46 protein-coding genes (1 of these 46 only partly in view) are annotated in these 49927 nt (G+C 69.2%); 27 read left to right on the top strand and 19 right to left on the bottom strand.

Features of this window, described 5'->3' with window-relative positions:
- Positions 1-235 precede the first annotated feature (235 nt).
- A complete protein-coding gene (locus ACQ5BE_RS08545) occupies positions 236-1357 on the bottom strand; it encodes a glycosyltransferase family 4 protein (RefSeq protein ID WP_430296612.1) in 1122 nt (373 codons plus the stop codon).
- Complete coding sequence (locus ACQ5BE_RS08540; protein ID WP_430296611.1) at positions 1358-2365, bottom strand: STELLO glycosyltransferase family protein; 1008 nt, start codon at positions 2363-2365, stop codon at positions 1358-1360.
- A 273-nt stretch (positions 2366-2638) separates the two neighbouring features.
- On the opposite strand from ACQ5BE_RS08540, the gene gmd reads away from it, so the two are divergent.
- The 5 genes from gmd (at position 2639) to ACQ5BE_RS08515 (ending at position 9078) form a co-directional block, all read left to right on the top strand.
- Complete coding sequence (gmd, locus tag ACQ5BE_RS08535) at positions 2639-3673, top strand: GDP-mannose 4,6-dehydratase (RefSeq protein WP_430296610.1); 1035 nt, start codon at positions 2639-2641, stop codon at positions 3671-3673.
- The gene (locus ACQ5BE_RS08530) at positions 3673-4641 is read left to right on the top strand and encodes a GDP-L-fucose synthase family protein (RefSeq protein WP_430296609.1); all 969 of its coding nucleotides are present in this window, start codon (positions 3673-3675) and stop codon (positions 4639-4641) included. Before gmd ends, ACQ5BE_RS08530 begins: the two co-directional genes overlap by 1 nt.
- A gap of 29 nt (positions 4642-4670) precedes the next feature.
- On the top strand, positions 4671-4838 hold the full coding sequence (locus ACQ5BE_RS08525) for a hypothetical protein (RefSeq protein WP_430296608.1): 168 nt from the start codon (positions 4671-4673) through the stop codon (positions 4836-4838).
- Between the two features lie 74 nt (positions 4839-4912).
- A complete protein-coding gene (locus ACQ5BE_RS08520; RefSeq protein ID WP_430296606.1) occupies positions 4913-6307 on the top strand; it encodes a sugar transferase in 1395 nt (464 codons plus the stop codon).
- Positions 6308-6456: 149 nt separating this feature from the next.
- Positions 6457-9078 (top strand): hypothetical protein, encoded by a 2622-nt coding sequence (locus ACQ5BE_RS08515; protein ID WP_430296605.1) that lies wholly within the window; start codon positions 6457-6459, stop codon positions 9076-9078.
- Here ACQ5BE_RS08515 and ACQ5BE_RS08510 read toward each other — a convergent pair.
- The 4 genes from ACQ5BE_RS08510 to ACQ5BE_RS08495 form a co-directional block, all read right to left on the bottom strand.
- Positions 9071-9193 carry a hypothetical protein gene (locus tag ACQ5BE_RS08510; protein WP_430296604.1) on the bottom strand — a complete coding sequence of 41 codons (123 nt, stop codon included), beginning with the start codon at positions 9191-9193 and terminating at the stop codon, positions 9071-9073. The two genes, ACQ5BE_RS08515 and ACQ5BE_RS08510, sit on opposite strands and share 8 nt — an antisense overlap.
- Before the next feature lie 52 nt (positions 9194-9245).
- Positions 9246-9371, bottom strand: coding sequence for a hypothetical protein (locus ACQ5BE_RS08505; RefSeq protein WP_255405261.1), 126 nt, complete (start codon positions 9369-9371; stop codon positions 9246-9248).
- Positions 9372-9502: 131 nt separating this feature from the next.
- Positions 9503-10384 carry a DUF6282 family protein gene (locus tag ACQ5BE_RS08500; RefSeq protein ID WP_430296603.1) on the bottom strand — a complete coding sequence of 294 codons (882 nt, stop codon included), beginning with the start codon at positions 10382-10384 and terminating at the stop codon, positions 9503-9505.
- The gene (locus ACQ5BE_RS08495; protein ID WP_430296602.1) at positions 10385-11755 is read right to left on the bottom strand and encodes an MFS transporter; all 1371 of its coding nucleotides are present in this window, start codon (positions 11753-11755) and stop codon (positions 10385-10387) included.
- Between the two features lie 194 nt (positions 11756-11949).
- Between ACQ5BE_RS08495 and ACQ5BE_RS08490 the strand changes: the two genes are divergently transcribed.
- Positions 11950-12720, top strand: coding sequence for an IclR family transcriptional regulator (locus ACQ5BE_RS08490; protein ID WP_430296601.1), 771 nt, complete (start codon positions 11950-11952; stop codon positions 12718-12720).
- Between the two features lie 35 nt (positions 12721-12755).
- On the opposite strand, the gene ACQ5BE_RS08485 is transcribed toward ACQ5BE_RS08490, so the two are convergent.
- The 7 genes from ACQ5BE_RS08485 to ACQ5BE_RS08455 are packed head-to-tail and all read right to left on the bottom strand — an operon-like array spanning position 12756 to position 18368.
- Positions 12756-13730 (bottom strand): cyclase family protein, encoded by a 975-nt coding sequence (locus tag ACQ5BE_RS08485; protein ID WP_430296600.1) that lies wholly within the window; start codon positions 13728-13730, stop codon positions 12756-12758.
- Between the two features lie 6 nt (positions 13731-13736).
- Positions 13737-14324, bottom strand: a complete 588-nt coding sequence (locus ACQ5BE_RS08480) for an HD domain-containing protein (protein ID WP_430296599.1) — start codon at positions 14322-14324, stop codon at positions 13737-13739.
- Complete coding sequence (locus tag ACQ5BE_RS08475) at positions 14321-15094, bottom strand: DUF1932 domain-containing protein (protein WP_430296598.1); 774 nt, start codon at positions 15092-15094, stop codon at positions 14321-14323. Before ACQ5BE_RS08475 ends, ACQ5BE_RS08480 begins: the two co-directional genes overlap by 4 nt.
- Positions 15079-15705 carry an RraA family protein gene (locus ACQ5BE_RS08470; RefSeq protein WP_430296597.1) on the bottom strand — a complete coding sequence of 209 codons (627 nt, stop codon included), beginning with the start codon at positions 15703-15705 and terminating at the stop codon, positions 15079-15081. Before ACQ5BE_RS08470 ends, ACQ5BE_RS08475 begins: the two co-directional genes overlap by 16 nt.
- Before the next feature lie 34 nt (positions 15706-15739).
- A complete protein-coding gene (locus ACQ5BE_RS08465) occupies positions 15740-16495 on the bottom strand; it encodes an amino acid ABC transporter ATP-binding protein (protein ID WP_413248313.1) in 756 nt (251 codons plus the stop codon).
- Positions 16492-17442, bottom strand: a complete 951-nt coding sequence (locus ACQ5BE_RS08460; protein ID WP_430296596.1) for an amino acid ABC transporter permease — start codon at positions 17440-17442, stop codon at positions 16492-16494. The genes ACQ5BE_RS08465 and ACQ5BE_RS08460 overlap by 4 nt, the downstream gene beginning before the upstream one ends.
- A 14-nt stretch (positions 17443-17456) precedes the next feature.
- Positions 17457-18368 carry a transporter substrate-binding domain-containing protein gene (locus ACQ5BE_RS08455; protein WP_430296595.1) on the bottom strand — a complete coding sequence of 304 codons (912 nt, stop codon included), beginning with the start codon at positions 18366-18368 and terminating at the stop codon, positions 17457-17459.
- A 267-nt stretch (positions 18369-18635) separates the two neighbouring features.
- Between ACQ5BE_RS08455 and ACQ5BE_RS08450 the strand changes: the two genes are divergently transcribed.
- The 10 genes from ACQ5BE_RS08450 to ACQ5BE_RS08405 all read left to right on the top strand — a co-directional run bounded on the left by ACQ5BE_RS08450 (position 18636) and on the right by ACQ5BE_RS08405 (position 28107).
- On the top strand, positions 18636-18917 hold the full coding sequence (locus ACQ5BE_RS08450) for a hypothetical protein (RefSeq protein ID WP_430296594.1): 282 nt from the start codon (positions 18636-18638) through the stop codon (positions 18915-18917).
- A gap of 60 nt (positions 18918-18977) precedes the next feature.
- Positions 18978-20051 carry an FAD-dependent oxidoreductase gene (locus tag ACQ5BE_RS08445; RefSeq protein WP_430296593.1) on the top strand — a complete coding sequence of 358 codons (1074 nt, stop codon included), beginning with the start codon at positions 18978-18980 and terminating at the stop codon, positions 20049-20051.
- A gap of 53 nt (positions 20052-20104) precedes the next feature.
- A complete protein-coding gene (locus ACQ5BE_RS08440; protein ID WP_208709783.1) occupies positions 20105-20473 on the top strand; it encodes a DUF3467 domain-containing protein in 369 nt (122 codons plus the stop codon).
- Positions 20470-21147: an SGNH/GDSL hydrolase family protein gene (locus tag ACQ5BE_RS08435; protein WP_430296591.1), complete on the top strand. Its 678-nt coding sequence runs from the start codon at positions 20470-20472 to the stop codon at positions 21145-21147. The genes ACQ5BE_RS08440 and ACQ5BE_RS08435 overlap by 4 nt, the downstream gene beginning before the upstream one ends.
- Positions 21148-21415: 268 nt before the next feature.
- Positions 21416-22576, top strand: a complete 1161-nt coding sequence (locus ACQ5BE_RS08430) for an extracellular solute-binding protein (protein ID WP_430296590.1) — start codon at positions 21416-21418, stop codon at positions 22574-22576.
- Entirely contained in the window at positions 22573-23547 is a 975-nt protein-coding gene (locus ACQ5BE_RS08425; RefSeq protein ID WP_430296589.1) for an ABC transporter permease, read from the top strand. Before ACQ5BE_RS08430 ends, ACQ5BE_RS08425 begins: the two co-directional genes overlap by 4 nt.
- Positions 23547-24371: an ABC transporter permease gene (locus ACQ5BE_RS08420; protein ID WP_430296588.1), complete on the top strand. Its 825-nt coding sequence runs from the start codon at positions 23547-23549 to the stop codon at positions 24369-24371. The genes ACQ5BE_RS08425 and ACQ5BE_RS08420 overlap by 1 nt, the downstream gene beginning before the upstream one ends.
- A 7-nt stretch (positions 24372-24378) precedes the next feature.
- Entirely contained in the window at positions 24379-25482 is a 1104-nt protein-coding gene (locus tag ACQ5BE_RS08415) for an ABC transporter ATP-binding protein (protein ID WP_344298765.1), read from the top strand.
- 5 nt (positions 25483-25487) lie between these two features.
- Complete coding sequence (locus tag ACQ5BE_RS08410) at positions 25488-27167, top strand: inositol monophosphatase family protein (protein ID WP_430296618.1); 1680 nt, start codon at positions 25488-25490, stop codon at positions 27165-27167.
- Positions 27157-28107, top strand: a complete 951-nt coding sequence (locus ACQ5BE_RS08405) for a DUF6454 family protein (protein WP_430296587.1) — start codon at positions 27157-27159, stop codon at positions 28105-28107. The genes ACQ5BE_RS08410 and ACQ5BE_RS08405 overlap by 11 nt, the downstream gene beginning before the upstream one ends.
- On the opposite strand, the gene ACQ5BE_RS08400 is transcribed toward ACQ5BE_RS08405, so the two are convergent.
- Positions 28102-29502 (bottom strand): CHAD domain-containing protein, encoded by a 1401-nt coding sequence (locus ACQ5BE_RS08400; protein WP_430296586.1) that lies wholly within the window; start codon positions 29500-29502, stop codon positions 28102-28104. The two genes, ACQ5BE_RS08405 and ACQ5BE_RS08400, sit on opposite strands and share 6 nt — an antisense overlap.
- A gap of 437 nt (positions 29503-29939) precedes the next feature.
- On the opposite strand from ACQ5BE_RS08400, the gene ACQ5BE_RS08395 reads away from it, so the two are divergent.
- On the top strand, positions 29940-31637 hold the full coding sequence (locus ACQ5BE_RS08395) for a phospholipase C (protein ID WP_430296585.1): 1698 nt from the start codon (positions 29940-29942) through the stop codon (positions 31635-31637).
- A gap of 110 nt (positions 31638-31747) precedes the next feature.
- On the opposite strand, the gene ACQ5BE_RS08390 is transcribed toward ACQ5BE_RS08395, so the two are convergent.
- Complete coding sequence (locus ACQ5BE_RS08390) at positions 31748-31993, bottom strand: hypothetical protein (protein WP_430296583.1); 246 nt, start codon at positions 31991-31993, stop codon at positions 31748-31750.
- 203 nt (positions 31994-32196) lie between these two features.
- Here ACQ5BE_RS08390 and ACQ5BE_RS08385 point away from each other — a divergent pair, with 203 nt between their 5' ends.
- From ACQ5BE_RS08385 to ACQ5BE_RS08370, 4 genes are all read left to right on the top strand, one after another.
- Positions 32197-33915: a phosphodiester glycosidase family protein gene (locus ACQ5BE_RS08385; RefSeq protein WP_430296581.1), complete on the top strand. Its 1719-nt coding sequence runs from the start codon at positions 32197-32199 to the stop codon at positions 33913-33915.
- Between the two features lie 74 nt (positions 33916-33989).
- Complete coding sequence (locus ACQ5BE_RS08380) at positions 33990-36488, top strand: alkaline phosphatase family protein (protein ID WP_430296579.1); 2499 nt, start codon at positions 33990-33992, stop codon at positions 36486-36488.
- Between the two features lie 138 nt (positions 36489-36626).
- Positions 36627-38192, top strand: coding sequence for a CehA/McbA family metallohydrolase (locus tag ACQ5BE_RS08375; RefSeq protein WP_430296577.1), 1566 nt, complete (start codon positions 36627-36629; stop codon positions 38190-38192).
- Positions 38193-38464: 272 nt separating this feature from the next.
- Positions 38465-40441, top strand: a complete 1977-nt coding sequence (locus ACQ5BE_RS08370; protein WP_430296575.1) for an amino acid transporter — start codon at positions 38465-38467, stop codon at positions 40439-40441.
- Positions 40442-40489: 48 nt separating this feature from the next.
- Here ACQ5BE_RS08370 and ACQ5BE_RS08365 read toward each other — a convergent pair whose 3' ends face one another.
- From ACQ5BE_RS08365 to ACQ5BE_RS08355, 3 genes are read right to left on the bottom strand one after another with little or no spacing between them, the layout of a single operon-like run.
- Complete coding sequence (locus ACQ5BE_RS08365) at positions 40490-42064, bottom strand: bifunctional ADP-dependent NAD(P)H-hydrate dehydratase/NAD(P)H-hydrate epimerase (RefSeq protein WP_430296573.1); 1575 nt, start codon at positions 42062-42064, stop codon at positions 40490-40492.
- 58 nt (positions 42065-42122) lie between these two features.
- Positions 42123-42473 (bottom strand): holo-ACP synthase, encoded by a 351-nt coding sequence (locus tag ACQ5BE_RS08360; protein WP_208709797.1) that lies wholly within the window; start codon positions 42471-42473, stop codon positions 42123-42125.
- A gap of 30 nt (positions 42474-42503) precedes the next feature.
- The gene (locus ACQ5BE_RS08355) at positions 42504-43301 is read right to left on the bottom strand and encodes a dioxygenase family protein (RefSeq protein ID WP_430296571.1); all 798 of its coding nucleotides are present in this window, start codon (positions 43299-43301) and stop codon (positions 42504-42506) included.
- 321 nt (positions 43302-43622) lie between these two features.
- Here ACQ5BE_RS08355 and ACQ5BE_RS08350 point away from each other — a divergent pair, with 321 nt between their 5' ends.
- The 4 genes from ACQ5BE_RS08350 to ACQ5BE_RS08335 all read left to right on the top strand — a co-directional run bounded on the left by ACQ5BE_RS08350 (position 43623) and on the right by ACQ5BE_RS08335 (position 46813).
- Complete coding sequence (locus ACQ5BE_RS08350; RefSeq protein ID WP_430296569.1) at positions 43623-44453, top strand: endonuclease domain-containing protein; 831 nt, start codon at positions 43623-43625, stop codon at positions 44451-44453.
- A gap of 362 nt (positions 44454-44815) precedes the next feature.
- Positions 44816-45379 carry a mycothiol transferase gene (locus tag ACQ5BE_RS08345; protein WP_430296568.1) on the top strand — a complete coding sequence of 188 codons (564 nt, stop codon included), beginning with the start codon at positions 44816-44818 and terminating at the stop codon, positions 45377-45379.
- A gap of 91 nt (positions 45380-45470) precedes the next feature.
- Entirely contained in the window at positions 45471-46451 is a 981-nt protein-coding gene (locus tag ACQ5BE_RS08340; protein WP_430296566.1) for a polysaccharide deacetylase family protein, read from the top strand.
- Between the two features lie 77 nt (positions 46452-46528).
- Entirely contained in the window at positions 46529-46813 is a 285-nt protein-coding gene (locus ACQ5BE_RS08335; protein WP_430296564.1) for a hypothetical protein, read from the top strand.
- A 185-nt stretch (positions 46814-46998) separates the two neighbouring features.
- Here the strand turns inward: ACQ5BE_RS08335 and glmS are convergent, their stop codons facing one another.
- On the bottom strand, positions 46999-48876 hold the full coding sequence (gene glmS, locus ACQ5BE_RS08330; RefSeq protein ID WP_430296563.1) for a glutamine--fructose-6-phosphate transaminase (isomerizing): 1878 nt from the start codon (positions 48874-48876) through the stop codon (positions 46999-47001).
- Positions 48877-48949: 73 nt separating this feature from the next.
- Between glmS and coaA the strand changes: the two genes are divergently transcribed.
- A complete protein-coding gene (gene coaA, locus ACQ5BE_RS08325) occupies positions 48950-49915 on the top strand; it encodes a type I pantothenate kinase (protein ID WP_208709813.1) in 966 nt (321 codons plus the stop codon).
- A gap of 5 nt (positions 49916-49920) precedes the next feature.
- A protein-coding gene (locus ACQ5BE_RS08320) for a M15 family metallopeptidase (RefSeq protein ID WP_430296561.1) crosses the window boundary here: on the top strand, positions 49921-49927 show its beginning. It continues 926 nt past the right edge of the window; 7 of the gene's 933 nt are visible here — the first part of the coding sequence; it begins with the start codon at positions 49921-49923; its stop codon lies beyond the right edge, outside the window.

Below are 49927 nucleotides of genomic sequence, written 5' to 3'. Positions count from 1 at the left end.
CATCGAAACCACCCGTCGCATCGCCCGCGGCTTCCGCAACTTCGAAAACTACAGACTCAGATGCCTGCTATCCGCCGGCGGCCACCGCCCATGGAGAACCCCGAACCATGCTTAGATCCGAAGAGCCCCACTAGGCATCGTTCAGGCAGCACGACGACTCTCACCCCGCTAGCCTCTCCGCCAACACCCAACCCATTCGCGAGACACACCCTAGGCCTTTTTCAGTCCCCTCGCCTCATCCTTGTTCCGCAACCTTGGGAATGCCGGAGCATTTGTCGCCGAGAAACATCTCTCTCACCATCGCCCCCGCCGTACGATCCCAGCTGGCCGAACGCGCCGTCGATTGACCTCTTTTACCCATGGACGCTAGGGCCTTCGCATCGCCATGCATCGATAAGAGCGTCTGCGCTATTGACAAAGGCGACAGATTGTCAACTATTACCCCAGACCGGCCGTGCTCGGCAAATTCAGGGAAAGCTCCAGATGAAGAACCAAGCAGAGCTAATCCAGCCAGTTGCGCTTCGAGATATACGAGACCGTAGGGTTCATTTCGTGCAGGCATCGCATACAAGCTGGAACGATGGTACAGCTCGACGAGCTCGGAGGGCGCAAGATCGCTATACGTGTAAATGCCCGCGCCTTCCGCGACGCTTCCGTGGGGCACCACGAGATGAAGGGACAAGTCGGGGCGGCGAGATCGAGCGATCTTGAACCCGCCTACTAGGAGATCAACGCCTTTATCCCAGTGGCGAACCTTTGCCACGCAAAGAGTCATGCCATTGGTATAGTCCTTCTCGCCGTCGAAAGACGAGATTAGATTTCCCACCCCTGTTCCCACCACACTGACCTTTTGCGCAGGAGCACCATCAAGGATCACTTGCGTTTTCGCCCATTCGGACGTGACGAAGATATGGCCGACCTTCCTTAGGAGCGTTCTATATCTATCGCCTATGCGGGACGCAAGCCGCGCGTTGAGGCCCCGTGATCGGGCCCATTGAGACCATCCAGTGTCGCGATACAGAAAGTCGGCGGGGCCCACGTCCGCTGGATCTAGCCACATGTAGTCGGTGTGGATCACGCGCAAGTCAGCATAGTTTTGTCGAAAACGTCGGTACTCATTCACGTTACGTTCAAAAATAGGTCCATAGTAATGGCGAAAACGTCTGGCGCCCGCTCCGTGGAGCATAATCTGGGGTAGATAGGCTGCGTTCCTCCACCCCGGCTCTGTTTGACCCGAGAACCCTAGCACGTCAAAACCTTGGCGCTCGAGTGCTTCGACAAGGGCCTTTGGCGTACCACTCCAGGTGCGGGAATTTCGCGGGTCACCGGCAGCTGCCACAGCAATCATGGGCGTCATCTAGCCGACCTTCCCAATGACCGAGGAAATGTCAGCTAGCCAAGCGTCAACTAGTTCTAGCTCCCGTGATTCCACGATGCCGATCTTCTCGAGCGCCTCATAACACCTTCGCAGGTTGGCGCCAGCATCCGAAGCAAGAGGACTTAACTCTAGCGATCTCAGAGCATGGAAGATATCGTCATTGCGCTGATAACCCACCACTTCCTGCAGAAAATCGCGATGAAGATCGTGGGCATTCCTTTCCTGATATACCCCCTCCCCGTGATAAGCCACATGAGATCCCATCGCCCAAAGACAAATTTGCGCGACGAAAGAGCGCCAGATGTCAGTCATACGAAAGCTCACATGGCTAGGTAGATACATGAGCGGATATGCTGCACGAGTCCAAATGGTGCACTGCGAATTAAACGGCACCATAGTCCCTGAGTCCAAGATGAGCGAGCGGGGTTCGAACGTGTGGTCATCTCGCCCCACCGTAAGGCGGTAGATGGCGTCCACATCCGGGTCCCCTGCGGCGAGATACTGATGAACCCCTATACTTCTCACTTCCGTTTTTAGGTCCTCCCACTTTGGCAGGGCTCCGCTAATCTCAGTAAGTGGAAGACCTCTCGGCCAGATCACCGAATCTGTGAAGTATTCGTATATGTTCGCCCATCCATGGCTGGATAGCACGGGGGCGACTAGAGTGTCCTCGGGCGTCGCATGAGGCCATCCCTTAGGGTGGTTGTCATCGTCCGTCTCGGCGATTCTCGATGTCCCTAATGCCATAGCCGCGAGATACCCGAGATTTTTCCGACAATAATGATTCCAAGGAAGCAGTTTGGCCAGGTTCGTCTCTGAATTCATCTGCTCGGCAGCAGAGATGAATACAACTTTTTCGCACTGCCAATCAGACGGCGTCTTCTTATCGCCCACGACAATGAGCGGCCACTGACTGGACTGGCTCAACTCGAGAACGGCTTTTGTTGGTGCGTTGATAGTTGTGAGCACCATCGCTTGCTCAATCATACTTTCCCCCTTCTCCAGCCGCCGACCTAGCAGCGACCACAGCGGTTGACGTCGAAGGGGCCAAGAACGGCTCCCTGAAGGGCGGCTTGCACGCTTCCACCTTGCTCCTGCGCGCCCCCGTACACGTAGAGGATCCTATATCGGTCGCAGTCACCAACTCAGAACGCTGTTCAGCATCGAGCGTACGGCTGCACTCAACGACCCGAAATGGTCGGAGGATATAGGCTAGGGCTCGGCGACGAGCCATTCCGGCACCAACACGATGGGGGACGCATGCCTAAGACCGCGCTGATCACTGGTATCACTGGCCAGGACGGCTCATACCTCGCGGAGCTGCTACTCGCGAAAGGCTACGAGGTCCACGGCCTCATTCGCCGCGCTTCAACGTTCAACACGGCACGCGTCGACCACCTCTACACTGACCCGCACGATCCCGATGCCCGCATCTTCCTCCACTACGGAGACCTCTCAGACGGCGCCCGTCTCGTGACGCTGCTCGGAGACATCCGCCCTGACGAGGTCTACAATCTGGCTGCGCAGTCCCATGTGCGAGTGTCATTCGATGAGCCGGAGCACACTGGGGACACAACAGGCATGGGCGCGATTCGCCTCCTTGAGGCCGTTCGTATGGCGGGCATCAGCACCCGCTACTACCAGGCCTCGTCGTCGGAGATGTTCGGCGCGACCCCACCGCCGCAGGACGAGGAGACTCCCTTCTACCCGCGCTCTCCCTATGGGGCAGCAAAGGTTTATAGCTACTGGGTGACCCGGAACTACCGCGAGGCGTACGGCATGTACGCGGTCAACGGGATCCTCTTCAACCACGAGTCCCCTCGACGGGGCGAGACGTTCGTCACGCGAAAGATCACCCGGGCGGTCGCCGCCATCAAAGCCGGCGTGCAGTCAGAGCTCTACATGGGCAACCTCGATGCCGTCCGCGACTGGGGTTACGCCGCCGAGTACGTGGAGGGCATGTGGCGCATGCTCCAGGCCGATGAGCCGGAAGACTTCGTCCTCGCCACCGGTGCCGGCTACACCGTTCGCGACTTCCTCCAGCACTCCTTTGACCATGTCGGCCTCAACTGGGAAGACTATGTGCGGTTCGACGAACGCTACCTGCGTCCTACGGAAGTCGACGCCCTGATCGGCGACTACTCGAAGGCCGAGCAGAAGCTGGGCTGGGTGCCGACCGTGAAGACCCCCGAGCTCGCGCGGCTGATGGTGGACGCGGACATCGAGGCGCTTAAGCATGCCGGTGGCAAGTGGATTGACTCCGTTGATCTGGACAGCTGGAAGGTCCTCGTCTGATGACCGAGACGTTCGTCCCCTCTTCTCTGGACCGTGCATCCAAATTCTATGTTGCGGGTCACCGCGGGCTCGTGGGATCAGCCATCTGGCGCAGGCTCGGGTCTGAGGGATTCAGGAACCTCGTTGGGCGCACTTCTGCTGAACTGGACCTCAAGGACAGGGCCGCCGTCTTTGAGTTCTTCCAAATGGAGAAGCCCCGCTATGTCGCGCTAGCGGCAGCCAAGGTGGGAGGCATCCTGGCCAACAACACCTACCCCGTCGACTTCCTCAGCGAGAACCTGCGAATCCAGACCAACGTCATGGACGCAGCGCTCGAGCACGGGGTGGAGCGCCTGCTCTTCCTCGGTTCCTCGTGCATCTACCCAAAGCTCGCCCCGCAGCCGCTCAAGGAGGAGTACCTCCTCACCGGACACCTCGAGCCCACCAATGACGCCTACGCGATAGCCAAGATCGCCGGGATCCTTCAGGTCCAGGCCGTCCGGAGGCAATACGGTCTCCCCTGGATCTCCGCCATGCCGACGAACCTCTACGGCCCGGGTGACAACTTCTCCCCCACCGGGTCGCACGTACTCCCGTCTCTGATCCGCCGCTATGAGGATGCCCGCCTCAGCGGCACAGCGAACGTTACCAACTGGGGCACTGGCGCACCCTTGCGCGAGTTCCTGCACGTGGACGACATGGCTGATGCCTGCCTGTACCTCCTCGAGAACTACGACGGCCCCGAGCAGGTCAACGTGGGCGTTGGCGAGGACGTCAGCATCAAGGAGCTCGCCCACATTGTCGCTGACGCCGTCGGATACTCGGGCGCGATCGAGTGGGACACTACGAAGCCTGACGGCACGCCCCGGAAGCTCATGGATGTCAGCAAGCTCTCAGCCTTGGGGTGGAAGGCGAGGATCCAGCTTCAGGACGGCATTCGGAGCACCGTCGAGTGGTTCCGCGAACACCAGGACGACTTCCGCAAGTAGCGCTGTTGGCATTGAATGTTGGGGAAACCATGCACGCGAACATCTTTGGTGCAGGTCGGATCGAGTGGACGAGCGGCGGGCTGCAGAACAATGCCAGGGCCCGGCAAATGCGTGCCGGCCAAGTGCCGCTTCCACCTCAGCTCGACCTCGCCTGCAACGTCATCGGCGTCCAGTTCGCCGGCGCGCTTGGCCGATGAGCCTTCCGCAGACCCTCCAATCCGCAGCTCAGCGCCGCGCTTCAGATGCAGCGAGGCACCGGCGAAGGCTCCAGTTGACCGATCTGGGGTGCGTCATCTGGTCCGCCACAGGCGCCCAGCTCGTCCGGTTTGGGACAGTCAGCGACTCCCTCGTCGGAACGGCCGGCGAGTGGCACGCGCCCTACTGGCTGGTCACCGTCCTCGTGGCCGTCGCCTGGTGGATCGTCCTCGGCGCCTGGGGCACGCGGGAGACAAACATCCTTGGCTATGGCCCCGAGGAGTACAAGCGCGTCGTCACCGCGTCCCTGTGGCTCTTCGGCGCCATCGCCATCGTCTCCTACGTGTTCCAGCTCGACACGGCTCGCGGCTATGTAGCCGTCGCATTGCCGTTGGGCATCGTGACCCTGCTCGGCGCCCGGTGGGTCATGCGCGCTGTCCTGGTCTCAGCCCGCAGCAACGGCGAGCACCTTCGGCGGGTGCTCGTCGTCGGTTCCCCCGCGGCGGCCGCCCACACCGGACGTCAGCTCAGCGAGCACCTCGAGGCCGGCTATCTTCCGATCGCCGCGTACCTGCCCGGCCACCCCGGGGCTGAATTCCGGACCCCCGTGCGCGAGCTCCCCGTCCTGGGATACTCCGAAGACCTCGACAGCATCGTGAGCATCGTCGAGCGGACCGGAGTCGACGCCGTCGCCATCTCGGGCGCGGCCCTCCCCCCGCAGGTGCTTCGGCAGCTCGGGTGGCAGCTTGCCGCCCGCGACGTGGGAATGATCGTGGCCCCCGCGCTCACAGATATTGCCGGACCCCGCATCCGCACGCAGCCCGTGGCGGGCCTGCCGCTCATCCACGTGACCACTCCGAAGCTCACGGGTGGCAAGCGGGTCCTCAAGCGGAGCGTGGACATCGTCGCGAGCCTCGCCATCCTGGCCGTGCTGAGCATCCCCATGCTCCTCGTGGCCCTCGCCGTCTTCGTCGACGACCCTGGGCCCGTCATCTTCCGGCAGACCCGCATCGGCCGGGCCGGCAAGCCCTTCCAGATGCTGAAGTTCCGCTCGATGATCGTGGACGCGGAGGCACGCCTCAAGGAGCTCCAGCGCGACAACGAAGGCGCCGGGCTGCTCTTCAAGATGAAGCACGATCCCCGCATCACCCGGCTCGGCCGGGTGCTGCGCCGGTACTCCATCGATGAGCTCCCCCAGCTGGTCAACGTGCTCCGCGGAGAGATGAGCCTCGTCGGGCCCCGTCCGCCGCTTCCCTCCGAGGTGGCCGGCTACGACGACTTCGCCCACCGCCGCCTCCTCGTCAAGCCCGGCATCACCGGCCTCTGGCAGGTCTCCGGGCGCAGCGACCTCTCCTGGGAGGACTCGATCAGGCTCGACCTCTACTACGTGGAGAACTGGTCCCTTACTCAGGACTTCATGATCGTGCTACGGACCCTCCGGGCCGTCGTCGGGAAGAGTGGCGCGTACTGACCGAGCCTCGGCACTCAGGGAACCTGCTTCCGCCTGCCCGGTCAGCAGGTAACCTTCCCGTACGTCCCCGTCAGTTTCTGGTTTCGTGCATGCAGCACTGATACAAATACCCCAGCATCACGCGTTCGGCGTGTGCCGAGGGGGGCGGCATGAAGTTCAGCATGGACAAGGTGACCCGGGGCGATGTGCCGGGCCCGTCGGAGATCTTCACGGACAGGATCGCGGAATCGACCGCGTTCAAGAGATCGCTCGAGAGCTTTCGGCGCCTGCTGGACAGCGAAGACGAGCTGACGGACGCGCGCAGGAATGTCCTCGCCTTCGCTGGAACGGGCGGCGTCGGGAAAACCAAGCTCTCGGAACGACTTGAAGACTGGGCGCTGGACCGGCTTTCGCTCGAAGACCGCATGGACGGTTGGGGGCAGAAGCCCTCCACGGTCGTCGACCACGCTGTGCGAATCGACCTCAAGGGCAAGGGCGGACACTTCGAGCTCCTGAACGCCGTCAAAGCAATCCGCCTGTCTCTCGGGCGGCTCAAGAGGTCCTGGCCGGCCTTCGACTTCGCCTTCGCCGCATACTGGCAGTCGGCGCATCCCGGAGAGCCGCTGCCGACGGCAGGAATGCACGACAACGGGTTCTCCTCCGCCATTGAGGAGACGGTGAGCAAGGCCCTCTCGGAGATCGGGGTAGAGCTGACCGACCTCGCCCATGTAGACCCGCTTGTCTCGAGCGGAGTCGGCTGGGCACGGATTGCCGTAGGGGCAATCCGGCGCCGGCACACACGGCGGCTTGCCTTCGAGTCCTTCGATGGCTATCGGTCCTTGATCGAGCGCCTCGTCGACGAGCCGTCCTCAAGTGAACCCCGGGAAGACCTCATCCTCGAGCTGGCCTCGCTCTTGGCCCTGGAACTCGCGCAGAACCACGGCAAGGAGAAGCAGCCGATGGTCGTCGTCTTCGTCGACCACTTCGAACGGCTGAGCCTCGACCCCCGACGGAACGGCGAAGTCCTCTTCAACCAACTGGTCTGGCGGATGCCGAACGTCCTCTTCGTCGTGACCGGTCGCGATGCCATCGACTGGTGTGACACCAGCAGAACCGAACTGAAGCACGTCGGTCCCCTGATCTGGCCAGGCCTAGCCGGCCAGACAACTGACGACCCGCGCCAGCACCTGGTGGGGAAGCTCTCCGACCAGGATGCGCGCAAGGTGATTTCGAAGGCCGCGGAGCATTCCGAACTCGTCATCCCGGAGGGAGTTGTGGATGACCTCGTGAAGAATTCGGGTGGCCTCCCGCTCTACCTCGAGCTCGCACTCACCGCGGCGATCTACGCCAAGATGAACGGCGCTCCCGCGGTCACGCTCGACCACGTGTCCGGGTCGCTGGTCACGCTCGTCGAGCGGGTCCTCGAATACGTTCCGGAGGACGAACAGCGGGCCCTGAGAGCCGCCTCGCTCTTCACCTACTTCGACACCGAGCTCATCGCCGCGGCCGCGGACGTGGACCACGGTGCAGCCGAACGGGCGGTCCGCCGGCCGATGGTCGAGCGCCGCGACGACGGACGCTTCCCCTACCGCATGCACGACGAAGTACGCCACGCGCTCCGCACCGCGGGACACCGGGTATCAGGCGGGTGGGCGGAAAGGGACTGGGAGGAGGCCGCTTCTCGTGCTCTCGAGCAGCTTCGGCACCGCTACGCGAAGGCGTCCTCAGCCAAAGACGGGCCGCTCTCGCTGGCAGCGGTCGGGCTCGCGATCACGCTCGTCTGCGAACAGCAGGCGGACATCGGCGCATCCGATTCCGAGAAGTACGCGGACTGGCTGACGAAGGCGATCGTGTACGGGCCGTCCATCTCGGGCCTCGTCAAGCACGTTCCCGTCGCCTCGGCAACGGATTATGGGCAATCGGTCCTGGACTTCATTTCGGCCAAAACGTATGACCTGCCCGAAGAAGAACGGTGGAAGCTCCTTCGGCGGATCTTGGCCTCAGACCACCCGTTGGCGATGCCGGCAGGCCGTCACCTCGGCTACGGGCTCCGGAACAGCTCCCGCTGGGACGAGTCCTACAGAGTCTTCGCCGAGCTGGAAGAGCGAGCTCCGAGTGAACTGCACAGCTACCACAAGGTCTTGACCCTTGCTACCGCCCGGCGGTTCCGCGACGCCATCGACGGCATCGAGAGCCTTCCGCCTTCTCGGCGCGGCGGGGTTCTCGTGAAGGTGGACCTGGCCCACGGGAGGCCGGACGATTGGCTCGCCTTCCAAGCCCGCGTGATCGAACGGACCGGCGAGCGGGATGCCCAGCGCGAAAGGCTGGAGGCGGTGGGAAGCCTCTTGAAGTGGCGGACCATCCTTTCCGCCGATGTCAGTCCCGAAGAGGCCCGCAGTCTGGAGGCCGAGAGCGACGCCGTAGGCTTCAGCGCCGTCGTCCGCGACGCCCTGGCCTCTCAGGCTCTCCTCGACCCGCTCGGTGACCCGGCGCCGGTGGCGCGACTTGAGGCGCTGGACAGGATCGCCCTGTCCGGCCAGCTCGGCCACCGCACCGCCACTGTCAAGACGCTGCGCGCGATGGTTGCCGGGGACCGGAGGGCCCTGGAGCAGATCCGGGACGAGATTGAGAACCGGAGCGGACGGGGGAGGATCTGGATCCCGATCGAATGCCTCCTCAGCTCGCTCGGGCTTCCCGTCACGCTGCCGCCCACGCAGTGGCTCGAACCATACCGAGACGTCGAAGAGCGCTGGCGGCGGATCCTCGATGCCTACGCGGCCAGATTCAGCTGACCGCCGCCACCGGATCGGCCGCGCCGAGCCTGGCGAGCGCCGCCTCCGCCAGGGCCCGGAAGCGCACTCGGCTCTCGAGCAGCGGGCGCCGCACCTCGCCGTCGTGCGTGCCCACGAGCGCGGCGCGGATCCGAAAGTAGTTGGGGAGAGTGGCCGCTGCCGGACCGCTACCGGTTGAGGTTCAGGAGGATGAACGCGGCCACGGCCAGCGCGGCGGCCACCACCAGGACGCCGGAGACGGCGTTGATCCTGTGCTCGTTGCGCAGCGCCCATTCACGGCGCCGGTAGCTCATCTTCCGACTCATTCTTGGCCCCCATCGTCTTGAGCGGCACGGCAATGGCAACCGTGGCAGCTGCTGCTGCAGGACCAGACTTACAGGGCTTTCGCACGAATTCAAAACAGGCGCAAGTCAATGTCGAAGTGCTAAGACTGCAGGGCCTCCCGCGGATTGGTCACAAGGAGCTCGTGGATCTGCTGAGGGGCGAATCCGGCGTCGTGCAGACAGGTGGCCCACCGCTTGATTCCGTTGGCGATGGGTCCGTTGTGCGGCTGGCCGAGGTCTCCGGTGAGGAGAGTGGAGCCCGGTCCGCAGGCTCGGATGCCCCGCAGTGCGTTCTCGAGGGGGAGCTTGCCTTCGAGGACGGATGCCATGGTCCTCTCGATCCAGGCACCGCGCCGGGCCATTTCGGCCTGCGCCTCGAGGGTGATCCGCTGCCGCGGGAGATCGGGGTGGGTGACCATGATGCGATCGATGCCATGGTCCTTCGCCGCGCCGATGACGGCGAACACCTCGTCGCAGTCGAGATGGCCTGTGGCCAGGAGCAGCCCGTGTTCTCGCACGACGTCGAGGACGTCGTGGAGTTCGGGCACGACGCCGCTGTCCTTGAGCACCGTGATCGGCGGTCCGTAGCCGGGCGTGCGGGCCAGCTCTGCCTGGGTGTCTGCCCAGACGGGGGCTGGCCCGGGAGTCGTAGCCTGCTCTCGCTGCCTTCGGCTGTCTACTGTCGGAAGCCAGACGACGCGCGCGCCGAGACGGGCTGCGACCTCGACCGCGCCGGCATTCAGGCCGCCGACGGGCCGGTTGAGGGCGATGGCCCCGATAGCCTGCGCCTGCGCGCCGGTATTGGCGGCACGGCAGAGGCTGGCTGTCGAGGCGACGTGGGATTTGGCCACGAACCCGGCGTACCCGGCCGCGGCGAAGTCGATGATGGCCTCGGCAACCGTCTGGGAACGCTGGACGATGTCCGGCGCGGGGTGGGTGTGGAGGTCGATGGCCCCTTTCAGTGCCTCCTCTAGCTCGCCCATTCAGTCCCGTTCCGGTTCTGCCGCGGTCTCGGCGGGGACGTCATCGATCCTGGAGGGCCCGACGAACCGGAGCGCGATGAGGCCGACGAGCGCCGACGCCGCCATGTACGCGGCCGGGGCAAGGTTCCAGTGGGTCGCCGTCATGAGGAGCTGGGCGACGTAGGGCCCGAAGCCACCACCGAGGATCGTGCCGAGGGCGAATCCGAAGGCCACGCCGGTCATGCGGGCCTTGGCGCCGAAGAGCTCGGTGAAGAGCGGGTAGCCGACGGCCTGGGCGAAGACCCAGGGGATGAAGGAGACCGCCATGGCGAGCGCGAGCGGGACTCCGCTGTCCGGCGCCATCCACTGGAAGGCCGGGATCGCGAGGACGATGTATCCGACCATGGCCGCACCGTAGATCCGTCGGCGGCCGAAGCGGTCCGAGACCCAGGCTGCACAGGGCATGAGGAGGGCGAAGACGACCGTGATGATCGAGTTCGTTCCGAGGGCCTCTTCGGCCGGGCGGTGCAGCTGCGCCGTCAGGTAGGTGTTCAGGTAGACGTGCCCGACATACGCGGTGCAGGTCATGGAGAAGGCGAGCAGGACCAGCTTCACGACAGCGCGCCACTCCCCCACGAGTGCCGCGCGGATCGGGCTGCCAGCGGCGACCCCGGTGCGGACGTTCTTGGCGAACTGCGCGGACTCGGGCAGGCGGCTGCGGAGCAAGAGGACGGCGAAGGACAGCGGGAGGGAGAGCAGGAACGGCACCCGCCACCCCCACTCGGACATCGCCGCGCTGCCGATCACGGCGCTGACGACGGCGGCGAGGCCGCCTGCCATTGCCGTGCCGATCGCGATGCCGGCAGGGTTGAAGGCGCCGAAGAACCCTCGGAGTCGGGCTGGCGCGCTCTCGGCGATGTAGGTCGAGGCCCCGCTGGCCTCTCCCCCGGCGCAGAAGCCCTGGAGCAGCCGCAGGACCAGCAGCAGGAGGGGTGCTGCGACGCCGAGGGCCGCGTAGGTCGGCAGGATGCCGACGGCGGAGCTGGCCAGCCCCATCAGGACCACGCTGGTGAGCAGCGAGGTTCGGCGGCCGTGGCGGTCGCCGAGCCAGCCGAAGAAGAGGGCCCCCACCGGGCGCATCAGGAAGCCGCTGCCGAACACGGCGAGCGTGTCCAGAAGGGCCGTGCCCGGATCGCTGCGGGAGAGGAACGCGGCGGAGAGGTAGATGGCGAGGTTCGCGTAGAGGGAGAAGTCGTAGTATTCGATGACCGAGCCCGCCCCGCCGGCGATCGCCGTCTTCCACACCGCCCGCTTCTGCGCCGGTCCGCGGTCTGTGGTGCTGATGCGTGCTCCCTCCGTGGAGAGGTCGGGCGTCTCAGTGATTCTCTTCATCGAAATTCTCTTCCTTGGAGGAGCGTACGCCCCGCATTCATCTATCACTGTATGATAGTGACTATCAGGACAATCCAGTGTGATGTGTCGCATACTGCGCTGTCAACCCGGGGTTGGCGAGCGGCCGGCTGAAGGACCGGTTCAGGCCGCGGCGGGGCGATGGCATAGATTTCTCCATGACCCTAGGAGGGACGATGGCGGACGAGAGCGGCTCCAATCAGGAGCGGTCGACGATGCGCTCCGTGGAGCGGGCGTTCGATGTGGTGGATCTGCTCTCGGACAGCGGGCGGCCGCTCAGGCTGGCTGAGGTCGCCCGCGGCACCGGGCTGCACATTGCGACGGCGCAGCGCATCCTGAAGGTGCTCGAGCGCAGGAACTACGTCGCCCAGGACTCCGCGGGATACAGCGTCGGCGCGGCGGCACTTGCCGCGGCACATTCGTTCCTGGTGGGGAACCACCTGGTGCTCACGGCCACGCCGGTCCTGCAGGAGCTCGCCGCGGCGCTCGGCCTGACGGCGTCGCTCTCCGTGCGGCTGGGCTCCGCCCGCGTCCTCGTCGCCAGAGTGGAGGGCAGCAGCCCGCTGCGCTACCAGCTCCCAGTCGGCGGCCGGCTCCCCCTGCACCTGGGCGCCGGGAAGGTGTTCCTCGCCTACATGGACAAGCCCGGCAGGGACGAGATCCTGGGCGACATGGAGAAAGTGGAGACCGCCGGGGGGACCGCCATCCCCCGGGACGAGTACCTGTCCCTGCTCGACGAGATCGCCGCCCAGGGGTACGCCGTCTCCCGCAACGAGCGCGTGGTGGGGGCAGTCTCGGTGAGCGCGCCCGTGCGGTCGCGGGAGGGCCACCTCCTCGGGGCCGTCCAGGTCGCCGGCCGGGAAGAGGACGTGTCTGATGACCGGCTCCCCGAAGTGACCCGAGAGGTAGTCAACGCCGGGGCGAGCATCGCCGCCCGGATGCGCTGACCGCCGGCCGCCGCCGACGCGGCGGCCGGCCCCCGCTACACGATCGCCGTGGCGTTCGCCGGCGAGCCCACGGCACCGGGCAGGTTCAGCGGCTTCACCGTCAGGAAGGCCTCGTAGCGCCCCCTGCGGGCACAGTGGGCGGCGAGCTCGGCCAGGTCCCACAGCTCCCCGAGCGGGCAGCCCAGCTTGGCGATGAGCTCCTGGTGCATCATCCCGCCGTCCTCCCCTGTCTCCCGGAACGGGCTGTCCGGGCTGGCGGGGAGCGCCTCCACGGCGAAGGTGTCGGTGCCGAGCAGGGCGATGCGGCTGTCCCACAGCCACGCCAGGAACTCGGTCGACTGGGCGACGCCGGTCGTGTTGCGCTTGGCCTTCGCATCAGCCCGGTGGGCGGCGTCCAGCCCGAGGAACCACTCGGCCCAGCCGGTGTGCAGCAGGAGGATGTCGCCGGGCTCGAGGGAGGACCCCTGGGCCCCCAGCGTCGCGGTGATATCGGCCAGTGTGAGGGGTTCGCCGGCCTGGTGGTCGATCGGCGAGCCTGCGTCCTCGCGGTAGCGTTCGACGTCGGCCATCACCGCCCGGCCGGCGATCGGCTTCTCGGCCCAGGCCTGGACCCCGAGGTGCAGGGTGCCCGCCGCGACGCTGCTGTCCGGCACGCCGTTGTAGAACCCGTGGCCGTGGGCCCTGCGGTGGCGCAGGCCGTCGATGTGGCTGCTGGCCTGAGGCCAGTAGCCGTCCCAGACGTCGTCGAAGCTGTCCGGGTGCGCCGAGGTCACTGTCTGGGCGGGCGGCCGGCGGCTGCGGGACATCGAGGGCTCGAAGGCGTCCGCGGCGTAGTCCAGGCTGAACACGATGCCGTCACGGATCGTGGCCCTGCCCCTGAGGACCTGCTCGGGGCCCGCGAAGTTCGCCATGCCCCGCTCGGCGTCGTCGGGGAAGAGCCCCCAGCTGGAGCCGGGCGGGGCGTCGGTGCGCAGGAGCAGCCGGTCGTAGGTGGGAATGGTCTCGCTCATGGTCCTTCAGACTCGTTGGAAGAAGGGGACGGTGCCGGCGGCCAGGCGGAATGCGTGGTCGCAGGCGAAGAGGTCGGCGTAGTGGAGGACCCAGGCCTCGGGGCCGTCGGTCCGGACCGGGCTCGTCGTGGTGTGGGTGCCGACCAGGGCCACGACGTGATCCGGGAGGCCGGCCTCCTTCAGCAGCAACGCGCCGAGGACCCCGTGGGGCAGACCCGCCCGGGACGGATCCGGGACCACATCGGTGCCGGCGCGGGTGTAGAGGAGCGCCTTGTCGATGTCGTGGAGCACCAGCGCGGCCAGCAGGACGTCCTGGTCCAGGGCCACGCCCCATCGCCCGTGGGCGTAGTCCGCCAGGAGGACCCCGGCGTCGGCCACCTCGTTGGTGTGGTCGAGGAGCCGGTACTCCGGGGCCTGGAGCGAGTAGGGCATCTCGTCGAGCGTGCTGTGCGTGCTGGAGAGCCACGCGCTGACCCACGCCGTGACAGCCTTCTCCCGCAGGTCCGGGTCGATCTCTGCGAGCCTCGGCATCGCGGCGATCACTTCCTGCCGCTGCCCCGGGTTCCCTGCCTGAATGGTGTAGAGACCGCTCATGCGCTCTTCAGCGCTGACTCTGCAAGGGCCAGGAGGGACTCGTGCGCCGCCGCGCTCATGTGCGAGGGTGCGCCGAGGGCCTGGCAGTAGTCAGCCACCACTGCCATCTCATCGGCCCGGCGCGCGGCGTGCTTGGCAGAGCCCGTGATGAAGCGGTCGATCGTCGCCTGCCCGTCTCCCGCGAGCTCGGCGGCGATCTGTCCGCGCACCCACTCCTCGTAGCCGGCTCGGTGTCCCGCTTCGACGGCCTCGCAGACCACGGCGGCGATTCCCTTCATGACGATGCTGCGCAGCAGCTTGTGGGCCATCGCATCCCCGAGCGCACCATGGACCACCTCGACCGGCGCACCCACGGGCCGCATCACCTCGGCGATCCGGGCCGCTCCCGGCCCCGCTGCCATCAGCGGCGTGGACACACCGAGGGAGATCACGGGACCGAGGATCGCGATGTCGGCTGCCTGGACCCCTGCGGGCAGCACCTGCTCGAGGGCGAGCTTCGCGGACGGCGCAGCGGAGGTGAAGTCGGCGTAGACGGTGCCCGGGGCGAGGTGTGGCGCCGCATCGCGCGCCACCGGCAGCGAGGCGCGTGCCGTCGTCATGACGATGACGACGTCGGCCTGTCCCACGGCCTCGGCCATGCTCGCGGCCCGGCGCAGCTCGGGGGTGGGGATGGGGGCGACGTCGTACCCGAGGACGTCGTGGCCCAGGCCCTGGAGGGCGTGGGCGTAGGTGCGTCCTGCCTCGCCGAGACCGATCACCGTGCAGCGCATGCGGCCACCTCCTCGGCGTCGTTGGCCGCCGCGAGGATGGCGCGCATCCTCTCCGCCTCGTCCTGCTGGACTGCCTCGGCGGCCAGGAGGATCTCCTCTGCCCTGGCGCTGGGGACGACCACGGCGCCGTCGGCGTCGCCGACCACGATGTCGCCGGGGAGGACCGCTACGCCCCCGACGGCCACCGGGCAGCCGAGCGCCCCGGGTCCGTTCTTGTAGGGGCCGGCGGGTGAGGTGGCGCGGGCGAAGACGGGCATGCCCACCTGCTCGAGGCCGACGGCGTCGCGCACGGCGCCGTCGATCACGAAGCCGGCGATGCCGGCGTTGCGGGCGCGGGCACCGATGAGGTCCCCCATGAGGGCGCGGGACTCGTCGCCCTGGCCGTTGACGACGATGACGTCCCCGGGTGCTGCCTCGGCCAGGGCCCGGTGGATGTAGGCGTTGTCCCCAGCACGGGTCCAGACCGTGAAGGCCGGTCCTGCGAGGCGGCCTCCGGGCCATACGGACTTGATGGCGGAGTCGAGGACGCCGAGGCGCTCCATGGCGTCGCCGATGTTGGGGGTGGGGAGCGCTGCAAGGCGCTGGCTGAGCTGTTCCGTTGTCAGTGACATGATTCTTGGTCTTTCCGGTAGTGCAGGGGGTCGGTCAGGCGAGGCGGAGGAAGGCGCGGGCGCGGTCTGTCCCGGGGCTGTCGAAGAACTGGGCCGGCGTGGCGTCCTCGACGATGTGCCCGTCGGCCATGAAGACGACGCGGTCGGCGACCTGGCGGGCGAAGGCCATCTCGTGGGTGACGACGATCATCGTCATGCCGTCCTGGGCGAGGGAGCGCATGGTGTCGAGCACTTCGCCGACCAGCTCGGGGTCGAGGGCCGAGGTGGGCTCGTCGAAGAGCATCAGGTCGGGCTCCATCATCAGGGCCCGGGCGATGGCGACCCGCTGCTGCTGGCCGCCCGAGAGCTGGGCCGGGTACGACTTGGCACGGTTCGAGAGTCCGACCTTGCCCAGGAGGCGGTGGGCCTTCTCCTCGAGCTCCGCCTTGCCGCCCAGCCTGTGGGCGCGGGGGCCGAGCATGAGGTTGTCGCGGACATCCAGATGGGGGAAGAGGTTGAACTGCTGGAAGACCATGCCGATCTGCTCCCGCTGGGTCGCGGCCTCGCGCCCGCTCAGGTCGTGCAGCTTCCCCCCGTGCACCTTGCGCCCGATCAGGGTGCCTCCGACGGAGACGTGGCCCTTGTCCGGCATGACGAGCCCGTTGACGCAGCGCAGGAGCGTGCTCTTCCCGGACCCGGAGGGGCCGAGGAGGCAGACCACTTCCCCCTGGCCGACGTGCATGTCGATGCCCTTGAGGATCTCGTTCTCGCCGAAGCTCTTGTGGACGTTGACGATGTCGACGCTGCTCATCGCGTGGCCTCCTGGGCGTTCACGGGGGTCTCGGCCGGCCGGGCCTTGCGCTTCTGCTGGCGCTGGGCACGGGCGGTGCGGCGCTCGATGATGTTCTGCCCGAGGGTCGCAGCGCTCGTGACGAGCAGGTACCAGATGGCCGCGACGATCAGGAGTTCGATGGTCCTGAGGTTGTAGCCGGAGATGTTCTCGGCCTTGCTGAGGATGTCGCCGCCGGCGATGACGGAGACAAGGGAGGTCTCCTTCAGCAGGGTGATGAACTGGTTGCCTGCGGGCGGGATCATGACCCGCAGGGCCTGCGGCAGGATGACCTTCCGCTGGGCCTGCCACCAGGTCAGGCCCAGGGCCGAGGACGCGAGGTGCTGGCCCTCGTCCACCGACATCAGGCCCGAGCGGATGATCTCCGCCAGGTACGCGCCGTTGGCGATCGACAGGGCCACGACCGAGGCTGCGAACGGAGAGAGCACGTCGTTGGTGGGCGCCGAGAAGAGCGTCAGGCCGGTGCCCGGGATGCCGAGGCCGAGCCGCGGGGCGAACAGGGCCAGGTTTCCCCAGAAGAGGATCTGGATCAGGGCCGGGACGCTGCGGAAGACCCACACGTAGAGGCTGCCCACCGTGCGGAGGACCGGGTTCGTGCTGAGCCGGAAGAACCCGAACAGGAGCCCGATCGCGGTGGCGCCGACCATGGAGAGGATCGCGAGGACCAGGGTTTCTCCGAGGCCTTCGATGATCAGGCCGTCGGAGAGGTACTGGCCGACCACGTCCCATTCGAGCTGGGGGTTCTGCGCGAGGGACTTCACCACGCCGAAGGCGATGGCTGCGAGGACGGCGACGGTGAGCCAGCGGCCGTAGTGCCTCTTCACGGCGACGGTGTCCGGAACTTCCAGGCGCGGGCCACGGGCGGGGGCAGCCACGGCGGTATCCGGGCGGTTGAGTGAGGGTTGCATGAGGGCCTGCTTCATCACATCGGGATCTGGTCGTTGATCTCGGCCTTGTCGACGGCCATCGTCGCCAAGTCCCACTTGTCCAGGATCGTCTTGTACGAGCCGTCCGCGATCATGGCGTTGAAGGCCGCCTGGAACGCCTCGGTGAGCTGCGAGTACTCCTTCGGGAGGGCGACGCCGGTCTCCCGGGTGGCGAGCTTGCCGACGAGGGTGGCGGCCATGCTCTTGTCGGCCTTGACGGCCAGCTGGATCTGCGGGGTGGAGTTCAGGAACGAGTCGATGCGTCCGGCACGGATCGCATCCTGCCCGGCATTGAAGCTCGGGAAGTACAGGTACTGCAGTTCGGGCTTGCCGGCCTCCTGGCATTCCTTGTTGATGGAATCGGCGATGTTCTTGTTCACCGTCGAGCCCGTGGTCAGGCCGAATCGCGTGCCGCAGGCATCGGTATCCGCGGCGTAGTCCTTGCCTGCCGGGACCAGGAGGCTCGAGGACGCCTTGTAGAAGGCGAGCAGGTTCACCACACCGTTGTTCTCAGGCGTCTTGCTGATCTGCGCTCCGGCGATCTCGACCCGCTTGGACTGCAGGGCCGGGACCAGGCCCGAATATGGGATCTGGGACCACTTGATCGACAGGCCCAGCTTCCCGGCAGCCCCGTTGAGCAGGTCGATCAGGACACCGTCCGGCTTGTTGCCCGGGGCGTAGAAGTTCATCGGCTGGGTGTCGAACGAGGCCCCTCCAGCGAGGGTGCCCTTCGACCGGATGTCATCCGGAACCAGCTTGGACAGGCTGGGGTCCACGCTGCTCGATGCGCCGGCCGACGCGCCAGCCGCAGCGCTATTCGCAGCCGTGCTGTTGCCGCAGGCGCCCAGCATCAGGGCCAGGGAAGCGACCGCGCCCAAGGTGACGGTATTGCGGATCAATCTCTTCATCGACATCTTTCCTCGGTTCAGCAGCCGCCGTTGGCTGCACTTGTCTATCACTGTATGATAGGAACTATCAGTAGATACAGTGTGCTGGACCACATTGGCGGATGTCAAGGCAGGCAGCATCCCGGCAGCGTCACAGCGCCGCCCTTCCGCCGAAGGGGACAGCTGGGGTCGGCGTATGATGCTGAGTGAAGGTCTCCCGGCGTCTGCCGCTGGACCTGGGTCGAATTTCTTCGCCGGCTCGGCCGGCATCTTGATGGGGGACACATCATGAAGTGGCGTTATGCCCTGCCTTTTTCCGTCTGCGCTGCGCTGGTCGCGGCCGCGATCCTCGGATCCGGGGAGGAGGTGCCAGAGGCCACCGCCGTCGTGCTCTGGGCGGGTGCAGGAACGTTCGGTTTCGTCTATGGGCTCGTCGTCGCCCTGACCTCCCGGCGGGGTGCGCCGCGGACCCGGGGCCCGCTCGCCGCGCGCGCCGCGGCCCCGGTGACGCCGCTCCCCGCGCCAGCAGCCCCAGCCGCACCCGCGCCGGAGCTGCAGCCGGCCACCTGACCTGAGGACCGCTCGCGAGCGGGCCGAGCGGCCTCGGCTGCGGAGCAGTAGCGTGGAGGCATGAAGGGGACAGCAGCCATTGTCGGTGCCGGCATCGCAGGACTCGCCGCCGCCCGCTCGCTCACCGAGGGCGGGTGGGACGTGCAGGTCCTCGAGCGCAGCAGCACCCTCTCCACCTCCGGGACGCTCATCGGGGTCTGGCCCACGGCCTATGCTGCGATGGAGCGACTCGGCCTCACGGACCGCCTGCAGTCCATCGACATCACCTCCGGCACCCTGCTCCGCCCGGACGGCCGAGTCCTGGCCAGCCTCACGCTGCCGCAGAAGTCCCACGCGGTGAGCCGGATCAGCATCAACGAGGGCCTCTACGCGGGCCTCCCCGAGGGCACCGTCCGCTTCGGGGCCGCCGTGCGCTCCCTCGCGGACCTGCCCCAGGCGGACGTGATCATCGCGGCCGACGGCGTCCATTCCTCCGTGCGCGCCGCCGCCTTCCCCGAGGCACGCCTGAGGGACGGCGGGACGGTGGCCTTCCGCGGCGTCGCCCCCGTCGCGAGCACCGGGCCCACCGAGACGTGGGGCCGAAACCTCATCTTCGGCCGCGCGCCCTTCCCCGGCGGCGGCTCCAACTGGTACGCCGGCGTGCGCGCCGACCTCGCCGGCACCCGCGACGACGATCCCCTCGCCGTCCTCCAGGCCCTCTACAGGGACTGGCACCCGGCCGTCCACGAGGTCCTCGACTCCCTCACGCCCCAGGACATCGACCGCCGCCGCATCGAGGACCTGGCCCCGCTCAAGAGCTACGTCTCCGGAAACATCGCCCTCGTCGGCGACGCCGCCCACGCCATGTCCCCGCATCTGGGCCGCGGCGGGTGCGAGTCGCTCGTCGACGGCCTGACCCTCGGAGAGGCCCTCCTGGCCGCCCCCAGCGTCGCGGAAGGCCTCGCGCGGTACGACGCCGAGCGGCGTCGTCCGACCCAGAAGTCCGTCCTCGGCTCCCGCGTCATGGCACGCCTCACCAACCTCCAGTCCCACCCGTGGGCCCGCGACACCCTCGTCGCAGCGGTCGGTGCGCTGCTCGCACGACGCCGCCCCGCGCCGTCGTCCGCCGGCTCGCCCAAGCGGGCCGCGCCGTGAGCCGGGCCGGACGGCACTTCGCGTAGCGCGCCGGGCTGCACCATGATGGGGGAATGACCGACGACGAACTACCCAAGGTCTTCCAGATCTCCCTGCCAGAGGAAAACATCGAGGGCCGGTTCGCCGACTTCGCGAATCTGTGGCACACGCCGAACGTGTTCGTGCTCGACTTCGTCGCCCTGACGCAGCCCCCGACCCCCGGCGAGGGGCCGGACGGCACCCCGTCCGAGCTCATCCCCGGCCGGGTGGTGAGCCGCATCCGGATCCCCCCGGAGCAGGTCTTCGAGCTCGCCGCCGCCCTGACCCGGCAGCTGGGGCTGTGGGAGCAGGAGACCGGGCGGAAGCCGCCGGCGCGGCCGCTGTTCGACTCCCAGGGCCGTGAGATCCGCATCGACGACGAGGGCGTGGACGGCGAGCCGTGAGCCGGCGCACGCGGTGGGCGGCCGCGCTCGTGGGCGCGTTCGCCGTCGTGCTGGCGGCGGCCGCCGTCACCGCGCCCCGCTGGGCAGGCGCCGGACTCGACCCGCGGCAGCTGTTCGGGGGCGCGGCGCCGGCGGGGACCGAGACGGTCAGCGTGCTCGGGGACTCGCACCCGGGCTGGCCGGGCTCGTGGTTCCGGCAGTCCGTGGGCGACGGCGGTGTTCCCGGCGCCCAGCTCGGCACCCTCGCCTCCTACCCCGGCTGGACCTCCGTGGCGCTGCTGACCCGCGTGCCCGAGGCCACCCGGCGCGGCGGGACGGTCCTGGTCCAGGCCGGGACCAACGACATGCTGCTCGCCGGCTCCTCCCCCGCCCGGGCCGCGGCCGACGTCGAGCGGCTGGTGGGCGCTGTCGGCGAGCGCGGCGTGCGCCCCGTCCTCGTCTCGGTGCCGCCCTCGGCGACGCAGGGGGCACAGGTGCTGCAGCTGAACACGCTCCTGCACGGCTGGGCCGGCGAGCGCGGGATCGGCTGGCTGGACGTCACCTCCGCCGTCATGGCCCCGGACGGGACATGGCGCGCGGGCCTGAGCGACGACGGCATCCATGCGAACGCCGCGGGCGGCTCGCGGATGGCCGAGGCCGTGGTGGCGGAGCTGCCGGCACTGCTGCGCGGGTGAGGCTGTTCGGCGACCCGCAGTGCTTTACCTTCCAGTAACCCTGACTTTGACCGTTAGTCAGGACAAGCGTGTTTAGTTTCGGTGGGGGTCGGCGCCGTCAAGCGGCGCGCCGACGCGCTCTGCCCACCTGTGGTGCGGCGCGGTGACGACCTATCGAAATCAGACGAAGGGCCCGGGCGGCCGCCCTGTACGCGCACACTGCGCCTGCAGCAACCGGCAGAACGCGCGCCTCCGGTGTGCCCTTCGTCCACGCTCTTGGGAGAGATCCATGAAGATCACTACTGTGCTGCGCTCTGCTGCCGCAGTCACCGCGCTGGCGTTCGCCGTCACCGGGTGCGCTCAGAGCAGCACGGCCGCGAAGAACAACGCGGCCGGTGATGCGGGCTCGAAGACCGTCCGGGTCTTCATCAGCGGCGACACCAACATCCAGAACCTGTGGGAGAAGGAGCTGGCCCCCGCCTTCGAGAAGGCGAACCCCGGCTACAAGGTCCAGGTCCAGATCGACCTCCACGGTGAGCATGACGCGCAGACGCTCGCCAAGCTCACGAGCTCGGTCGAACAGAAGAAGGACGCGGACTTCGACCTGGTCGACGGCGGGTTCGTCGCCAAGGCCTCCGGGGCGGGCCTGCTCGAGCCGATGGACACCGGCAAGGTCGCCGCGCTGGGCGACGTCCCCGCGGACGTGGTGAAGGCCGGGGGCACCGGCGGCATCCCGTATCGCGGCTCGTCCGTGCTGCTCGCGTACGACACGAAATCCGTCCCGACACCGCCCAAGACCCTGGATGACCTGCTGGCCTGGATCAAGGCGAACCCGGGCAAGTTCACCTACAACTCGCCGAAGTCCGGCGGATCCGGCGCGTCGTTCGCCGCGACTGTGCTCGACAAGTACATCCCGGCCGACGCGCGCCAGAAGATGACGGTCGGCTACGAGAAGGACCTCGAGTCCACGTGGGACCAGGGCTTCGACACGCTGCGGAGCCTCAACCCGTACGTGTACCAGAAGGGCGTCTACCCCAACGGGAACAAGCAGACCCTGGAACTGCTGGCCAGCGGCCAGATCTCCATGGCCCCGGTCTGGTCGGACCAGTTCATCACCGGGTCCGCGAACGGCTCCATCCCCGCGACGGTCAAGGCCGCCCAGATCTCGGACCCCTCCTTCACCGGCGGTGCCGCGTACCTCGGGATTCCGGCGAACACCCCGAACAAGGACGCCGCCCTCAAGCTCGCCAACTTCGTCCTGGAACCGGAGCAGCAGGCGGAGATCGTCAAGGAGATCTCCGGCTACCCGGCGATCTCCCTCGACAAGCTTCCCGCTGATGTCCGGGACAAGTTCCAGAACGCGGACACGAACAACCTCCGCAAGGGCTACTTCGACCAGATGTCCAAGGACATGAACAACCTCTGGGACCAGAAGGTCCCCGGCCAGTGACAGCCGAATCCACCAAGGTCCGCGAGGAGCCGCCCGCTCCCGCCCGCCCCGTCCGTCCCCTCCGCCCGACCGCGCGGCGGGCGGGGGCGGGCCGGGCCGCCGGCTTCGCGATGGCCCTGCCGCCCATCGTCCTGATAGCGCTCTTCATCGGGTTCCCGATCGTCCTGGCGTTCGCGTTCAGCCTCGGCTTCACCGGCGGCCTCAACCGCACCATCTCGGTGATCGGCCAGAACGTGCACGAGGCCGACGGCGGGGCCCCCACCCTCGGCGCCTACACCGACATGTTCACGAGCCCGCGGTTCCTCGGCGACCTCGCCGTGACCGTCGTCGTCACCCTCGTGAGCACCACGGTGGTCGTGCTGCTCGCCGCCGGGATCGGGCTGTACCTGAAGTTCAGGGGCGGCATAGTCGGCAAGGTGCTCTCCGCGCTGGCCGTCGTGCCGCTGTTCATCCCCGTGGTGATCGCCTCGTGGGCCATCCTCGGCTTCTACTCGGCGGATGGCTTCCTGCGCAGCGCCGCGGCCCAGCTCGGGCTGGACTTCCCGGTATGGTCCTTCACCATGGTCACGGTCGTCATCGGCTCGGTGTGGACCTCGTTGCCTTTCGCGACCCTGCTCGTCACCTCCGGGCTCCAGGCCGTGCCCCAGGCGATGATCGACGCCGCGCGCGACGCCGGTGCCTCCTTCTTCAGGGTCGTCACCGCCGTCGTGGTCCCCATGGCAGGGGTCCCGATCATCATTGCCACGACGTTCACGGCCATCGGGATCCTCGGCTCGTTCACCGTCCCGTACTTCACGGGCCCGAACTCGCCGAACATGCTCGGGGTGGACATGTCGAACTACTTCTCGGCGTTCAACCAGCCCCAGCAGGCCGTCGTCATGGCGTTCGTCGTGTTCGCGATCGCCTCGGGCATCGCCGCCGTCTACGTCTGGGCCAACTTCCGCTCGGCCAAGGAAAGCGGGGCCGTCTGATGCAGAGCTCCTCGGCACGCCGTGCCCTCACCGGGACCCTCGCGGTCCTCTTCGCCCTGGCCTTGGCCGTGTTCATCATCGGCCCGCTCGCATGGCTGGCTGTGCGCGCGTTCGCCACCAACTGGACCTACCCGAACCTGCTGCCGGACGGGTGGACCCTGAAGTGGTGGGGCCTGGTGTTCAGCGACAGCGCCCTCGGCGTCGCGGTGCAGAACTCCCTGTTCTTCGCCCCGATCACCGTCCTGGTCTCCGCGGTGATCTGCCTCCCGGCCGCCTACGCGTTCGCACGCTTCGAGTTCCCCGGGCGGCGGTTCTTCCTCATCGGGCTCTTCGCGGCCAACGCCTTCCCCAAGATGGGGCTGTTCGTCTCCCTCGCCGCGCTCTTCTACACGCTGAACCTGATGAACTCGATCCTGGGCATCCTGATCGTGCACCTCCTCGGCACCGTCGTGTTCATGACGTGGATCCCGTCGGCCGCGTTCGCAGCCGTGCCCCGCAGCCTGGAAGAGGCTGCGCGGGACGCTGGCGCGTCGAAGCTGCGCGTGTTCTTCTCCGTGACGCTGCCCATGGCGCTGCCGGGCATCCTGGTCGCGGCGATCATGAGCTTCCTGGCCTCGTTCGACGAGGCCCAGGGCACGTACCTCGTGGGAGCCCCGGACTACTTCACCATGCCGACCCAGATGTACACGCTCGTGCTGAACTACCCGACCCAGGTGGCGGCGGTCTTCTCGATCCTGCTCGCCATCCCCTCCGTGGCGCTGCTTCTGGCTGCGCACAAGCACATCGTCGGCGGCCAGCTCGCCGAGGGCTTCCAGATCAAGTAGAGGCACCATGAACACCACGACCTCCACCACACCGAACACCGACAGCGCGAAGGCGTCCCCGGCCGCAGGACGCGTGCCGTCCGCCGCCGGGCTCGAGGTCCGCGGCCTGCACAAGGTCCTGGGCGGCCGCACCATCATCGACAACCTCGACATGGCCGTCCAGCCCGGGGAGCTCGTCTCCCTCCTCGGCCCCTCGGGCTGCGGCAAGACCACCACGCTGCGCATGATCGCCGGCTTCCTGGCCCCGGACTCAGGTTCCATCAGCGTCGGAGGCCGCGAGGTGGCCCACCTGGGACCCGAGCAGCGGCCCAGCGCCATGGTCTTCCAGAACTACGCGCTCTGGCCACACATGACCGTGGCGAAGAACGTCGGCTTCCCGCTCAAGCTCCGCAAGAGGCCCAAGGCCGAGATCGCCGAGCGGGTGGACGCCGCCCTGGCCCTGGTGAACCTGCTCCACCACAGGGACTCGCGGCCCGCGCGGATCTCCGGCGGCGAACAGCAGCGCACGGCGCTGGCCCGCGCGCTCGTCCAGGAGCCCGAGCTGCTCCTGCTCGACGAGCCCCTCTCCAACCTGGACGCCAAGCTGCGCGTCAAGGTCCGCGAGGACATCCGCGAGATCCAGCAGCGCCTCGGCATCACGACCCTCATCGTCACGCACGACCAGGAGGAGGCCATGTCCATGTCCGACCGGATCGCCGTCATGAACGAGGGCCGGATCGAGCAGTTCAGCACGCCCGCCGAGCTCTACAGCGCCCCGGCCACCGAGTTCGTGGCAACGTTCATCGGGAGCCTGAACCGGCTCGAGGGCCGCATCCAGGACGGCCGCCTCACGCGCGGCAGCGGGATGGTCGGAGTCCGTCCGGAGGACGTGGTCTTCACCGCGGACGTCCTCGGGACGGATGCGACGGGAAGCGGCTGGACGCCGGCGACCGTCGACCGGGTGGTGCCGCGCGGCCATTTCGCCGAACTGCACCTCACACGGGAGGACGCAGCCCTGCGCAGCTTCGTGACGGGGACCCCGCCCACAGTGGGGACCCGGGGGTACGCGAGGATCACCAAGTGGCTGGACTTCGAGGACGGCAGGCTCTCCGGAAAGGGCTCGGCCGCGTGAGCGCGATGCCTGCACGGGCGCCCTTCGAGGTCCGAACCGGCGCCCCGAGCGCCCACGGCCCCTTCGCCACCGCCCACCGCGGGCATGTCGAACGGCACCGCGAGAACACCATCGCGGCCGTCTGCGCGGCGGTGGAGGCGAGTGCCGACTTCGTCGAGATCGACGTCCGCGTGACCCGCGACGGGCACGTGGTGCTCCTCCACGACGCCACGCTCGAGCGACTCTGGGACGACCCGCGGCACATCGCCGACATCGGCTGGGCCGAGGCCGCAGGACTGGGCGACGGCGACTGCCGGATCCCACTCCTCGCCGACGCCCTCGACGCCGTGGCCGGGACTCCCGCTGTCCTGGTCATCGACATGGACGAGCCCCGCCCGGCCGAGGCGAGTGCCGCCGTCGTGCGCGCCCACTCCGAGGCGGCGGCCCGAGCGGGACGTGAGGCGGCGCGCGTGGCGTGGTGCGGGAACCTCGAGGCCATGACGGTGATCCGGGACCTTGATGCGGACGCGTGCGTGTGGCTTCCGTGGAACCGCCGGGACCTGCCCCCGGCGGAGCTCCTCGAGCGGCTCCGCCCGGCAGCGGTCAACTCCGACTATGCCGTCCTGAGCCCGGAGCTCGTGGACGCGGCGCACGCGGCTGGCGCGCTCATGACCTGCTGGACGGTCGACTCGGCGGACGGGATGCGCTGGGCCCTGGCCCTCGGCGCGGACGCGATCACCACCAACCGGCTCTCGCTGCTGCACCGCGTCATCGCGGAAGCCCCCGAGACGTGGGCTGCCGCCCAGCCGCCGCGGCACCTTGCCGGAGACGAACTCCTCGCGGCCGCTGCCGTGGCCCACGAGCTCGCCCAGTGGGCCATCGACCACACCCGTGCCGCCGCCCTGGGCACCGTGCGGACCAAGGCGAACGCCGCCGACCACGTCACGGACGTCGACCTCGCGGTAGAGCGCCACGTGCGTGAGGTGATTTCAGCGCGGCTCCCGGGCCACCTCGTGGTGGGAGAGGAGTTCGGCGGCGCCCCCGAGCCGGGCGTCCCCTGCTGGTACGTCGACCCTGTCGACGGCACGGCGAACCTCGCCAACGGCATGCCGTGGACCGCCTTCTCGCTCGCCCTCGCCATCGACCGCGAACCGCTCGTCGCCGTCGTGGCGGACGTGTGGCGCGGGCACCTGTACTCCGCCGTCGCAGGCTACGGCGCGGAGGCAGACGGCACCCGGCTCCACCTCGCCTCCGGGCAGGAGCAGGCACCCATTGAGCACGACGGCGACGCCGCCGCACAGGCAAGCACGCTCGCCGGCACCGTGGTCGCCACGGAACTGCTCGGGCATGAGCCCTGGCCCGGCTTCGACGGCTTCCTCGCGGCGCTCAGCGCGCGGTTCTCCACGCTCCGCGTCATGGGCTCTGGGACGCTCACGCTCGCGGGTGTCGCCGTCGGGCGGGGCGCCGGCAGCGTGATCGCCCGCTTCAGCCCCATCGACCACCTCGCCGCCGCACTCCTTGTGCGCGAGGCCGGCGGGACACTGCTCGACGAGCAGGGCCGGGAGACGGCATGGCCCGAGTCCGGGGGCATCATGGCTGCCCGGCCCGACCAGGCGGCTGAGCTGCACGCAGTCTGGTCCGCGGCCCTGCGCGCCGGACGGGAACGCGCGCGGACCGTGGCCATGCAGGCGCCCCATGTGGGCTGAACCCGTGCGGGACGGCAGCCTCTCAGCCGAGGTCGCCGGCTGGACCCGGCGCACGGGCTTCGAACTCGTGCGCCGGCTCCCGCTCGCCTTCGCCACCCACCACCCGCAGGGCATGACCCTGGCCGCCGGCCGCGTCTTCCTCACCACCGTCGAAGTCCTGGACCCGCCTGAACCCCTCACCCCCGGGGACGGCGATCCCGCCCGCCGCTCTCCGGGCCGTGGGCGCGGCCACGTGCTCGTCATCGAGCGCGACGGGACGCTGGCCGCGGACATCGCCGTGGGCGAAGGCGACGCCTACCATCCCAGCGGGATCGACTACACCGGCGGACTGCTGTGGGTCCCGGTGGGCGAATACCGTTCCCACTCGCGCAGCCTCATCTACACGCTCGACCCCGTGACCCTCGACCTCGTCGAGCGCTTCGAGGTTGACGACCACATCACCTGGCTCGTCCCGGACCCCCAGCGGAACATGCTCCACGGTGCGAGCTGGGGATCGCGGCGCTTCTACCGCTGGCATCTCAGCGAGGCCGCCGACGGCCGGCTCCTCCCCGGAGAGCCCGACGCGTGGGACAACCCGAGCCAGCACCTCGACTTCCAGGAAGCCCAGCACGACGGCGCCGACAGGCTCATCTGCGCCGGCATCAGCGAGCTGCCCGACGGCCACGGTGGGAAGTACGAGCTCGGAGGCGTCGCCGTCGTCCACGTCGACGAACGCCGGATCGCCGCAGACGTCCCGGTACCCCTCTTCAGCGCGGCGGGGCACAGCGTCTTCCGCAACCCGTTCGTGCTGACCCGCGAGGGCGACGACGTGCTCCTGCACGTGGCGCCGGACGACGGCCACGAGCGCTGCGGAACCGAGATCCTCACCTACCGGGTCACGCGTGCCTCCGAGCCCGCACCGCCGTCCGGAAGGCTGCGCACGGGTACCGCTCGATCATGAGCCGCCCAGGGAGCCGGGAAGCTTGTCGCGGAGCCTGTAGAACTGTGCCTCGGCGGCTTCTGCAAGATGCTGCTCGTGGGCGTGGAGTCGGCCGTAGCTGAAGGCGTTCTCTCCGCGGCCGTAGGCCTCGACGGCGAGACGGCGCAGGAGCTCGGCTGTGACGACGCTGTCTTGGTGGTCACCGAGAACCTGCTGGACCCTGTGGGAACGCTTCTCGATCCGGCGTGCCGTCTTCGCACCAAAGGCTGAGGCGGACTCCGCGGCATAGCGGAGCTTCTTCGCGGCCTTGCGGGCCTCGTGCAGATGCCGGTCCGCGTCGTCGGTTCCTCTGGCGACGGCGGCGGCCTGGACCGCCGCCGTGAGTCGTCTGGCGTCGCGCTTCGTGAGCTGTTCGACGGTCAGCTTCTCGGACTTCCCGCCCTTAGTGCCCCTGCGTGCGGCCAGATCGTCGGCGAGGGCCTCGAGGGCGTCCAGCAGGCTGAAGTAGCGGTCCGATGCGAGGGCCTCTGCGAGTGCAGCCGAACCCTGGTGGTACTCCGCTCCGAGGTCCTCGGCGAGGGTCACGTCCACCGGGCCCATGACAAGGTCTGCTGGCTCGGCGCGGACGAGGTCTTCCAGCCGCTCGCGCATGACCTCGGCGTCCCGGACACGGCCGAGGATCTGTCCGAGCCAGCGCAGCTCGTCGCGCAGGCCCTTCCCTCGTTCCTTGCCCACCGATACCCGGTAGGTGGATAGGGCAGAACGCAGCCGGCGGCAGGCAACCCGCATGCGGTGGACTGAGTCGGGGGCGTCTTCGCGCACGAGTGGGTCAAGTTCGAGCAAAGCATCCACCTGGGCCTCGGCATAGTCCAAGAAGGCCCCGGCGGCCCTGTCCTTCGGCCGGGGACGCGTGGCCTGCTGGTCTGGCATTTCAGCGCCTAGGGCCCGCGCCAGATGGCTGAGCCCCCGGTCAGGCTTGGTCCCGGCGAAGGCATGCCGAAGCGCCTCGCCGACCTCCGGCGGCCCGTCCGCGACCTCGATCCGCCACTCCCGCCAAGCGTCGGAAGCTCCGTCCCCGACCAGCGGCTCTGTCCAGATATGGTCATCGCTGACTTCGGCTACGACGCGCCCTCCGCTGCCGATCAGAGGAGACGTGCGGCGACTGGTCCTGACCCGGGCCACGGGCTCGAGCGGCCGACCGCGCTGGTAGGCCTGAACCGCCTCCGCGATGGCCGACGGCGGCGACTCCGCGGTGCCCAAGGGCTCAGTCCTTCGCCGCTGGGGGCCAGTCCGGTCCAGTTCGAGGTGCCATCCCTCGTCCCCGCCTCCGGTGCGACGGTAGAGCGCGATACCGCGGCCGGCGAGTCGCAGGTCGGTGGTGTCGAAGTATTCGTCGTGCACGTCCGATTCGGTCATCTCGCCGACTCTGGCGACTCCTGCCATCGTCTGGAGGGCCGGAAACCTGTCTGCCGGAGAGGCGTCGAGCACGACAGGACCGCGATTCGCGAGTGTCTTGGCCATGCAGCATTGTAGGAGCCCCATCGCGGGCTCTGACCAGCCGTGGAGGCGCCGAAGGCGCGGCATCCCTGCCCGGTTGAATATCGCGTCCCGGGCTCTTGACGCGGCAGGGACGGACGAACTGCTGCGTTGACACCGCACGTTCACCTCAGGTTCAATCCACGCCGGTAGGGTGCCGAGGGCACACGGAACCTCGACGACACTCCGAGTCCTGCCGTCAAGCAGAGGGGGCACGCTGCGGCTGGGGCGCCTGGTTCCGGTACCCGCACCTGTGGAGATATGGAGCCGCCGGGAGACCGATCCCGGACGGTAGGCACCGAAACGATTGGACTCCCATGCACAACCCCCCACGGCCTCGGCCGCGCCGGCGCCTTCTGGCTGCCACCGGCGCCGCCGCCCTGGCCACCACTGCCCTGACCGCCGGGGCCCTGGGCCTCGGCTCCGCCCCGGCTTCCGCCGGCGAACAGGCGTCCACCGCGACCCCCATCAAGCATGTGGTGGTCATCTTCGGGGAGAACGTCTCCTTCGACCACTACTTCGCCACCTACCCCAACGCGAAGAACGCCGCCGGCGAGACCCTCCAGGGCTCCACAGCGAAGGCCCCCTCGTTCACCGCCTCCGAGGACACGCCGAAGGACATCGCCACCCTGTCCCGCGATGGCCTCCTGGCCCCGAACAACCCGAACACGGTCCAGCCCGACCGGCTCAGCCCGATGCAGGCCGTCACGTGCGACCAGGACCACACCTACACCGCCGAGCAGAAGGCGTACAACGGCGGCGCCATGGACAAGTTCGTCCAGTTCACCAGCCGGGACGCGTGCGCCCCCGGGCAGTACGGGCGCCCCGGCCTGACGATGGACTACTACGACGGGAACACCGTCACGGGCATCTGGAACTACGCCCAGAACTACGCCATGAGCGACAGCCACTTCAGCACCGTCTTCGGCCCCTCCTCTCCCGGCGCGATCAACCTCGTCTCCGGCCAGACCCACGGGACCCGGGAGTTCACCGCCGCAGGCCAGCCGGTGGTGCCCACCGCGAGCGACTACGCCGTGCGCGTCCCCGACGCCCAGGGCGTGGGGACGATGATCAACGACCCCGACCCGGTCTACGACGACTGCTCCAACAACAGCCACGCCAAGGCCAACAACCTGGCCGGGATGACCGGGAAGAACATCGGCGACCTGCTCAACGACAAGGGCGTGAGCTGGGGCTGGTTCCAGGGCGGCTTCACGCCCACCACGGCGGCCACCGGCACCGCCCCCGCCGCGTGCCTCGCCAAGCACAGCAACGTCGCTGGGGTCTCCAGCACGGACTACAACCCGCACCACCAGCCGTTCCAGTACTACGCCTCCACCGCCAACCCGCACCACCTTCCCCCGGCCAGCGAGGCGGAGATCGGGCACAGCGGCCAGGCCAACCACCAGTACGACCTCACCGACTTCGACAAGGTCGTCAACAGCTCGAACATGCCTGCCGTCTCCTTCCTGAAGGCCGCGAACTACCAGGACGGGCACGCCTCCTACTCGGACCCGCTGGACGAGCAGAACTTCATCACCGCCCAGATCAACGCGATCCAGAACTCCCCGAACTGGGACTCCACGGCCATCGTGCTGGCCTACGACGACTCCGACGGGTGGTACGACCACGTCGCCGCCGCGGTGAAGAACTCCTCCAACAGCCCCGACGACGCCGCGTGGTGCCTGGACGCCTACAACAAGGGCGTCCCCGAAGCCGGTGGGTACGCCGACCGCTGCGGGCCCGGCCCGCGCCAGCCGCTGCTGGTCATCTCGCCCTACGCCAAGAAGAACTTCGTGGACCACACCCAGACCGACCAGGCCTCGATCCTGCGCTTCATCGAGGACAACTGGGGCACCGGCCAGATCGGCGACGCGTCCGCCGACGCCGGCGCCGGCTCCCTCGAGGCGATGTTCAACTTCCACCACCTGCGCAACGACAAGGTCCTGCTCAACGAGCAGACCGGCGCAGTCGCCTCCATCACCCACGAGAACGCCAAGGGCGGAAACGGCTGACCGCACTGGGATCGCGCTGACCCCCTGAGCCGAAAGAGGCCGGGCCGGAACCCTGTGGTTCCGGCCCGGCCTCGCTGTTCCCTGCCGCCCTCTCGGGAGCGGCGGGTGTATCAGGCCGGCCCGACGGTCAACCCGTCCGACGGGTGGAGCATGCGGCGGCGGTCGCCGTCGGCCACCACCCACACCGCCCCGAGGTCGCCGGTGAGGTCGTCGAGCCGGCCCTGCACGCTCCTCCCGTCTGGGAACTCGACGATGACGCGGTCGCCTGCCCCCACCTGATGCCAGGAGGAATCCGGTTCCGTCGTCTGAATGGAAGGTGCCGTGTCGTCTTTGCCCGCATGCCGGTTGCGTGTCATTCGCGCCATGCTCTGCCGGTTCCCGTGCCCAGGCGCCGCGAAACCGCTCTCGGGTGAACTCCCGGTGAACCCTCAGGCGGCCGGGCCGATTACCGACGAGGGCGTGAACGCGCCGTGAACACCTTTCCGCATGGCGCCAAGGCTCGATGAACAGTTGCGAAACAGGGTCTTCACAGCTCAGCGGCGCACCTACGCTGGACGCCGTGTCTGCCCCCATCTGGAACTCCCCCCGCCTCTACGCCGCCTGTGCTGTCGCCGCGGCCGCCGCCCTCATCGCCCCCGCGGTGCCCGCGTCCGCCGAGACCGTGCCCGCCGCCGTTTCGACTGCCCCCGCCCAGGTTGCCCACCTCGACCTCGGTGCCCCCGACCTCCCCGAGACCCGCACGGCCGCCCAGGTTGCCCACCTCGACCTCGGTGCCCCCGACCTCCCCGAGACCCGCACGGCCGCCCAGCTCGCCCCCGGCGTGACCCGCACCTCGATCACCCGCGGCGCCCCCAGCGCCTCGCTCTTCTGGACCGCCGAGGTCGCCATCCCCTCCGACTCCCCCGACCCCGACGCCCCGGCGGCGGCCCTCTCCAGCCAATCGGCCGCCGAGCGGACGGCCGAGCGCCTCCGCGCCGCGGGCGTGGAGGCCCGCGTGGAGTCGGTCGACTCCCCGCAGCTGGCCGACGCTGGCGGCCGGCTCGGCTACCGCGTCCGCGCCGGGAACTTCGCCGCCAAGGCCGACGGCGCCGCGCTCGTCGCGCAGATCAAGGCCGCCGGCTACGCCTCGTCGCTGGTCTACACCGGCTGGGACGGCGACTCGGCCAGCGGGGACAACAGCCACGGACAGTGGAAGCTCGAGGTCCTCACGATCGACCCCCGGGCGTACACCGGCCAGCTGAGCGCCTCCTTCGGCCCGGACCTGCAGGGCCGCGAGACCGTCAGCGCCCTGGCCCAGGCCGAAGGCGCCCTCGCCGGCGTCAACGGGGGCTTCTTCACCTTCGATCCGAAGGCCGGCGCTGAAGGCGACCCGGCCGGCGTCGGCGTCTACGGCGGCCGCACGCTCAGCGAGCCGGTGGGCGACCGTCCGGCGCTCGTCGTCGACGGCCAGCACAACCGCACCTCCGTCGAGCGGCTGGCCTGGCACGGGTCCGTCCGCGCCGGCAGTGACGAGCTGGTCCTCGACGGCATCGACCGGGTGCCCGGCCTCATCCGCAACTGCGGCGGCACCGGCGACAGCCCCACCTCTCTCCCCCTCCACGACGTCACCTGCACCCACGCCGACGAGCTCGTGGCCTTCACGCCCGACTTCGGCCCCCAGACCCCCTCGGGCGATGGGCTCGAGGTCGTCCTGGACGGCTCCGGGCGCGTCTCCGAGGTGCACGAGCACCGAGGCATGGCCGTCCCCGCGGGCGGCCGCACGATCCAGGCCACCGGGTCCGCCGCCGCCCAGCTGCGCGCCCTGGCCCCCGAGGGGCGCCAGCTCCAGCTCAGCACCGACCTGCTCGACTCGAAGGGCAAGGCCCTCACCACGGACAAGTCCACGAGCGTCGTCAACGGCGGCCCCCTGCTGATCCAGGACGGGGCCGAGAACATCACCGCACGCCGCGACGGGATGGTCCACACCGGCGACAGCAACAGCTTCTACTACGGCTGGGTCCACAAGCGGAACCCCCGCACCTTCGCCGGGGTCGACGCCCAGGGCCGCACCCTCATCGTCACCGCCGACGGCCGCCAGACCGACCGCCTCGGCCTGAGCATCAAGGAGACCGCGGACGTGGCGGCCTCGCTCGGCATGGTCCAGGCCATCAACCTCGACGGCGGGGGCTCGACGGCGATGGTCGCCGACGGCGCCCTCGTCACCAGCCCGTCCGGAGGGTCCGAGCGGGCCGTCGGAGACGCGCTCCTCGTCCTCCCCGGGCGCAAGGCCACCGACTGACGACTCACTGACGGTCACCCGGACGTCACCGAAGGACGGGGTGCAGTTAAGCTGCCCTCCGTACTGTCATGGGTATGACAAGACTGTCAAAGACCTCCCGCAGAACCATCGTGGCCACGGCAGCCCTCGCCCTCGTGGGCGGGGGCATCGCTGTCGCAGTGGCCCCCCACGTTGCCGGGCCCTCCGGCGACGGCACCGCGGTCACCCCGACCGGCCAGCGCGTCACCCCCTGGGGCGAGCAGACCGTCCTGGGCGACCTCCCGCTGAACTCGGCCCTCTCCCCCGACGGCAAGCGCCTCCTCGTGACCAACAACGGCCAGGGCACCCAGTCGCTCCAGCTCGTCGACGTCGCCGACCGCGAGGTCGAGCAGACCCTGACGTACAAGACGCCCGAGTCCCTCTACGTCGGGCTCGCCTGGAGCCCCGACGGCACCAAGGCCTACGCCTCCGCTGCGACGAACGCCAAGATCCGCACCTTCGCGTTCGACGGCGGCAAGCTCACCGAGGGCGCGCCCCTCGCCCTCCCGACCAAGACGCCCGACGGCAAGGCCCTCAACCTCTACCCCGCCGGCCTCGCCGTCACGCCCGACGGCGCCAAGATCGTCGTCGCGGACCAGCTCGGCGACGCCGTCTCCGTCATCGACACGGCCACCGGCGCCGTGCAGACCGCCCCGGCGGGCAGCAAGCCCTTTGCCGTGTCCCTCTCCCCGGACGGGAAGACCGCGTACGTCACGAACCAGGGCGGCTCCGACGTCAGTGTGGTCGACGTCTCCGGTGACCAGCCCGCCGTCGTGCGTACGCTCACCGTCGGGCTGCACCCGAACAAGTCCACGATCACCGGTGACGGCAAGACCCTCTTCGTGGCCAACGGCGACGCCGACACCGTCAGCGCCGTCGACACCGCCTCTGGCGAAGCGAAGACCATCAGCCTCTCGCCCTACCAGGACGCCCCCGTCGGCACGAACCCGACCGGGCTCGCGCTCGACGAGAAGGGCGGCCGACTGTTCGTCGCGAACTCGGGGAACAACGACGTCGCGGTGGTGAACCTTTCCGACAGCAGCGTGGCCGGCGTCATCCCGAGCGCCTGGTACCCGTCCTCGCTCGCCTTCCGCGACGGCGCCCTCCACGTGACCAACGCCAAGGGCCTCGGCGCCGGGCCCAACGACGGCCCCGGCCACCCCGACCCGACCTCGCCCAATAAGACCGCCGAGGACCAGTACTCCGGCTCCATGATCAAGGGCACCCTCAGCAGCTACGCCGTCCCGACCGGGGGCGAGCTGCAGAAGGCCACCGAGCAGGTCAAGAACAACAACCGGCCGGCAACAACGGGAGTGGGCGCCGTCGTGCCCGCCCAGCCCGGCGGCCAGAGCCCGATCAAGCACGTGATCTACGTGGTCAAGGAGAACCGGACCTACGACCAGGTGCTCGGCGACATCGGCAAGGGCAACGGCGATCCGAGCCTGACCCTCTTCGGCGACGACTCCGCCCCCAACACCCGGGCCCTCGCGAAGCAGTTCACGACCATCGACAACTTCTACGCCGACGCCGAGGTGAGCGCGAACGGCTGGAACTGGGTGACCCAGGCCAACTCGAACCCGTACGCCGAGCAGATGTGGCCGGCGAACTATTCCGGCCGCAAGGCGCCCTACCCGAGCGAGAACAGCAACCCGGAGAACGCGGCCCAGGAGCCGGGCAACTCGTACGTCTGGCAGCGGCTCGACAAGGCGGGCGTGAACTTCCGGAACTACGGCTTCTTCGTCAACAACACCGCCAACGGCGCGGTCTCCTCCGACCCGGTGCTCGACGCGAAGACGGACCGTGCCTACCGCGGCTACGACCTCAAGTGCCCCGACTCCACCGGGACGTTCGCGCCGCTCGCGGCCAACTGCGGCACGCCGCGCGTGGACGAGTGGATCAAGGACTTCACCGGCCAGGTCTCGGCGGGGACCGTGCCGACGGTGCAGTTCGTCCGCCTGCCGAACGACCACACGCAGGGAACCAAGGCCGGGGCGCCGACGCCGCAGGCGTACGTCGCGGACAACGACTACGCGCTCGGCCGGCTCGTGGACACCGTCTCGCACTCCTCGATCTGGAAGGACACGGCGATCTTCGTGACGGAGGACGACGCCCAGAACGGCGCGGACCACGTCGACGCCCACCGGACCCTGGCGCTGGCCATCAGCCCGTACACGCAGACGGGCAAGGTCGACTCGACGTTCTACAGCACCGCCTCGATGGTCCGCACCATCGGGCTCATCGCCGGCTTCAAGCCGCTCACGCAGTTCGACGCCTACGCGACGCCGATGAGCGCCTCGTTCACCGCGAACCCGAACCCGGCGGCGTACACGGCGGTCAAGCCCAGCTACCCGATGACGGCGCTCAACGGTGCCAATGCGCCCCTCGCCGCGCAGTCCTCGGCCCAGGACCTGACCAAGGAGGACCAGATCAACGAGGCCACGTTCAACGAGGCGATCTGGAAGTCCGTCAAGGGCGCCGACTCCGAGATGCCGGCGCCGCAGCACCACGTGATCGGGGCGGGCTCCGCCTCGGCTGCCGGGGACAGCGACGACTGAGTCCGGTTCCTGCCGCCAGCGCAGCCGCCGCGGGTCCGCCCGCGGCGGCTGCGCTGTCAGGGGGCGCCCAGCTCGAATTGGCAGCACGTTGGCCCGGACTTCGCCAAATGTTAAGTCCGCATGGTGAACATGTCGCGAGTGACATCCCCCTGCAAGGCTCACGAGGCCGACACCCCTGCCCTCCTCTCCCCCTCCCGCCGCGGGTTCCTGACCGCAGCGCTCACCGGCGCGGCGCTGACCCTGGCCCCGATGTCCTTCGCGGCCGCGGACAGCGGCACCCAGAAGACCCAGACGCTCACCGGCCACCTCGACCCAGGCGCCGCCGACTTCGTCTACCTGCCCGTTGAGGTCCCCGCGGGCGTGAACAGGATCAGCGTCTCCTACACCTACAGCAAGCCCTCGGTGGCCCCGGGCCTGCTCTCGAACTCGTGCGACATCGGCATCTTCGACGAGCAGGGCACGAGGCTCCAGGGCAAGGGCTTCCGCGGCTGGTCCGGCGGCTTCCGCACCGAGTTCTTCATCAGCGCCTCCGAGGCGACGCCCGGTTACCTCCCCGGCCCCGTCGGCAAGGGCACGTGGAACATCGTCCTCGGGCCCTACCAGGTGGCCGAGGCAGGCCTCGACTACACCGTCACCGTCACGCTCGACTACGGGCCCGACGGCGCCCCGTACCAGCCCAAGTACCCGGCCCAGGCAGTCGCCGGCAAGGGTGCGGGCTGGTACCGCGGAGACGCCCACCTGCACACGGTCTACTCGGACGGCAAGCGGACCCCGGAGGAGGTGGCCGCGGGTGCCCGGGCCGGCCGCCTCGACTTCATGATCTCGACCGACCACAACACGCCCGCCTCCCACGGGGCGTGGGGGCCGCTCGCCGGCAACGACCTCCTGATCCTCACGGGCGAGGAGGTCACGACCCGCAACGGCCACTACCTCGCCCTCGGCCTGCAGCCCGGAGACTGGATCGACTGGCGGTACCGCGCCCGGGAGAAGGGCTTCGAGGACGCCGCGCAGCTCATCCACTCCCGCGGTGGCCTCGTCGTCCCCGCCCACCCCTACTGCCCGTACGTGGCATGCCGGTGGAAGTTCGGCTACGACGACGCCGACGCCGTCGAGGTCTGGACCGGTCCGTGGACCCACGATGACGAGATGTCCGTCAGCACGTGGGACTCGATGCTCGTGCACTCAGTGCGGAGCAAAGGCCGCTGGCTGCCGGCCATGGGCAACAGCGACGCACACAGCGTCCCGCAGGTCATCGGCTGGCCCCACAACGTGGTCAACGCCGCGGCCCTCTCCCATGACGCGATCCTCGACGGCATCCGGAACGGCCGGTCCTGGATCGCGGAGTCGGCCGACATCACCCTCGACCTCACCGTGAAGTCCGGCGGGAAGAGCGCGGGCATCGGCGAGCGGCTCGACGTTGCCCCGGACGCCCCGGTCACGGTGACGGCGAAGATCGGCGGGGTGCCGAACGGCGTCGTCCGCTTCATCACCGACGAGGGCCAGACACAGCAGGTCGCGCTCCCCGCCTCAGGGCAGGGCACCGTCACGTGGCGCACGACGCCGCAGCTCGCCGCCTACCTGCGGGTCGAGGTCCGCCACCCTAAGGGCGACGGCACCTCCGGCAGCGGCACCGAGATGGGCCCGAACCTCCCGCTCGGTCCCATGGCGGCGCTCACCAACCCGATCTTCCTCGGCGCCAAATAGCACAGGGCTTTCGGCGAGTGCGCGCTGTCAGGAGGCCGTGGGTCCCGAACCCCGGCCTCCTGGTCGCCCGATGTGATCGAGACCGCCGCGGCGGTCGATCAGTACCCGCGAATCCGGGGCGGACCATGTGTTCACCGGTGCGAGTACTCAGGGGCCGTTGAGGCGTGCGCGTCGGGATAAGGATTGCGTAAATGCCGACGGGGCCGCTGGTCCGTGGGAGTAGGCTCGCCATCGTCCTCGTGTGGGGAGACAGCAGCGGGAAAGGCACTTCGGTGACTACTCTGAGCCGGCCACCGGCCGAACCGAGATTGAAGAAGAAGACCGCGGTCGGTTCGTTGAGGGCGTGGCTCCTGCACGACCTCCACCAGTCGCAAGCCGTGCACCAGGGACCGCACGCGATTCCCCAGGGCCACGAGAAGAAGCACCGGTGGTGGCAGGTCATGTGCCTGACCGGCGTCGACTATTTCTCAACCCTCGGATACCAGCCTGCCATCGCCGCCGTCGCCGCAGGGGTCCTGTCCCCCCTGGCAACCTTGGTGCTGATAGCGGTGACGCTGTTCGGTGCCCTGCCGGTCTACCGCCGGGTCTCGGTCGAGAGTCCCCACGGTTCAGGCTCGATCGCGATGCTCGAGAGGCTCCTGCCGCGGTGGGGCGGGAAGTTCTTCGTTCTGGCCCTGCTCGGCTTCGCCGCAACCGACTTCATGATCACCATGACCCTGTCCGCCGCCGACGCCGCCGCCCACCTCATCGGGAACCCTCTCGTGCCCGGGTGGCTGCAGGGCCAGAACATCGGTGTCACCCTGTTCCTGCTCGCCCTGCTGGCAGCCGTGTTCCTTCGGGGCTTCAAGGAGGCGATCGGCGTCGCCGTCGTCCTCGTCGGGCTCTACCTGTCCCTCAACGCCGTGCTGGTCGTCGTCACGATCGGGCAGGCGCTCGTTCACCCCCTCCAGATCACCGACTGGTGGCAGGCGATGCTCACCTCGCACGGGAACCCCGTCCTCATGCTCGCGGTCGCCGTCCTGGTGTTCCCCAAGCTCGCCCTCGGAATGTCGGGGTTCGAGACCGGGGTCGCCGTCATGCCGCAGATCCGAGGCGATGCCAGCGACACCGAAGCGGACCCTGCCGGCCGCATCAGGGGCACCAAGCGCCTGCTCACGACGGCGGCGGTCATCATGAGCGCCTTCCTCGTCACCACGAGCTTCACCACCGTGGTGCTGATCCCCGAGCAGGAGTTCCAGCCCGGGGGCGCGGCCGACGGGCGCGCCCTGGCCCTGCTCGCCCACGAGTACATGGGTGTCGTCTTCGGCACCGTCTACGACCTCAGCACGATCGCGATCCTCTGGTTTGCCGGCGCTTCCGCGATGGCCGGGCTCCTGAACCTCGTTCCCCGCTACCTGCCGCGCTACGGCATGGCGCCTCAATGGACGAAGGCGTCACGCCCGCTCGTCCTCGTCTTCACCGCGATCGGCTTCCTGATCACCCTGATCTTCGCCGCCAACGTCGAAGCCCAAGGCGGCGCGTATGCGACCGGCGTCCTCGTGCTGATGACCTCCGCGGCCATCGCCGTCACCCTCGCGACCCGACGCCGGGGCGAGCGGAAGCTCACCGTCGGCTTCGGGATCATCTCCGCGGTCTTCGTCTACACGACTTCTGCGAACATCATCGAACGGCCCGAAGGCATCCAGATCGCGTCGATCTTCATTGCCGGGACCATCGTGATCTCCTTCATCTCCCGCGCCCGGCGCTCCTTCGAGCTGCATGCGACGAGCATCCACTTCGACGAGAGGGCCATCGAATTCGTCGCGGCCGCTGAGTCCGGGCCGATCCAGATCATTGCCCACGAGCCATTGAGGATGACCGGCCAGGCGTACCGGGACAAGCTGCACTCCGCGAGCGAGGTCAGCCACCTGCCGCTCGACGAGAACGTCCTCTTCCTCGAAGTCATCGTCGATGACTCCTCAGACTTCGAAACCGAGCTGGAAGTCCACGGCATCACGCGCCACGGCTACCGCATCCTCGAAGTGCACGGCCCCGTGGTCCCCAACACCATCGCCTCAGTCCTGATCCACGCCAGGGACATTACCGGGCTCATGCCGCACATCTACTTCCGCTGGACCGAGGGCAACCCGGTGAAGAATCTGCTGCGCTTCATGTTCTTCGGCGAAGGCGAGATCGCACCCGTGACGCGTGAAGTGCTCCGACAGGCCGTGCCGGACATCACCCAGCGCCCATGGGTCCACGTCGGGTGAAAGAGGTCGGGCCGTGACCGGACCAGCGCGGCCGCGCCGGCCGCTGTGTCAGCGCGCCCTGGCCAACGCTGCCATGGCTGTGCGGACGGCCGGGGCCAGTTCACCCGCACCGTAGGGGCCGTCCTCGGCGGCGACCCGGCCGGAGAAGCCGTGCACGAGGGCCGCGAGCGCGGCGACCTCCACGGGCCTGGGTGCCTCGCTGCCCTGGGCGGTGTCGGTGTGTGCCGTGTCGGTGTGTGCATTGCCGGTCGTGGCGAGGAGTGCCCCGAGGATGCCGGTGAGGGTGTCGCCGCTGCCGGCCGTGGCCAGGAACGGGTGGCCCTGGCCTTGGACGAACGCCGTCCCGTCCGGCGCGGCGCACACCGTCGCGGGGCCCTTGAGCAGGACCGTCACCCCGAGCCGGGCTGCGGCCTCGCGGGCCCAGTGCAGCGGCGCGGCCTCGATCTCCCCGCGCTCTGGGGGCTCGAGGTCCGTCTCCCCCGCGGCGAACGTGCCGAGCAGGGCCGCGAGCTCGCCAGCATGGGGCGTGAGGACGAGATGCTCGCCGGCCACGGTCCGGTCCTCCGCCAGGCGGACCATGACCTCGCCGAGCCGGGCATCCTCCCAGTGGGCGCGGTTTCCCTGCTCCTCAGCGAGCATCCGGCCGAGGATCTCCAGCGCGGAGGCGTCCACGACCGCAGGGAGCCCCGAACCGAGGGCGACGTGCAGCGCGTGGTGCTGGTCGTCGTCGTCCGCGATGCCCGGGCCAGCCGCCCAGGCCTGGACCCGCCCCTGCGGCGCCCGGGTGCCCACCACCTCGGGGTGGGCCGCGAGGACGAGGTGCCGCACGGCGTCGGGCGCGACGAGCCGGACCATGCCCACCCCGGTCGCGAGGGCGCCGGCGGTGGCGAGGACGGCGGCGCCCGGGTACGCCTCGGAGCCGGCCACGAGTCCCAGGACGCCGCGGGAGTACTTGTGCCAGTCGGGGCGGGGGTGCGGGAGGAGGCGGGCGGCGTCGGCGGGCTCGAGGACCGTCACGTCGGGGGCGGGCAGGTGCGGTGCGAGGCCGATGTCGACCACCTCCACCGCGCCGGCGAGCGCCTTGCCGCGGCCCACGAGCAGGCCGGTCTTGAGCGCGCCGAACGTCACGGTGGCGTCGGCGGGCCACACGCCGTCGCCGGCCGCGCCGGTGTCCGCGTTGAGGCCGGAGGGGACGTCGCAGGCGATCACGAACGCGTCCGGGCGCGGGGCCGGCGCGCGGAACTCGCCGGTGAAGCCGGTGCCGAGGACGGCGTCTATGACCACGTCCGCGGGCTCCAGGTCCTCGGCCACGCGGCCGCCCGCGGCGCGTAGTGCGGCGAGGCCCTCGGTGTGGGCCGCGCCCGAGGTGAGCACCGCCGTCGTGCGTGCACCGCGTCGGGCCAGCTCGGCGAGCGCGAAGAGGGCGTCGCCGCCGTTGTTCCCCTTGCCGACCAGCGCGGCAACCCGGGCGCCGTACACACGGCCGCGCCTGGTCCGGAGGGCGCTGACGACGGCGAGCGCGAGCCCGTGCGCGGCCCGCGCCATGAGCGCCGGGCCCTCGCCCGACTCGAGGAGCGGACGTTCAGCGGCGCGGACCTGGGCGCCGGTGTAGGCCGTGATCATGGGGCGAGTCTAGGCCGTGGGGCCGGGGCTCAGGGCTTGGGTTGGGCTGCGGGGCGGGTCAGCCCTCGGCGACGACCATCGCGGTGGCGATCCCGCCGTCGTGGCTCATGCTCAGGTGCCACGTCTTGACGCCGTTGGCCTTGGCGACCGCGAGCACCGTCCCCTTCACTTGGATCTCCGGGCCCTTCGAGCCCAGCCCGATCCAGCAGTCCTGCCAGTTCATGCCGGCCGGGGCGCCGAGGACCTTGGCGACGGCCTCCTTCGCCGCGAAGCGGGCGGCGAGGGAGCGGGGGTGCAGATCGCGCTCGGCGGGGACGAAGAGCCGCTCGCGCAGCCCCGGGGTGCGCTCGAGCTGACGCTCGAACCGAGCGATGTCCACGACGTCCACGCCGATGCCGATGATAGCCATGCGGCTACTCTAGCGGGCCGCCACGCCAGGTCAGGTGAGGGTCCAGGACCGCTTGGAGAGGCCGAACCAGAAGCCGTCGATCGCGGTCTGCGCATCGATCCCGCCCGAGGCCGAGGCCGCGCCGAGCGCCACGTACAGCGGAGCCCAGTGCTCGGAGCGGGGGTGCGCCTCGCGGGCGGCGGGGGCCTTGTGGATGAAGTCCAGGATCGCGTCGACGTCGCCGCGGGCCATGGCCTCCTCGGCCCAGTGGTCGAACTCGGAGGAGGCGGCCGGCGGCGTCCCGTCCGGGCCGGCGGCCGGGTTGAACCAGCGCAGGTTGTGGGTGGTGAAGCCCGAGCCCACGATCAGCGTGCCGCGGTCGCGCAGCGGGGCGAGGGTCCGGCCGAGCTCGAAGAGGCCCTTCGGGTCCAGGGTGGGCATGGACATCTGCACCACCGGGACGTCCGCCTTGGGGAACATCTCCTTGAGCGGGACGTACGCGCCGTGGTCCAGGCCGCGGGTCTCGTCGCGCTCCACGTGGTGGCCGTGCTGCGAGGTGAGCTTCTCGACCTCGTCGGCGAGCTCCGGAGCGAGCGGGGCGTCGTAGCGGACGTCGTAGTACTTCTGCGGGAAGCCCCAGAAGTCGTAGACGAGCTCCTGCGAGCGCTGCGTGGCGCTGAGGGACACCGGGGCGTTCTCCCAGTGCGCCGAGATCATGAGGATGTCCCTGGGCTTGGAGAAGGTCCCGGACCAGTCCTTGAGCTCCCGGGTCCAAGTGCGGTCGTCGGCCAGGGGCGGGGCGCCGTGGCTGAGGAACAGGATCGGGGGGCGGGTGGCGGTGGCGGTCATGGTTCTAGGGTAGGGGAATTTGGTTGATGCTTCAAGTAAATTGGGTGCGGGTGGGGTGTTCGGTTGGTCACGCGATGGTTCTGGCCCAGCTCCGGTGGCTCGCCCGTTCCGTTTCCGGAGCTCGCCCGTCCGCCGCGGAGCTCGCCCGTCCGTTCCTGCTCGCTTTGGGGCTGCCCCTGCCGGCTGAGGCGGCGAGTCGCGTCCGACTCGCCGAGGCGCAGGGGCCAATGCGAGCAGGAAGGGACGCACTCCGGAGCCCACTTGTCCACATAGGCCCGCGCTCTCCTGTGCCCGAGCCCGCCCGGGAGCTGACATGGCCTCATGGAACCGGTCCAATACCTCCGATCGCTCGGCGGCGTGGCGCGCACCGCGACCCTCCTCCGAGCCGGCATCACCAAACGCCAAGTCGCCGAACTCGCCGAACTGGGCAGCAAGCCCGTCCGCGGGGTCATCGCCCTGCCCGGCTGCGACTCGGACTACCTCTTCGCCCTTGCCCACAACGGCCTCCTCACCTGCGCCTCGGCGGCCACGCGGCACGGGCTGTGGATCCGGGACAGGCCTGCGCGCCGGCATCTGGCCGTCACCCACGCCCGCGTGAAGGCCTTCATCCCCCATCGGACCATCCGCTTTCCAGCGCACGAGCACCTCCCGGTGGCATCTGTGGCAGACACGGTGCTGCACGCGCTTGGATGCCTCGAACTCTCGGAGGCGGTCTCTGTGGCGGAATCGGCCGTGAAGAGCCGACGGGTGCAGCTGCCCCTGCTCAAGAAGCTCCTGGCTCCCAATCGGAGTGCCCGGGCTCGGCACGCACTTTCGCTGGTCACCGGCACTGCAGGCTCGCAGCCCGAGGCGGAAGCCAGGCTCCTGTTCATCGCGAAGGGCTGGCGCGTGGTGGCCCAGGCCCAGATCCCGGGCGTGGGCCGAGTCGACTTCCTCATTGAAGGCATCGTCATCGTCGAGATCGATGGCCACGCCTTCCATGACGACCGAGGCTCCTTCGTCGAGGACCGACGGCGAACGAACGTAGCCCTCCTCCGCGGCCACCCCACGCTGAGGTATCCACCTGAGGTGGTGTGGCGGGACCCCGAGAGGATCCTGCGCGAGGTGGAGGAACTCCTCCTCAACTGGAGGATGGGGCGCCGGGGCCAGTGATGCGGTGCGCGGTGAGGCCGCATGCAGGTGCTGGGGAGCCCGCGGTAGGCGCCTGGGAGAAGGCATGTCCGCTCGTGCTCGGTATGGGCTCCTCCCGACGGCGGTTCGGCAGGGACGCGCCGGAGTCGGTCAGCTCGGAACCTTCAAAGTGAGCAGGAACGGACGGCAACCGGACGGCTGGCACCCGCACACCACCGCACCCCTACCGGCACAGCACCTGCACCCCCACCACCCGCAAACCCGCACCTCGCACACCTGCAACCCGCCCACCCCCGCACACAGCACCTGCAGCCCGAGCGCTGCAACCCGCGCACCCCGCCCACCACCTCCCCAGACCCGCGCCCCCGGATTAGGGTGGCCCCATGAGCGGCGAGCACCAGTGGGCCAAGGACATCCTCGAGGACGGCTTCGAGCGCGTTCGCGAGAGCGTGGAGCATGTGCTCCTCGGCCTCTCCCCCGAGCACCTGCTCTACCGGCCAGGACCTCATGCGAACTCCATCGCGTGGATCGTGTGGCACCTCACCCGCGTCGAGGACGACCACATCGCCAGCCTCATCGACGTCTTCAACGGCGCAGAGCCCCCAGAGCGCGGCTCGCACGAGGCTCCTCGCGGCCAGGTCTGGCCGGAGTGGGCGGAGCGGTTCGGCCTGCCGTACCCGGTGACTGCGACAGGCTACGGCCACCGCCCGGAGGACGTCGCTGCCTTCAGCGCTGGGGATGCGGACCTCCTGCGCGAGTACCACGAGGCCACCCACGCACGTGTCCTCGAGGTGGTCCGCAGACTCCAGCCTGAGGACCTGGGCCGCGTCGTCGACCGTCGCTGGACGCCGCATGTGACCGCCGCGGTCCGGCTTGTGAGCATCCTCAACGACGCGACCCAGCACGTGGGCCAGGCAGCCTACGTCCGAGGGCTCGTCCTCGCCTGAACCGAACCGCCCCGAGCCATGGGACCTGCGACCCTCCCTCTCGCTTGCCCGCAGGAGTACCGTCGTAGCACAGGAGTGCTAGGAGCACACCATGGCGGTTCTTGCAGGTCGGCGTCTGGCGCTGGTCATCGGCGCGGCGCTTGTCCTTGTGCTCGTCGCGGCGGCGGTGGCCATCGCCGTCGTGCGCAATGGGTTCCTCGGGCAGTCCCCCACGGCGCAGCCGTCCGCGAGCGCCACCGCTAGCGCCAGCCTGACCCCGTCCCCCAGCCAGAGCACCACCGCCCCCATCGCCTCCGGCGAGCCCACGGCCACACCCTCCGACAGCGGCACCCCCGTCCCCGAGCCCCCGCCCAGCGACGTGCCGGCCCCCGCACCGCCACAGCCGGGCTCGCCCATCCCGAGCCCGGCCCCCGCCCCTCCGCCGGCGACGGCGCTCCCGCCGGGCCTGCGCGGGATCGACGTCGAGCGGTTCATCACGTCCCAGCGCGTGGTGGCACTGACGTTCGACGCCGGCGGCAACGACGCCGGCCTGGCCAGCATCCTCGGCACCCTCGCGGCCCAGGGGGTCAGGGCCACGTTCTTCGTCACCGGCACCTGGGCACAGGCCAACCCGGCCAAAGTGACCCAGATCGCGGCCGCCGGCCACCGGATCGGCAACCACTCGATGACGCACCCCTACTTCACGCAGAAGACCGACGCGCAGATCGCCGCCGAGCTCGCGGGTGCCCAGCAGGCCATCCTCGCCGCCGGCGCCGAGCCCCGGCCGTTCTTCCGCTTCCCCTACGGCGACCGGAACGCCCGCACCATCGCCGCCGTGAACGCGAACGGGTACGCCGGGATCCGGTGGACCGTCGACTCGCTCGGCTGGCAGGGCACCATGAAGGGCACGCGGGGGCCGTCGTTCGTGGTCCAGCGGGTCATGGCCACGGCCCAGCCGGGGCAGATCGTCCTCATGCACGTCGGCTCGAACCCCGACGACGGCTCGACCCTCGACGCCGACGCCCTCCCCGCGCTCATCGCCCAGTACCGCGCGGCCGGTTACGGCTTCGTCACCCTGGATGTCCTCCTCTGACGGGCGCAGGGACCCGCGGCCAGAACCAAGGGGCGCAGGACCGAGGGCTCTGGCGCCCGGGATTCGATGACCGCACAATGGGCAGTACAGCCGAAGAGGTGATCCAGATGCGCTGGCTCCGATTGTTCAAGCCCTCGGGCTCGACCCGCCTGCACTGGTCGGGCGTCCCGACGCACGGGATGGGCCGCGACACCGCGATGCCCAACCTCGCCGCCGCCCAGAACCCCGGCCCGGGCGTAGGACACGTGGTGAGCGGAGACCGGTACCGGCCCTCGGACGACGCCGCCGACCCCGCCGAGAAGGAAGGCCACGACCTCCCCAGCCGCGGCCCCAGACGCAGGTCGAGACACCGGAAGGGCTAGAGGCCGACCTAGGTTGGCCAGAGCCACATCCGCCGAGGACGGTACGTGCCCGCAGCTTAAACGCCTCTCGGGCACGAGGCGCCTGGCGCCGCGTACCCGAGAGCTCGCATTCGCGAATTACCTGTACCCGAAAGGGCGTTTTGGGCGCATCATCTGTACCCGAAACGAGGAGGGGCGGCCGGGGGCTACTCGACCGTGACCGACTTCGCGAGGTTGCGCGGCTGGTCCACGTCGTAGCCCTTCGCGGAGGCGAGCTCGGCGGCGAAGATCTGCAGCGGCACCGTGGTGAGCAGCGGCATGAGCAGCACGGGCGTCTCGGGGACGTAGAAGACGTGCTCGGCGTAGTCGCGCACGGCCTCGTCGCCCTCCTCCGCGATGACGAAGGTGCGGGCGCCGCGGGCGCGGACCTCCTGGATGTTGGAGACCACCTTCGAGTGCAGCGACTCGCGCCCGCGCGGGGACGGCACCACCACGAAGACCGGCTGGCCCTCGTCGATCAGGGCGATCGGGCCGTGCTTGAGCTCACCGGCGGCGAAGCCCTCCGCGTGGATGTACGCGATCTCCTTGAGCTTGAGCGCGCCCTCGAGCGCCACCGGGTAGCCGACGTGGCGGCCCAGGAACAGCACGGACGTCGCGTCCTTCATGCTGCGGGCGAGCTCGCGCAGCGGGCCCGCGTTGTCCAGCACGGTCTGGATCTTCTCGGGGATCCTGTTCAGGTCCGCGAGGACGTCCTTGATCTGGCCGGAGAAGATGTTCCCGCGCAGCTGTGCCAGGTAGAGCCCGAGCAGGTACGCGGCGGTGATCTGCGCGAGGAACGCCTTGGTCGAGGCGACGGCGATCTCGGGCCCCGCGTGCGTGTACAGCACGGCGTCGGACTCGCGCGGGATGGTGGACCCGTTGGTGTTGCAGATGGAGACGGTCTTGGCGCCCTGCTCGCGGGCGTACCGGACGGCCATGAGCGTGTCCATGGTCTCGCCGGACTGCGAGATGGACACGACGAGGGTGTTCGAGTCCACGATCGGGTCGCGGTAGCGGAACTCGTGCGCGAGCTCCACCTCGGTCGGGATGCGGCACCAGTTCTCGATCGCGTACTTCGCGACGAGGCCCGCGTACGCGGCCGTGCCGCACGCGAGCACGATGATCTTGTTGACCTTCTTCAGCTCGGCCGGGTCGATGCGCAGCTCGTCGAGGATGAGGCGGCCGGAGGTGTCGGAGCGGCCCAGCAGGGTGTCCGCGACGGCGGCCGGCTGGTCGTGGATCTCCTTCTCCATGAAGGACGGGAAGCCGCCCTTCTCGGCGGAGGCGGCGTCCCACGAGACCTCGAACTCCTTGCCGTGCGCGGGCGCGCCGAAGAAGTCGGTCACCTCGAACGAGTCCGGGGTGATCGTCACGATCTGGTCCTGGCCGAGCTCGACGGCGCGGCGCGTGTAGTCGATGAAGCCGGAGACGTCGGAGCCGAGGAAGTTCTCCCCCTCGCCGAGGCCGACGACGAGCGGCGAGTTCCGCCGCGCCGCGACGACGACGCCGGGCTGGTCCGCGTGGACGGCCAGGAGCGTGAACGCCCCCTCGAGCCGCTGGCAGGCGAGCTGCATCGCGCGGGTGATGTCGCCGTCGGCCGCGCCGCGGTACAGGTCCCCGATCAGCGCGGCGGCGACCTCGGTGTCCGTCTCCGAGGCGAACGCCACGCCCTTCGCGGCGAGCTCGGCCTTGAGGGTGGCGTAGTTCTCGATGATGCCGTTGTGGATGACGGCGAGCTTGCCGCCGTCGGCCAGGTGCGGGTGGGCGTTGGCGTCGGTCGGGCCGCCGTGAGTGGCCCAGCGGGTATGCCCGATCCCGGTGAGGCTCTCGGGCAGCGGGTGCGCGCTGAGCTCGTTCTCGAGGTTCTTCAGCTTCCCGGCCTTCTTCCGGGACTCGATCCCCCCGTCTGCGACCACCGCGACGCCGGCAGAGTCGTAGCCGCGGTACTCGAGGCGGCGCAGGCCTTCGATCACGACATCAAGGGCACTGTGACTTGCATCGGGGCGCGACTGGGCGCGGCCCACGTAGCCGACGATTCCACACATGCGCTCCATCCTACCGGGGCGCCGGTGTCCTCCATATTTCGCACCTGCGCCGCCAGTTGGCAGAATCACATGAGTGAGTCTGCAGAGAAGCGAGTTCAGTGGCGACGGCGCGACGCCTTTCGTCGAGCTAGACCGTGCCACATGGGCCCGCCTGTCGGACCGCGTGGAACAGCCCCTCAACCAGGAGGACATCGAGCGGATCAGGGGCCTCGGCGACCCCCTGGATATGCGCGAGGTCCGCGACGTGTACCTCCCGCTCTCCCGCCTGCTCTCCCTCTACGTCGAGGCGTCCGGCCAGCTGCACACCGCGACCCAGACGTTCCTCGGGGAGCGCACGCAGCGCACCCCGTTCGTGATCGGCGTGGCCGGTTCGGTGGCGGTGGGCAAGTCCACGATCGCCCGCGTGCTGCGGGAGATGCTGCGCCGGTGGCCCTCCACGCCGGACGTGCAGCTCGTCACGACGGACGGCTTCCTGTACCCGCTCTCGGAGCTGACGCGCCGGGGGCTGCTCGAGCGGAAGGGCTTCCCCGAGTCGTACGACCGCCGCGGGCTCCTGCGCTTCGTCGCCGAGATCAAGTCCGGCGCGGAGGAGGTCCGGGCGCCCTGGTACTCGCACCTCACCTATGACATCGTGCCCGGCCGGGAGGTCGTGGTCCGGCGCCCGGACGTGCTCATCGTGGAGGGCCTCAACGTCCTCGCCCCCGCCCGCCAGCGCCACGACGGCACCACTGGGCTGGCGCTGAGCGACTTCTTCGACTTCTCCGTCTACGTGGACGCGAAGACGAGCTACATCGAGAAGTGGTACGTGGAGCGCTTCCTGAAGCTCCGCTCGGGCGCGTTCGCGCAGCCGGAGAGCTACTTCCACCGCTACGCCTCCCTCTCGGACGAGGAGGCCGTCACCACCGCGCGCAGCATCTGGAAGCGGATCAACGAGCCGAACCTGGTCCAGAACGTCCTCCCCACGCGCGGCCGCGCCCAGCTCGTGCTGACCAAGGACCAGGACCACTCGATCCGCCGCATGCTCCTGCGGAAGGTCTAGCGGCGGTGGCCG

This window comes from Sinomonas sp. B1-1 (genome assembly GCF_050474465.1).
In the GTDB taxonomy this organism is placed as follows: domain Bacteria; phylum Actinomycetota; class Actinomycetes; order Actinomycetales; family Micrococcaceae; genus Sinomonas; species Sinomonas flava.
Note: the sequence above shows the minus strand (reverse complement) of the source record. Positions and strands in the feature narration are given on the sequence as shown.

Coding starts and splice junctions, on each gene's coding strand:
- ACQ5BE_RS08390 (WP_430296583.1), bottom strand. CDS start 31,993: ATGACACGCAACCGGCATGCGGGCAAAGACGACACGGCACCTTCCATT.
- gmd (WP_430296610.1), top strand. CDS start 2,639: ATGCCTAAGACCGCGCTGATCACTGGTATCACTGGCCAGGACGGCTCA.
- ACQ5BE_RS08470 (WP_430296597.1), bottom strand. CDS start 15,705: ATGTCACTGACAACGGAACAGCTCAGCCAGCGCCTTGCAGCGCTCCCC.
- ACQ5BE_RS08415 (WP_344298765.1), top strand. CDS start 24,379: ATGAACACCACGACCTCCACCACACCGAACACCGACAGCGCGAAGGCG.
- ACQ5BE_RS08475 (WP_430296598.1), bottom strand. CDS start 15,094: ATGCGCTGCACGGTGATCGGTCTCGGCGAGGCAGGACGCACCTACGCC.
- ACQ5BE_RS08405 (WP_430296587.1), top strand. CDS start 27,157: ATGTGGGCTGAACCCGTGCGGGACGGCAGCCTCTCAGCCGAGGTCGCC.
- ACQ5BE_RS08540 (WP_430296611.1), bottom strand. CDS start 2,365: ATGATTGAGCAAGCGATGGTGCTCACAACTATCAACGCACCAACAAAA.
- ACQ5BE_RS08525 (WP_430296608.1), top strand. CDS start 4,671: ATGCACGCGAACATCTTTGGTGCAGGTCGGATCGAGTGGACGAGCGGC.
- glmS (WP_430296563.1), bottom strand. CDS start 48,876: ATGTGTGGAATCGTCGGCTACGTGGGCCGCGCCCAGTCGCGCCCCGAT.
- ACQ5BE_RS08410 (WP_430296618.1), top strand. CDS start 25,488: ATGCCTGCACGGGCGCCCTTCGAGGTCCGAACCGGCGCCCCGAGCGCC.
- ACQ5BE_RS08465 (WP_413248313.1), bottom strand. CDS start 16,495: ATGAGCAGCGTCGACATCGTCAACGTCCACAAGAGCTTCGGCGAGAAC.
- ACQ5BE_RS08445 (WP_430296593.1), top strand. CDS start 18,978: ATGAAGGGGACAGCAGCCATTGTCGGTGCCGGCATCGCAGGACTCGCC.
- ACQ5BE_RS08440 (WP_208709783.1), top strand. CDS start 20,105: ATGACCGACGACGAACTACCCAAGGTCTTCCAGATCTCCCTGCCAGAG.
- ACQ5BE_RS08340 (WP_430296566.1), top strand. CDS start 45,471: ATGGCGGTTCTTGCAGGTCGGCGTCTGGCGCTGGTCATCGGCGCGGCG.
- ACQ5BE_RS08395 (WP_430296585.1), top strand. CDS start 29,940: ATGCACAACCCCCCACGGCCTCGGCCGCGCCGGCGCCTTCTGGCTGCC.
- ACQ5BE_RS08530 (WP_430296609.1), top strand. CDS start 3,673: ATGACCGAGACGTTCGTCCCCTCTTCTCTGGACCGTGCATCCAAATTC.
- ACQ5BE_RS08400 (WP_430296586.1), bottom strand. CDS start 29,502: ATGACCGAATCGGACGTGCACGACGAATACTTCGACACCACCGACCTG.
- ACQ5BE_RS08505 (WP_255405261.1), bottom strand. CDS start 9,371: ATGAGCTACCGGCGCCGTGAATGGGCGCTGCGCAACGAGCACAGGATC.
- ACQ5BE_RS08480 (WP_430296599.1), bottom strand. CDS start 14,324: ATGAGCGGTCTCTACACCATTCAGGCAGGGAACCCGGGGCAGCGGCAG.
- ACQ5BE_RS08495 (WP_430296602.1), bottom strand. CDS start 11,755: ATGAAGAGAATCACTGAGACGCCCGACCTCTCCACGGAGGGAGCACGC.
- ACQ5BE_RS08420 (WP_430296588.1), top strand. CDS start 23,547: ATGCAGAGCTCCTCGGCACGCCGTGCCCTCACCGGGACCCTCGCGGTC.
- ACQ5BE_RS08485 (WP_430296600.1), bottom strand. CDS start 13,730: ATGAGCGAGACCATTCCCACCTACGACCGGCTGCTCCTGCGCACCGAC.
- ACQ5BE_RS08350 (WP_430296569.1), top strand. CDS start 43,623: ATGGAACCGGTCCAATACCTCCGATCGCTCGGCGGCGTGGCGCGCACC.
- ACQ5BE_RS08345 (WP_430296568.1), top strand. CDS start 44,816: ATGAGCGGCGAGCACCAGTGGGCCAAGGACATCCTCGAGGACGGCTTC.
- ACQ5BE_RS08455 (WP_430296595.1), bottom strand. CDS start 18,368: ATGAAGAGATTGATCCGCAATACCGTCACCTTGGGCGCGGTCGCTTCC.
- ACQ5BE_RS08365 (WP_430296573.1), bottom strand. CDS start 42,064: ATGATCACGGCCTACACCGGCGCCCAGGTCCGCGCCGCTGAACGTCCG.
- ACQ5BE_RS08460 (WP_430296596.1), bottom strand. CDS start 17,442: ATGCAACCCTCACTCAACCGCCCGGATACCGCCGTGGCTGCCCCCGCC.
- ACQ5BE_RS08490 (WP_430296601.1), top strand. CDS start 11,950: ATGGCGGACGAGAGCGGCTCCAATCAGGAGCGGTCGACGATGCGCTCC.
- ACQ5BE_RS08545 (WP_430296612.1), bottom strand. CDS start 1,357: ATGACGCCCATGATTGCTGTGGCAGCTGCCGGTGACCCGCGAAATTCC.
- ACQ5BE_RS08500 (WP_430296603.1), bottom strand. CDS start 10,384: ATGGGCGAGCTAGAGGAGGCACTGAAAGGGGCCATCGACCTCCACACC.
- ACQ5BE_RS08360 (WP_208709797.1), bottom strand. CDS start 42,473: ATGGCTATCATCGGCATCGGCGTGGACGTCGTGGACATCGCTCGGTTC.
- ACQ5BE_RS08355 (WP_430296571.1), bottom strand. CDS start 43,301: ATGACCGCCACCGCCACCCGCCCCCCGATCCTGTTCCTCAGCCACGGC.
- ACQ5BE_RS08380 (WP_430296579.1), top strand. CDS start 33,990: ATGACAAGACTGTCAAAGACCTCCCGCAGAACCATCGTGGCCACGGCA.
- ACQ5BE_RS08335 (WP_430296564.1), top strand. CDS start 46,529: ATGGGCAGTACAGCCGAAGAGGTGATCCAGATGCGCTGGCTCCGATTG.
- ACQ5BE_RS08430 (WP_430296590.1), top strand. CDS start 21,416: ATGAAGATCACTACTGTGCTGCGCTCTGCTGCCGCAGTCACCGCGCTG.
- ACQ5BE_RS08515 (WP_430296605.1), top strand. CDS start 6,457: ATGAAGTTCAGCATGGACAAGGTGACCCGGGGCGATGTGCCGGGCCCG.
- ACQ5BE_RS08450 (WP_430296594.1), top strand. CDS start 18,636: ATGAAGTGGCGTTATGCCCTGCCTTTTTCCGTCTGCGCTGCGCTGGTC.